At 64.2% G+C, this 57,310-nt stretch carries 51 protein-coding genes and 1 pseudogene (2 of these 52 cut by a window edge); 28 read left to right on the top strand and 24 right to left on the bottom strand.

Annotated features, from left to right (window positions below):
* The 6 genes and pseudogenes from SKC41_RS23385 to SKC41_RS23360 all read right to left on the bottom strand — a co-directional run.
* On the bottom strand, positions 1–1,359 hold the 5' portion of the coding sequence (locus SKC41_RS23385) for a GAF domain-containing sensor histidine kinase (RefSeq protein ID WP_330980108.1). Its footprint begins 294 nt before the window's first position; 1,359 of the gene's 1,653 nt are visible here — the first part of the coding sequence; the start codon lies at positions 1,357–1,359; the stop codon falls past the left edge of the window.
* A gap of 244 nt (positions 1,360–1,603) precedes the next feature.
* Positions 1,604–2,260, bottom strand: a complete 657-nt coding sequence (gene dosR, locus SKC41_RS23380; protein ID WP_330980034.1) for a hypoxia response regulator transcription factor DosR/DevR — start codon at positions 2,258–2,260, stop codon at positions 1,604–1,606.
* A gap of 159 nt (positions 2,261–2,419) precedes the next feature.
* Positions 2,420–2,662: pseudogene (locus tag SKC41_RS23375) on the bottom strand (PfkB family carbohydrate kinase); the annotation flags it as partial.
* Between the two features lies 1 nt (position 2,663).
* Entirely contained in the window at positions 2,664–4,706 is a 2,043-nt protein-coding gene (locus SKC41_RS23370; protein ID WP_330980033.1) for an erythromycin esterase family protein, read from the bottom strand.
* A 10-nt stretch (positions 4,707–4,716) separates the two neighbouring features.
* Positions 4,717–5,148 carry an Hsp20/alpha crystallin family protein gene (locus SKC41_RS23365; protein WP_090602893.1) on the bottom strand — a complete coding sequence of 144 codons (432 nt, stop codon included), beginning with the start codon at positions 5,146–5,148 and terminating at the stop codon, positions 4,717–4,719.
* A gap of 140 nt (positions 5,149–5,288) precedes the next feature.
* Positions 5,289–6,089, bottom strand: a complete 801-nt coding sequence (locus SKC41_RS23360; RefSeq protein ID WP_330980032.1) for a universal stress protein — start codon at positions 6,087–6,089, stop codon at positions 5,289–5,291.
* Positions 6,090–6,490: 401 nt separating this feature from the next.
* Here SKC41_RS23360 and SKC41_RS23355 point away from each other — a divergent pair, with 401 nt between their 5' ends.
* The gene (locus SKC41_RS23355; RefSeq protein WP_330980031.1) at positions 6,491–6,787 is read left to right on the top strand and encodes a nitroreductase family deazaflavin-dependent oxidoreductase; all 297 of its coding nucleotides are present in this window, start codon (positions 6,491–6,493) and stop codon (positions 6,785–6,787) included.
* A 41-nt stretch (positions 6,788–6,828) separates the two neighbouring features.
* Here SKC41_RS23355 and SKC41_RS23350 read toward each other — a convergent pair whose 3' ends face one another.
* Positions 6,829–7,815 carry an Acg family FMN-binding oxidoreductase gene (locus SKC41_RS23350; RefSeq protein WP_330980030.1) on the bottom strand — a complete coding sequence of 329 codons (987 nt, stop codon included), beginning with the start codon at positions 7,813–7,815 and terminating at the stop codon, positions 6,829–6,831.
* 241 nt (positions 7,816–8,056) lie between these two features.
* Here SKC41_RS23350 and acsA point away from each other — a divergent pair, with 241 nt between their 5' ends.
* From acsA to SKC41_RS23315, 7 genes are read left to right on the top strand one after another with little or no spacing between them, the layout of a single operon-like run.
* A complete protein-coding gene (acsA, locus tag SKC41_RS23345; protein WP_330980029.1) occupies positions 8,057–9,862 on the top strand; it encodes an acetate--CoA ligase in 1,806 nt (601 codons plus the stop codon).
* Positions 9,859–10,830: a pyruvate dehydrogenase (acetyl-transferring) E1 component subunit alpha gene (gene pdhA, locus SKC41_RS23340; protein ID WP_330980028.1), complete on the top strand. Its 972-nt coding sequence runs from the start codon at positions 9,859–9,861 to the stop codon at positions 10,828–10,830. The genes acsA and pdhA overlap by 4 nt, the downstream gene beginning before the upstream one ends.
* On the top strand, positions 10,827–11,804 hold the full coding sequence (locus SKC41_RS23335; RefSeq protein ID WP_330980027.1) for an alpha-ketoacid dehydrogenase subunit beta: 978 nt from the start codon (positions 10,827–10,829) through the stop codon (positions 11,802–11,804). Before pdhA ends, SKC41_RS23335 begins: the two co-directional genes overlap by 4 nt.
* The gene (locus tag SKC41_RS23330) at positions 11,801–13,009 is read left to right on the top strand and encodes a dihydrolipoamide acetyltransferase family protein (protein ID WP_330980026.1); all 1,209 of its coding nucleotides are present in this window, start codon (positions 11,801–11,803) and stop codon (positions 13,007–13,009) included. Before SKC41_RS23335 ends, SKC41_RS23330 begins: the two co-directional genes overlap by 4 nt.
* A gap of 6 nt (positions 13,010–13,015) precedes the next feature.
* Complete coding sequence (locus SKC41_RS23325) at positions 13,016–13,276, top strand: acyl carrier protein (RefSeq protein WP_330980025.1); 261 nt, start codon at positions 13,016–13,018, stop codon at positions 13,274–13,276.
* Between the two features lie 53 nt (positions 13,277–13,329).
* The gene (locus SKC41_RS23320; protein WP_330980024.1) at positions 13,330–14,421 is read left to right on the top strand and encodes an Acg family FMN-binding oxidoreductase; all 1,092 of its coding nucleotides are present in this window, start codon (positions 13,330–13,332) and stop codon (positions 14,419–14,421) included.
* 10 nt (positions 14,422–14,431) lie between these two features.
* Positions 14,432–14,875 carry a pyridoxamine 5'-phosphate oxidase family protein gene (locus SKC41_RS23315; protein WP_330980023.1) on the top strand — a complete coding sequence of 148 codons (444 nt, stop codon included), beginning with the start codon at positions 14,432–14,434 and terminating at the stop codon, positions 14,873–14,875.
* Positions 14,876–14,893: 18 nt separating this feature from the next.
* Here the strand turns inward: SKC41_RS23315 and SKC41_RS23310 are convergent, their stop codons facing one another.
* The 3 genes from SKC41_RS23310 to SKC41_RS23300 are packed head-to-tail and all read right to left on the bottom strand — an operon-like array spanning position 14,894 to position 18,343.
* Positions 14,894–16,360 (bottom strand): bifunctional lysylphosphatidylglycerol flippase/synthetase MprF, encoded by a 1,467-nt coding sequence (locus SKC41_RS23310; protein ID WP_442931758.1) that lies wholly within the window; start codon positions 16,358–16,360, stop codon positions 14,894–14,896.
* The gene (locus tag SKC41_RS23305; protein ID WP_330980021.1) at positions 16,333–17,127 is read right to left on the bottom strand and encodes a universal stress protein; all 795 of its coding nucleotides are present in this window, start codon (positions 17,125–17,127) and stop codon (positions 16,333–16,335) included. Before SKC41_RS23305 ends, SKC41_RS23310 begins: the two co-directional genes overlap by 28 nt.
* 34 nt (positions 17,128–17,161) lie before the next feature.
* A complete protein-coding gene (locus SKC41_RS23300; protein ID WP_330980020.1) occupies positions 17,162–18,343 on the bottom strand; it encodes a site-2 protease family protein in 1,182 nt (393 codons plus the stop codon).
* 215 nt (positions 18,344–18,558) lie between these two features.
* Here SKC41_RS23300 and mgtA point away from each other — a divergent pair, with 215 nt between their 5' ends.
* Together mgtA and SKC41_RS23290 are read left to right on the top strand one after the other, a co-directional pair.
* Positions 18,559–21,222 carry a magnesium-translocating P-type ATPase gene (gene mgtA / locus SKC41_RS23295; protein ID WP_330980019.1) on the top strand — a complete coding sequence of 888 codons (2,664 nt, stop codon included), beginning with the start codon at positions 18,559–18,561 and terminating at the stop codon, positions 21,220–21,222.
* Between the two features lie 96 nt (positions 21,223–21,318).
* A complete protein-coding gene (locus SKC41_RS23290) occupies positions 21,319–21,726 on the top strand; it encodes a DUF302 domain-containing protein (RefSeq protein ID WP_330980018.1) in 408 nt (135 codons plus the stop codon).
* 220 nt (positions 21,727–21,946) lie between these two features.
* Here SKC41_RS23290 and SKC41_RS23285 read toward each other — a convergent pair whose 3' ends face one another.
* From SKC41_RS23285 to SKC41_RS23260, 6 genes are all read right to left on the bottom strand, one after another.
* Positions 21,947–22,942, bottom strand: a complete 996-nt coding sequence (locus SKC41_RS23285) for an Acg family FMN-binding oxidoreductase (RefSeq protein WP_330980017.1) — start codon at positions 22,940–22,942, stop codon at positions 21,947–21,949.
* A gap of 137 nt (positions 22,943–23,079) precedes the next feature.
* Complete coding sequence (locus tag SKC41_RS23280) at positions 23,080–23,331, bottom strand: hypothetical protein (RefSeq protein WP_330980016.1); 252 nt, start codon at positions 23,329–23,331, stop codon at positions 23,080–23,082.
* Between the two features lie 218 nt (positions 23,332–23,549).
* On the bottom strand, positions 23,550–25,901 hold the full coding sequence (locus SKC41_RS23275) for a heavy metal translocating P-type ATPase (protein WP_330980015.1): 2,352 nt from the start codon (positions 25,899–25,901) through the stop codon (positions 23,550–23,552).
* 114 nt (positions 25,902–26,015) lie between these two features.
* Positions 26,016–27,194, bottom strand: a complete 1,179-nt coding sequence (locus SKC41_RS23270; RefSeq protein ID WP_330980014.1) for a cation:proton antiporter — start codon at positions 27,192–27,194, stop codon at positions 26,016–26,018.
* 21 nt (positions 27,195–27,215) lie between these two features.
* Positions 27,216–28,082, bottom strand: coding sequence for a hypothetical protein (locus SKC41_RS23265; RefSeq protein ID WP_330980013.1), 867 nt, complete (start codon positions 28,080–28,082; stop codon positions 27,216–27,218).
* 34 nt (positions 28,083–28,116) lie between these two features.
* The gene (locus SKC41_RS23260) at positions 28,117–29,349 is read right to left on the bottom strand and encodes an acyl-CoA dehydrogenase family protein (protein ID WP_330980012.1); all 1,233 of its coding nucleotides are present in this window, start codon (positions 29,347–29,349) and stop codon (positions 28,117–28,119) included.
* Positions 29,350–29,579: 230 nt separating this feature from the next.
* Between SKC41_RS23260 and SKC41_RS23255 the strand changes: the two genes are divergently transcribed.
* Both SKC41_RS23255 and SKC41_RS23250 read left to right on the top strand, forming a co-directional pair.
* Complete coding sequence (locus SKC41_RS23255; RefSeq protein WP_330980011.1) at positions 29,580–30,611, top strand: phosphotransferase family protein; 1,032 nt, start codon at positions 29,580–29,582, stop codon at positions 30,609–30,611.
* Positions 30,608–31,372, top strand: coding sequence for an SDR family NAD(P)-dependent oxidoreductase (locus tag SKC41_RS23250; RefSeq protein WP_330980010.1), 765 nt, complete (start codon positions 30,608–30,610; stop codon positions 31,370–31,372). Before SKC41_RS23255 ends, SKC41_RS23250 begins: the two co-directional genes overlap by 4 nt.
* On the opposite strand, the gene SKC41_RS23245 is transcribed toward SKC41_RS23250, so the two are convergent.
* Genes SKC41_RS23245 through SKC41_RS23230 form a run of 4 tightly spaced genes read right to left on the bottom strand, consistent with a single transcriptional unit; the run spans position 31,373 to position 34,912 of the window.
* Positions 31,373–31,957: a TetR/AcrR family transcriptional regulator gene (locus SKC41_RS23245; protein ID WP_330980009.1), complete on the bottom strand. Its 585-nt coding sequence runs from the start codon at positions 31,955–31,957 to the stop codon at positions 31,373–31,375.
* Between the two features lie 40 nt (positions 31,958–31,997).
* On the bottom strand, positions 31,998–32,582 hold the full coding sequence (locus tag SKC41_RS23240; protein WP_330980008.1) for a TetR/AcrR family transcriptional regulator: 585 nt from the start codon (positions 32,580–32,582) through the stop codon (positions 31,998–32,000).
* Positions 32,583–32,600: 18 nt separating this feature from the next.
* Positions 32,601–33,620: a zinc-dependent alcohol dehydrogenase family protein gene (locus tag SKC41_RS23235; protein ID WP_330980007.1), complete on the bottom strand. Its 1,020-nt coding sequence runs from the start codon at positions 33,618–33,620 to the stop codon at positions 32,601–32,603.
* The gene (locus SKC41_RS23230; RefSeq protein WP_330980006.1) at positions 33,617–34,912 is read right to left on the bottom strand and encodes an acyl-CoA dehydrogenase family protein; all 1,296 of its coding nucleotides are present in this window, start codon (positions 34,910–34,912) and stop codon (positions 33,617–33,619) included. The genes SKC41_RS23235 and SKC41_RS23230 overlap by 4 nt, the downstream gene beginning before the upstream one ends.
* Positions 34,913–35,125: 213 nt before the next feature.
* Between SKC41_RS23230 and SKC41_RS23225 the strand changes: the two genes are divergently transcribed.
* From SKC41_RS23225 to SKC41_RS23215, 3 genes are all read left to right on the top strand, one after another.
* The gene (locus tag SKC41_RS23225; RefSeq protein WP_330980005.1) at positions 35,126–35,938 is read left to right on the top strand and encodes an acyl-CoA thioesterase; all 813 of its coding nucleotides are present in this window, start codon (positions 35,126–35,128) and stop codon (positions 35,936–35,938) included.
* 85 nt (positions 35,939–36,023) lie between these two features.
* Positions 36,024–36,554, top strand: coding sequence for a nuclear transport factor 2 family protein (locus SKC41_RS23220; RefSeq protein ID WP_330980004.1), 531 nt, complete (start codon positions 36,024–36,026; stop codon positions 36,552–36,554).
* Between the two features lie 8 nt (positions 36,555–36,562).
* Positions 36,563–37,678 (top strand): NAD-dependent epimerase/dehydratase family protein, encoded by a 1,116-nt coding sequence (locus SKC41_RS23215; RefSeq protein ID WP_330980003.1) that lies wholly within the window; start codon positions 36,563–36,565, stop codon positions 37,676–37,678.
* A 158-nt stretch (positions 37,679–37,836) separates the two neighbouring features.
* On the opposite strand, the gene SKC41_RS23205 is transcribed toward SKC41_RS23215, so the two are convergent.
* Together SKC41_RS23205 and SKC41_RS23200 are read right to left on the bottom strand one after the other, a co-directional pair.
* Positions 37,837–38,901, bottom strand: a complete 1,065-nt coding sequence (locus SKC41_RS23205; RefSeq protein ID WP_330980002.1) for a phosphotransferase family protein — start codon at positions 38,899–38,901, stop codon at positions 37,837–37,839.
* Positions 38,898–40,025, bottom strand: coding sequence for a DUF7064 domain-containing protein (locus tag SKC41_RS23200; protein ID WP_330980001.1), 1,128 nt, complete (start codon positions 40,023–40,025; stop codon positions 38,898–38,900). Before SKC41_RS23200 ends, SKC41_RS23205 begins: the two co-directional genes overlap by 4 nt.
* Before the next feature lie 136 nt (positions 40,026–40,161).
* On the opposite strand from SKC41_RS23200, the gene SKC41_RS23195 reads away from it, so the two are divergent.
* Together SKC41_RS23195 and SKC41_RS23190 are read left to right on the top strand one after the other, a co-directional pair.
* Complete coding sequence (locus tag SKC41_RS23195; RefSeq protein WP_330980000.1) at positions 40,162–40,782, top strand: TetR/AcrR family transcriptional regulator; 621 nt, start codon at positions 40,162–40,164, stop codon at positions 40,780–40,782.
* A gap of 107 nt (positions 40,783–40,889) precedes the next feature.
* On the top strand, positions 40,890–42,023 hold the full coding sequence (locus SKC41_RS23190; protein WP_330979999.1) for a phosphotransferase: 1,134 nt from the start codon (positions 40,890–40,892) through the stop codon (positions 42,021–42,023).
* Between the two features lie 7 nt (positions 42,024–42,030).
* On the opposite strand, the gene SKC41_RS23185 is transcribed toward SKC41_RS23190, so the two are convergent.
* Entirely contained in the window at positions 42,031–43,002 is a 972-nt protein-coding gene (locus tag SKC41_RS23185; protein WP_330979998.1) for an aldo/keto reductase, read from the bottom strand.
* A gap of 105 nt (positions 43,003–43,107) precedes the next feature.
* Between SKC41_RS23185 and SKC41_RS23180 the strand changes: the two genes are divergently transcribed.
* Positions 43,108–44,103: an Acg family FMN-binding oxidoreductase gene (locus tag SKC41_RS23180; RefSeq protein ID WP_330979997.1), complete on the top strand. Its 996-nt coding sequence runs from the start codon at positions 43,108–43,110 to the stop codon at positions 44,101–44,103.
* A 57-nt stretch (positions 44,104–44,160) separates the two neighbouring features.
* On the opposite strand, the gene gap is transcribed toward SKC41_RS23180, so the two are convergent.
* Positions 44,161–45,177, bottom strand: coding sequence for a type I glyceraldehyde-3-phosphate dehydrogenase (gene gap, locus SKC41_RS23175; RefSeq protein WP_330979996.1), 1,017 nt, complete (start codon positions 45,175–45,177; stop codon positions 44,161–44,163).
* Positions 45,178–45,509: 332 nt separating this feature from the next.
* On the opposite strand from gap, the gene SKC41_RS23170 reads away from it, so the two are divergent.
* From SKC41_RS23170 to SKC41_RS23125, 10 genes are all read left to right on the top strand, one after another.
* Complete coding sequence (locus tag SKC41_RS23170; protein ID WP_330979995.1) at positions 45,510–47,372, top strand: pyruvate kinase; 1,863 nt, start codon at positions 45,510–45,512, stop codon at positions 47,370–47,372.
* 157 nt (positions 47,373–47,529) lie between these two features.
* Positions 47,530–47,838, top strand: coding sequence for a hypothetical protein (locus SKC41_RS23165; RefSeq protein WP_330979994.1), 309 nt, complete (start codon positions 47,530–47,532; stop codon positions 47,836–47,838).
* A gap of 261 nt (positions 47,839–48,099) precedes the next feature.
* Positions 48,100–48,771 carry a TetR/AcrR family transcriptional regulator gene (locus SKC41_RS23160; RefSeq protein WP_330979993.1) on the top strand — a complete coding sequence of 224 codons (672 nt, stop codon included), beginning with the start codon at positions 48,100–48,102 and terminating at the stop codon, positions 48,769–48,771.
* A 534-nt stretch (positions 48,772–49,305) separates the two neighbouring features.
* Positions 49,306–50,100, top strand: coding sequence for an MlaE family ABC transporter permease (locus SKC41_RS23155; RefSeq protein ID WP_330979992.1), 795 nt, complete (start codon positions 49,306–49,308; stop codon positions 50,098–50,100).
* Position 50,101: 1 nt separating this feature from the next.
* Complete coding sequence (locus tag SKC41_RS23150; protein ID WP_330979991.1) at positions 50,102–50,980, top strand: ABC transporter permease; 879 nt, start codon at positions 50,102–50,104, stop codon at positions 50,978–50,980.
* A 5-nt stretch (positions 50,981–50,985) separates the two neighbouring features.
* The gene (locus SKC41_RS23145) at positions 50,986–52,293 is read left to right on the top strand and encodes an MCE family protein (RefSeq protein ID WP_330979990.1); all 1,308 of its coding nucleotides are present in this window, start codon (positions 50,986–50,988) and stop codon (positions 52,291–52,293) included.
* Positions 52,290–53,330, top strand: a complete 1,041-nt coding sequence (locus SKC41_RS23140; RefSeq protein ID WP_330979989.1) for a virulence factor Mce family protein — start codon at positions 52,290–52,292, stop codon at positions 53,328–53,330. The genes SKC41_RS23145 and SKC41_RS23140 overlap by 4 nt, the downstream gene beginning before the upstream one ends.
* Positions 53,327–54,886, top strand: a complete 1,560-nt coding sequence (locus SKC41_RS23135) for a virulence factor Mce family protein (RefSeq protein ID WP_330979988.1) — start codon at positions 53,327–53,329, stop codon at positions 54,884–54,886. The genes SKC41_RS23140 and SKC41_RS23135 overlap by 4 nt, the downstream gene beginning before the upstream one ends.
* Positions 54,883–56,463 carry a virulence factor Mce family protein gene (locus SKC41_RS23130; protein WP_330979987.1) on the top strand — a complete coding sequence of 527 codons (1,581 nt, stop codon included), beginning with the start codon at positions 54,883–54,885 and terminating at the stop codon, positions 56,461–56,463. The genes SKC41_RS23135 and SKC41_RS23130 overlap by 4 nt, the downstream gene beginning before the upstream one ends.
* Before the next feature lie 8 nt (positions 56,464–56,471).
* A protein-coding gene (locus tag SKC41_RS23125) for a virulence factor Mce family protein (protein ID WP_330980107.1) crosses the window boundary here: on the top strand, positions 56,472–57,310 show its 5' portion. 334 nt of this gene lie beyond the right edge of the window; only the first 839 of its 1,173 coding nucleotides appear in the window; its start codon is at positions 56,472–56,474; the stop codon falls past the right edge of the window.

The raw sequence follows: 57,310 nt of genomic DNA, 5'->3' as shown, positions 1-57,310 counted from the left end.
CATCGGTCCGTGCATCCGCACCGTCGTGACGATGTCGCGGCCCTCGGTGAGGTCGGCAACCGCTCGTTGAATGCGATTTCGAAATCCACCGCCATTTCCGGACGGCGACTTCAGCTGGAAGATGGTCGTGCGGATCTCCTCGATGATCGTTTGGAGATCGTCGAGGGTGCGGTTCAGCCGGTCGGCAACCTCGGTTGAACGCACCCTGGCCACCGTGCCCTGTAGGTCCATCCCCGCGGCGAATAGCCGTTGGATGACATGGTCGTGCAAGTCGTGGGCAATGCGCTCTCGCTCGGCCACCAGCGTCAGTTGCCGCGTGTTCTCGCGACCCGCCGCCAGCATCAGCGCTATCGCGGCGTGTGTTGCGAAATCGCTTACCAGGTCCAGGTAGGTGTCATCGAACGGTTGTCGCTCCGAGCCGCGGGCGACGACAATCACCCCGGCGACCTGGTCCTGGGCGCGCAGCGGCATTAAGATTGCGCTTCGCTGTCCTACGTCGGTGAATGCCTGGATCGGGTAACTCAGGGCTTCGGTGATCAGTGGTTCACCGGAGCGGAACACCGCGCCGCTGGTGGAAGCATCCACCGGAATCCGTTGGCCGATAACCTCTGAGGCGTTCAATCCTACCGCTGCGGAGATGACCAGCGTGTCAATTTCGTCTATCGGCAAATCGTCATCGTCCGGAACAAGCACGATCGCCTGTTCGGCTTCGGTTAGCGCATAAGCCTTTTCGGCGATTATTTGCAGCGGAGTCCGGCTGGGTCCGACGGTAGACAGAAGCGCGGTGGTGATTTCGCGGCTTGCCTCCATCCACTTCGCCGCCGTGCGCTCACGCTCAAAGAGTCGCGCATTGTCGATGGCGACCGCAGCCGCGAATGCCAGTGCGCGAGCTGCCATTTCGTCGGATTCGGAGAATAGGCAACCCGGCTCGTCGTGGGTGAGATAGAGGTTGCCGAATATTTTTCCGCGGATGGTGATCGGCACGCCAAGGAAGGCTTGCATCGCAGGATGGTGCTCGGGGAACCCAACCGCGGCCGGGTGCCGTGTCAGGTCATCCAAACGCAGAGCCGGCGTGTCGAACAGCGACAGGCTGAGAACTCCCTTGCCAACCGGCAGATGGCCGATTCGTCGCGCATGGTCGACATCGATTCCTTCGTGAACAAACGAGATCAACATTCCATCGCGGTCACGTATCGCCAGGGCGCCGTACGGCGCAGAGGTCAGCTTCCGAGCCGCGACGACGATGCGACGCAGGGTTGCATCGAGATCGTCGAGATCGGAGCCGATCTCGACGATCACCTCAAGCAGCCGCTCCATCTGATCGCGCGATGCCAGCAACTCGTCGAGTTGCTGGTGCATCCTGCTGAGCAGCCCACGCTGGCCGAGTCCGGCAAACGCCGAGCCACCATCGTCGCTGGCCATTCGCCTGACACCTCCGGCAATTCAGCCCCCCCGGGCAGCCACGTGTTGTCCAAAGAGCCAACACAACGCGAGCAACACGAAGAGGCCGTGGCCCAGCTTAGTCGTATCGGGATGGCAACCCAACAAGTCGACGCTGCCTCACCCGTGCGGGCCAGTCTAGCTGCGGTAACGCGCCTGCAGGTTACGTACTCGTGGTCGGCCGCGTGGGTCGTTGGTCCAGCCTCGAGGCGAATACTGCTGCCTGGGTCCGCCGCTCCATGCCGAGCTTGGCCAGCAGCCGGGATACGTAGTTCTTCACCGTCTTCTCGGCCAGGAACATTCGCGCGGCGATCTGCCGGTTGGTCAATCCCTCGCTGAGCAGCCCGAGCAGGGTTCGCTCGCGGTCGGTCAATCCCGACAGCGGATCCTTCTGCTCGGCGTTGCCCCTCAGCTTCGCCATCAAGGCGGCGGCCGCCCGGTTGTCGAGCAGTGACTTCCCGGCGCCGACGTCCTTGATTGCCTGCGCCAATTCCATGCCCCTGATGTCTTTGACGACATAACCGCTGGCGCCGGCCAGGATCGCCTCGAGCATCGCCTCGTCAGAGGTGAACGAAGTCAACATCAGGCAGCGCAACTCAGGAAGGTCAGACAGCAGGTCGCGGCACAATTCGATGCCGTTGCCGTCCGGAAGGCGCACGTCGAGCACCGCGACGTCGGGTTGCAACGCGGGTATGCGGACCAGCGCTTCTGACACGGAGCCCGCATCGCCGATGACCTCGAGCTCGGGGTCCGCTGCCAACAGGTCGGCAAGTCCGCGACGAACGACTTCGTGGTCGTCGACCAGGAATACCTTTACCATTGCGAGTCCTTCCTGCCCCTGCCCTCAATATCGCACATGATCGATAATCGCCAAGGTTCACGCGCAGTTCAAATGCCAGGGTATTGAGCTGGCATTCTTTGCGGAGGGGCCTTTAGACCCCTGGTAAGGCAGCCATTCGTCCCGGGCGAGGCTCATGCCTCAGTCGCAGAGCGTGACATCGCAAGGCTCGGGCGAGAGCGCAAACAGCTTCTCGATATCCGCTCGATCACAGACAGCCGTGCCGGGCGTCATCAGCATCGCCGCGACCATCGCGTCTCCCGCCCCGACGCCACTTCCACCACGCATAGGAATCGCCGAAAACCGTTGATTCGCAGAGGGTGTCACAAGAAGCGCGCCATGCGATCCCAATGACATCAATACGACCATATCCGTTGACTCATCGTTACAACCCGGACGGGTATGTTTCCGGTGTTTCGCCGGCGATCCACAGACTCGTCGGCTCCAGCGGTTCGAGTGCCCGAGTCCGGTCGATATGGATCATCGCGTCGAACTGGTCCGCGGGCCGGACATGGAAGTAATGACTTTGCCGCTCCGTTTCCGGCCGATAGATCACCCCGATGGCGCGGCCCAACCGAACGACGCTGAGCGGATCGGCGGCTTCCGGGCGCAGGTCTGCCGACACCAGGAAGGAGCTTCGACCCGTCTCGTGTAGCAGTTCTTCGATGCTGCCGTTCAGCGCGGGCCGCACAGCTTTGCGTTCCGCGATTCCGCCCCAATCGCTCGCGGCGGTCACGGTGCCTGCGTACGTACTGAATCCGATCAGGCGTGACTCATCGCCATATCGCTGCCGGACCAGTTGCCCCAGCGTGAGTTGTCCTTCAGAGAACACCTCGGTGGCCCGCGCGTCGCCCACATGAGAGTTGTGCGCCCACACCACTATTCGACCAGGTGGAGCGCCGTCGTGACGGTCCAGGTGCCTCAACAGCGCGTCGAGCGTCTCGGCCATGTGCTTGTCGCGCAGGTTCCACGAGTTCACCCGACCGCTGAACATCGCACGGTAGTACTCCTCGGCGTTGCGTACCGTGTGTGCATTTTGCTGGGCGTAGAAAAGCTCGTCCTCGGCAAGCAGTCCGCCCCGGCGCGCATAGGACAAGGCGTTGCGCTGAATGTCAACCAGCTGTTCGACCGCTTCGCTTTCGCACGACGGACCGGCCCCGAACGCCGCCGCGAAGCCGTAGGCCTGACCATCATCCGCCGAAGCATGATCGAAGCATGCGTAACGATTTCGGGCTCGCATCGCCGCCTTCGGGTCGACTCTATCCAGGTAGGTCACCACTTCCTGGATGGACCGATGCAGGCTGTAGAGGTCAAGTCCGTAAAAGCCGGCTTGCCGCTGACGCCCTGACTCGCACTGCTGGTTGCGTACGCGCAGCCAATCGACGAAGTCACGAACGACCGTGTTGCGCCACATCCAGGCCGGAAATCGTTCGAACCCGAGCAACGCTGCGTCGGCCGTCTCGTCCACGCCGAGACCCCGCACGTACCGATTCACCCGATAGGCATCGGGCCAGTCGGCCTCGGCGGCTACGGCACAGAATCCCTTCTCCTCGATCAGCCATTTCGTGATGGTTGCCCGAGCCTCGTAAAACTCGTGCGTCCCATGCGAACTCTCGCCGATCAACACGATTCGAGCGTCACCTATCAACTCCTCCAGCGTCGCGCGCGGCGGAACACCCGATGGAGCATCGATGGCCACGCTGCTGAGCACCTCGGCGGCCGTCAGCACCTGTGCCGACGTTGTCGTTTGATCCGTCGTCGCAGTGGCGAGCAGCTGGTGAACCTCGTCGTCCGTGACCTGCCGAAAATCCCAGAACGACTCCCCCACCGCGAGGAATGGGGTGGGCATACTCGCGCAGACCACATCGTCGACCAGGCCCGCGAATTCCCGGCAGGTAGATTCCGGGGCCGCCGGCACCGCGATTACGAGCTGAGCGGGCTCAGATTCGCGGAGCGCTTGTACCGCCGCGAACATGCTTGCGCCGGTGGCTAACCCGTCGTCGACGAGGATGACCGTCTTGCCGGTCACGTCGAGGGGCGGGCGTCCGCCGCGATATGCGGCCTCACGGCGGACCAGCTCGCGGCCTTCACGCTCGGCGACGGCACGCAATTGTCCCGGCGAGATCTGCAAGGCCCGAATCACGTCGTCGTTGACCACTACTCGGCCACCGCTTGCCAACGCCCCGACCGCGAATTCTTCATGCCCGGGAGCGCCGAGCTTTCGCACGATAAAGGCGTCCAACGGTGCGTGCAGCGCTGCCGCCACCTCCCATGCCACCGGCAGCCCGCCCCTGGCCAGCCCCAGGACGACGACGTTGGGTTGGTCGCGGTAGGCGCTCAAGAGGTTTGCCAGCACCCGGCCTGCCTCGCGACGGTCGCGGAACACCCGGCGCGGCGAGCGCCGGGTGATATCAGCTGCTCTAGTCATCACACCGGTGTCAGTTCGCGGATTGCACCGTGACGCGGCGTTCGGTTGCCTTCGGCTCCAAAACCGCCATCGAAACCGTCAAGATGCCCTTGTCGTAGGTGGCTTGGATGTTGTCTTCGTCAGCGCCCGCCGGCAACGACACGGTCCGAACGAACGACCCGTAAGAGAACTCCGAGCGTCCATCAAAATCCTTCTTCTCGGTGCGCTCGGCCTTGATGCTCAATTGGCCCTCGCGCACTGTGATGTCGATGTCCTTGGCCGGGTCGACCCCCGGCAGCTCCGCGCGCACGATGTAGCGGCCGTCCTTCATCTCGTCCTCCAGCCGCATCACGCGGGTGTCGAAGGCGGGGCGCAATCCGGCCATCGTGGGAAGGCCTGCGAACAGTTCTGATAGGTCAGGGAAGATCGACGCGGGGTGGCGCCGAACGGCAAGAGTGTTCATCGCTGTCTCCTAGATTGCGAGGATTACTGGTGATGTCTATCCGACCAGTCGGCCGAAATGCGGGAAAGAGGCTGAAGTCCCAAAGGTCGTAGGTCGTTTGTCAGCGCTCCTGCTGGAGGCGTTCGCTGCGACGAGCGTGCTTAGCGGCCAGGCCGCTGGAAACCGACCACAAGCAAGGACAAGTCGCTTTCCCGCAGAGCTTCAGCGCCGGGAGTGCCGAGCAATTGCTCGACTGCCGGGGTCGGGGCGGCGCCGACTACGACCAACTGAATGGCTTCGGCATGCGCAGCAAGGTAGTCGACGAGGGACACTTGCAGAACAACCGTGTCGATGTCGACCTCGGGGTAGTTGTCCGTACAACGCTTCAGATGCGAGTCACCGGATCGCGGCGGCGTTGCTACCAGCACCCGCAGTGGGACGCCGCGATGTCGGGCCTCGTGAATCGCCAGCTCCAGAACATCTGTGCCTTCCGGCGATTCGTCTACGTACGCCACGATCAAGCGGGCGCCGGTGTCGCGAGGATCTCCCCGGACGATAGCCACCGAACAGTGGCTCGATTGTGCGAGTTCTTTCGCAGTCGAACCCAGCCAGACGTTCGGGCGCATCGAGGCCCCGGTGTCTCCGACACACAGCAACGTCGTGGATCGCGAAGCAGCGATGAGTGCCGCCACCGGCCCGCCGTCGACGATCTCCGTTTCGACCTTGACCGGCTTGCCGATCTGTTCAACCGCGTCGTATGCGTCGCGGACGACCTGCTCCGCCGCGGCCACGGCCAGTCGCGCTTGCCGCGGACTGGCATTGTCGTCGCTCTTGGTGTAGAGCAGACGCAGCGGAATGTCGGTCCCGGCGACTTCATCGACCGCCCACCGAGCGGCCCGGATCGCGGCTGCCGAACCGTCCACCCCAACGACGACGGACTTCGGTGGGTACCGATCAAACATGAGAACTCCTGGCGACCAATAGCGTTTCGAGATGCTATTCAGGACGCTACGGCGTCGTGACCTGGCAGATCAGAGGCGTTGGTCCTCATCTGTGGATCCGTTCGGCGGACGAGGGTTGACGCAACTCTTGGGACTTCGGGCCCTACCCGCGGACGCAGCGAGCTGATCGGATTGCGCCATTGCGATGTCCGCTCTCACTCGGGCACGCCAGCACATGGACGGTGCGGAGACGATATGGAGATGGTTATGCAAGTTACTGCGCCACAGCACTATTCGCTCTCATATCGCGGGAAGGATTAACAGAGATGGTGACGATCCTCGACCACGTCCGGGTCTTCAACAAGCGTCTACTCAATCCACTGATGCTGCATCTGGCCGGGCGAAAGCACTAGTATGCGTCGGTGATTGAGCACACCGGCCGGCGTTCCGGCGCGCACTATGCGACTCCGGTAGCCACGGAACGGGTGTCGGACGGGTTCATCGTTCCGCTGCCCTATGGGGTCGACGTCGATTGGCTCCGGAATGTCCTTGCCGCCGGGCACGCGACCATCCGGGCTGATGGGCAAAGCTATCGAGTGGTCGAACCCGAAATCATCTCCGCCGCATCGGCAACCCCCCAGCTTCGGCCCGAGCGGCGACGCACCTACGACCTGTTCAGAATACAGAATTACCTCAAGGTGAAGTCCGAACAGACCTAAACCCGCTACACGCCAAGACTTTTCCGATGCGAGGTCATCCCCTAGCCACGAATCTCCAACACCTCGTGTACCGGTTTGCGCGGCGTCGGTTCGGGAGCCAGCTCGCCTTCCGGTTCGATGCCGACTCTGATCAACACCTGCGGTACCGCGGCGAGACCGGTCGCGAGGTCGCGGATCATGTCCCGGCTGGCTTCCAGCTCCGTGACGTGGGTGACGGGACAGGTGGCCAGTCCGGCCATCGTGCACTCCAGCAGGATCGCCGAAAGCGCCTCGCCACAGTTGAGGGCATCGACACGAGTGTCGCCAAGCGTGGACAACATGAGAATCTTCGCTAGGTCGTAAGTGCCCGCTGAGCTCCGCTCGTTCGACGGATCAACCGGGAACCGGCGGTTCACGTCGACCCTCCGATCGTCGGACTCCGACGGCAGCGCACTTTCCGGTATTCCTTCCGATCCTTCCGCCAGCCCTGTCCACCAACGCAACTCGGCGTGATACAGGTCGTCATAACGACGTAAGGCTTCGGTGAGTCGGGCCGCCTCGGCGAGGCGCGGTCGCACCTCCGCGGGCAGTACGTCCAGACTGACCAAGTCATTGTTGAACGAGCTGCGCAGCACGGGCTCGAACGACGCCCAGTGCTTGGGCGGACCAAACGGTAATCGGTTGGTCCGGCGACGCAGTATCGCGTTCGCGCGGTCACGCCGCGACTGTGCTACGTAGTCGACCGGCGCAAAATCGACGGTTGCCAAGTGGTCGAGATCGCTCGGGTTGGGGAACTGATCGACCTTCGTCGCCCACCCGCCGGCGGCCATCGCAGTGCGAAAGTGATCGAGCGCAGCGCCGCAGCTGATAATCGCTTCGCGACCGGAACTGTCGGCTGCACGTACTTTTTGCTCGGGATCAACGAACAGATCGACACTGTTGCGGTGGGCAATCCAGTGCCAAGGCTGGCTGTTGTGCAGCGAGGGTGCATGGCAGGCCAGCTCGACTGCCGTCGTGATCACCTTCGTATCGGCCAGCGTTTCCGCCATCGTCGCCGCCCTTCGTCCGTTATGGCTAAGACTCGTGCCCGCCGACGCCTGACGCCAGAGTCCTTGGTCCCCGACGGTGGGTCATCCGACCTTCGTGAGACCGGTGGCGCGCGCTCGCCCGTCGACCCCCTCCCTTCGACCCGACGACAAAAGCGCGTACTGACTGGTGACCTTCGTCTCTATTGCGTGGATGCGCGCGCGGAAAACGATGAAGACGCCCAACCAAGGGAAAGAGGCGGTCATGACCGCGGATGTCATTCGTAAAACGCCCCGCGACCACCTTGTCGAGCCCAACTTGTTGGACTACGAGCAGGCACGCGCAAAATTCCGCTGGGCCGACGTTCCCAACCTGTGCGGCGAAATGGGGCCGGGCGGCTGCAACATCGCTTATGCCGCCGTCGACCGACACGCGGCGGGCCCGGCCGCCAGTCGGACGGCGCTGCGCTTCATCACCGACAAAGGCCGGGACGGTGCGATCGCCACCCGAGATCTCAGCTACGCCGAACTCGACCGCCTCGCCAGGCGCTTCACGGGGGTGTTGCGGGCGCTCGGTATCAACAAAGGCAACCGGGTGTTCACGATCATGGGCCGCGTCCCCGAGCTCTACATCACGATGCTTGGTGCACTGCGTAACGGCAGCGTCGTTTCGCCGCTGTTTTCAGCGTTCGGCCCCGAACCGATCGCCACCAGAGTGAATATCGGACAAGCCGATGTGTTGGTCACGACCAAGGCGATTTATCAGCGCAAGATCGCCAAGATTCGCGAAAGTATGCCCTCCGTTCGGCACATCCTCGTAGTCGACGACGAGGGAGCCGGCGAACAAATACCCGGAACGCTCAACTTCTGGGAGTGGATGCATGCCGCCAGCGAAACGACACCGATCGAACCGACGACCGCCGAGGATCCAGCGCTGCTGCACTTCACCAGCGGCACCACCGGGACGCCCAAGGGCGCCATGCACGTGCACGGGGCCGTCGCGATGCACTACATCACCGGTCTGTACGCGCTGGACCTCCATTCCGACGACATCTATTGGTGCACTGCCGATCCCGGTTGGGTCACGGGAACGTCCTACGGCATTATCAGTCCGCTGCTGCATGGCGTCACCTCCATCGTCGACGAAGCGGAGTTCGACGCTGAGCGATGGTATCGAATACTGCAGGATCAGGGCGTCTCGGTGTGGTACACGGCACCGACCGCAATAAGGATGCTGATCAAGGCCGGGCCGGAAATGCCGGCAAAATACCACTTTCCGCGGCTGCGATTCATCGCCAGCGTGGGTGAGCCGCTCAACCCCGAAGCAGTCTGGTGGGGAAAGCGGGTGCTGGGCTTGCCGATTCACGACAACTGGTGGCAAACCGAAACGGGCGGCATCATGATCGCCAACACCCCCGCATTCGACATCAAGCCCGGTTCGATGGGGCGACCGCTGCCGGGTGTGGACGCATACATACTGCGCCACAACGACGATGGTACGACTTCGGTCGTCGTTGAACCGGGGGTCGAGGGCGAACTCGCGCTCAAACCGGGATGGCCGTCGATGTTCCGCGGCTATCTGCACGCCGAAGAGCGATACCGAAAGTCCTTTGCGGGCGGTCTTTACCTGACCGGAGATCTCGCCAAGAAAGACGCCGACGGCTATTTCTGGTTCGTCGGACGCAAAGACGACGTAATCAAGTCCGCGGGACATCTCATCGGTCCGTTCGAGGTTGAAAGCGCGCTCACCGACCACCCGGCGGTTGCCGAGGCCGCTGTCATCGGCAAGCCCGACCCGACAGTCGGTGAAACCGTGAAAGCCTTCGTCACTCTGAAGAATGGCATGGTAGGTGACGAAGGCTTGCGCCTGGAATTGCTCGGCCACGCACGCAAGCGGCTCGGGGCCGCGGTGGCACCCAAAGAGATCGAGTTCGCAGATGCGTTGCCGCACACGAGCAGCGGCAAAATTATGCGTCGCCTGCTCAAGGCTCGCGAACTGGGCCTGCCCGAGGGCGATACCTCGACCATCGAGCGTCAAGCTGACCGCCGCGCCGAGGGAGTGCCGTCATGACCGATACAAAGCTGGCCCATGAACTCCTGTCGGACATGATTCGCGTGCGCCGAATGGAAGAGAAGTGCGCGGAGCTCTACAGCGCGGCCAAAATTCGTGGATTTCTGCATCTCTATGTCGGGGAAGAGGCCGTCGCCGCCGGGTCACTGCGCGCACTGGCCGACGACGACGCGGTCGTCGCTACCTACCGCGAGCATGCACACGCACTGCTGCGCGGCATCCCGATGACCTCGATCATGGCCGAGATGTTCGGCAAGCAGGAGGGCTGCTCACGCGGACGCGGAGGGTCGATGCACCTTTTCGATGCGTCCAAGCGGTTCTACGGCGGTAATGCGATCGTCGCCGGTGGACTACCGCTCGCGGTCGGTATCGCTCTGGCCGACACCATGTTGCAGCGGAAGCGGGTAACCGCCTGCTACTTCGGCGACGGCGCGGTGGCCGAGGGCGCATTTCACGAGTCGCTCAACATGGCCGCGCTATGGAACCTGCCGGTGTTGTTCTGTTGCGAGAACAATCTTTACGCCATGGGAACCGCCTTGGAGCGCGCACAGTCGCAGACCGATCTCACCGTCAAGGCGGCGTCGTACCAAGTTCCCACGCTGGCCGTCGACGGCATGGATGTGCAGGCGTGCCACGCGGCCGCCCAGCAGGGTGTCGATCACGTCCGCGACACCGGCGGGCCGTTTTTCATCGAGTTCCGCACCTATCGGTTCCGCGCGCATTCGATGTTCGATCCAGAACTGTATCGGGATAAGGCCGAGGTCGCGCAGTGGCGCGAACGTGACCCGATCCGGTCGTTTACCGAGCAATGCGTGCGCGATGGCGCGCTCACCGACGCCGACGTGCAGGAGATCGAAGATGCCGCCGCGGCCGAGATCGAGGCGGCGGTGGCATTCGCCGAGGCCGGAACGTGGGAAGATGTTGCGGATCTCGGGCGCGACGTGCTGACTGTGGAGTGCTCGCGATGAAGACCAGCTACCGAACCGCTGTGCACGACGCCCTTCGCGATGCCCTGCGCGACGATCCGCGTGTTGTGGTGATGGGCGAAGACATCGGACGTTACGGCGGAACCTACGCGGCCTCCAAAGGGCTACTGGAAGAATTCGGTCCCGACCGAGTGCGCGACACACCGCTTTCGGAATTGGGGTTCGTCGGTATCGGAATCGGCGCGGCAATCAACGGCCTACGCCCAATCGTCGAAATCATGACGGTCAACTTCAGCCTGCTGGCGCTCGACCAGATCGTCAACACCGCTGCGGCCCTTCGCCACATGTCCGGCGGACAGTTCTCGGTACCGCTCGTCGTCCGAATGGCGACCGGGGCGGGGCGTCAGCTCGCAGCCCAGCACTCGCACAGCCTCGAGCCGTGGTACGCCCACATCCCGGGCATCAAAGTGTTGGCACCGGCCACCGTCGAAGATGCCTACGGCATGCTCGCCCCAGCCCTGGCAGACCCAGATCCGGTGGTGATCTTCGAACACGTCCAGCTTTACAACACCTCATCCGATATCGATGTTCTTGCTACCACCGACATCTCGCGAGCGGCCATCCGCCGCAAGGGCACCGACGTCACGCTGATCGCTTACGGCGGCTGTCTTCCTAAGGCGCTCGACGCCGCCAACGAGTTGTCGCTGGCCGGAATCGACTGCGAGGTCATCGATTTGCGGGTCTTACGGCCGCTTGACGATGACGCATTTCTCGATTCTGTGCGCAAGACACATCGGGCGGTCGTGATCGACGAAGCTTGGCGCAGTGGCAGTCTGGCGGCCGAGATCACGGCGCGGATCATGGAAGAAGCGTTCTACGACCTCGATGCCCCGGTTGCTCGCGTGTGCAGCGCCGAGGTTCCCATGCCATACGCGAAGCACCTCGAGCAGGCTGCCTTACCCCAGCCTCAAAAAATCGTCACGGCCGTGCAGAACCTGTTCGGCGACCGGCAATGATCGAGTTCAAAATGCCGGCACTTGGGGCCGACATGGACGAGGGCACCCTGGATGAGTGGTTGGTCAAGCCCGGCGACAAGGTAACCCGAGGCCAAATCGTGGCGGTCGTCGACACCACCAAAGCCGCAGTCGAAATCGAATGCTGGCAGGAAGGCACGGTTAACGAATTGCTCGTACCTGTCGGCGAAACCGTGGAAGTGGGAACGGTATTGGCGACCCTGTTGGAACGTGATGAGACCGCGGTGAAGGCGTCGCCGCGCCAGCGGCGGCATCCGAGGAAAGCAACGGCCGAACCGGCGGCGCCGGCCGACACGGCGACCGGCGTGATCACTGCGCCGTCCGTCTTGCAACGACGTCGTTGGGTATCACCTGCGGCCCGACGGCTGGCCCAAACTCTCACCGTCGATCTCGACACCGTTAGCGGCACCGGTCCGCAGGGCGCGGTCACCATACGCGACGTCGAGCACGCCGCCGCGCCAAAAGAGCCGGCACAACCGATAAGCAAGCCGACATCCAAGCCAACAGCCGCCGACCGTGCCGCACAGATGCGAAAGTCGATCGCGGCCGCCATGAGCCGTGCGAAGCGCGAGATTCCGCACTACTACCTCGCCGACGAAATCCTGTTGGACAGCTCGATGACCTGGCTGACGACGCGAAATGCGCAGCGTTCGATCGACGAACGCGTACTGCCGGCCGCGTTACTGCTCAAGGCGGTTGGCGTCGCCGCGCAGCGGTTCGGCGAGTTCAACGGGTTCTGGCGCGACGACGGATTCCAGCCCGCGACCGGAGTTCATGTTGGCGTCGGAATCTCGCTGCGCGGCGGCGGTCTCGTCGCGCCGGCGATTCATGATGTTCCGGACAAGAAGCTTGACGAATTGATGCATAATCTCGCCGACCTCGTGGCACGGGCGCGCTCCTTCTCACTGCGAAGCTCAGAGATGTCCGACCCGACCATCACCGTCACCAACCTGGGCGACAAGGGCGTCGACACGGTCTTCGGCGTGATCTACCCACCGCAGGTAGCGATCGTCGGTTTCGGCAGGCCAACTCAACGAGTCGCGGTCATTGACGGTGGCATCCGGGTCGTCACCGCGGTCCAAGCGACGCTTGCAGCCGACCATCGCGCGAGTGACGGTCACCGAGGAGCATTGTTCCTCAGCGCAATCAATGACCTGCTGCAGCAGCCCGACCTCCTGGAGAAGTGATGAGCCATGACTAACGAGGACACCCGCGGCACGATTCTGTCGGTGCTGACCACCATCGCTCCGGAAATCGACCCGGACGACCTTCGCGACGACGTCCTACTCCGTGACCAAGTCGATCTTGACTCTATGGACTGGCTGAACTTTCTCCGCGGCATCCATCAGCGGTTGCGCGTGGATATCCCCGAATCCGACTATGCATCGCTGCGGACGTTGTCCGACGTGGTCAGCTACGTTGAAAAGAGCCGGCAGAGCAGTCCAACGGCCTAGTCCCGCAGGGACATACGACCCTAGGCGTTAAGCCCGACGACACCCTAACGTCGATGTCGAGTCGCAACTATGGACGAGGGGTTGACGTCATGCATCCGACGCTGGATACCCAGGTCTTGAAAAGAGCGGTGCAATTGGCGTGCCGGGCTCCGTCCGTGCATAACAGCCAGCCTTGGCGGTGGGTGGCGCAAGGCGCGGCGCTGCACTTATTCATCGATCGTAATCGCACAGTCCCCGGCACGGACAGCTTGGACCGCGACGCGATCATCAGTTGCGGCGCAGTCCTCGATCACCTTCGTATCGCCATGCTGGCCGAAGGTTGGCAAGCGGACATCACGCGGTTCCCCGACAAAACGGATCCCGATGAGCTCGCGTCGATGAAATTCAGCCCCGCACTGGTCACCGGCGCTCAGCGTGAGCGCACCCTGGCGATTCTGCAGCGCAGAACCGATCGGCTTCCACTGCGACAACCGGCATATTGGGATTTCTTCGAACGCGCACTGTACGACGCCGTCGATGACCGTGTAGTGCACCTGCATGTGCTCGGCGATGACTCGCGACCACAGCTGGCCGAAGCGGCGAAACTCACCGAAGACATCCGTAACGGCGATTGGCTCTACCTCGCCGAATTAGATTGGTGGACAACACCTTATGCGGTCAGCGAGGGCATCCCTCCCAGCGCTCTCGCATCCGACAAAGAACACCAGCGCGTAGACGTCGGACGGGAATTCCCCGTCAGGATCCATACCGATCGGCGCCCAGAGCTCGAGGCCGACTGGTCCAAAATACTCGTACTCTGCACCGATGAGGACGACAGAGCGGACTGGTTGAGATCCGGCGAAGCGTTGTCGACTGTATTGCTGGAATGCACCATGGCCGGCATGGCAACCTGCCCCCTGACGCACCTCATCGAGCTGGACGAAAGCCGCGACATCGTTCGCGACCTGATCGGCCAGGCCGGCGAGCCCCAGGTCCTGATCAGAGTCGGTATAGCACCGTCGATGGATCGTCCTGCGGCCCCCACGCCGCGGCGCCCGCTCCACGACGTCTTGAAGGTTCGCCAGGTGCACCAGCAAGGGTCGACCAACTTTGGTCCCGACGGGGCAGGACCTTCGGCAGGCGAGATCGACGGTTTTCGTCAATAAGGTCATCCCCATGACGAATCAAACCCGAACCGATGACGGCGCGATCATCTTGCCCGCGCACGAGTGTTGGGACCTGCTCTCAGGTGTCACGCTGGGACGGCTGGTCACGAGCGTGGATGGCCATCCACAGATCTTTCCGGTCAACTATGCCGTCCAGCGGCGAACGATCCTGTTTCGCACCGCGGTGGGCACGAAGCTGGTCAGTACCGCGATAAACAACGAGGTGGTATTCGAGGTCGACGACCATAACGTCGCCGGGGGCTGGAGTGTGATCGTGCGCGGCACCGCGCGCTCTCTTCGTAGTGATGAGGAGATCGAGGATGCGGAGCGTGCCCAGGTGTTGCCGTGGACGACTTCTGAGAAGTCGCACTATGTACGGGTGATTCCGGAGATGGTGACGGGCCGCCGGTTCCAATTCGGTTCGCCGCCAATGGAACAGTCCATTCACATCTGACCGAGCACCCCGGCTGCCCTAGGCGTGCACCACTGCGGTCCGAACCGGCCGCTGGTGGTGCGGCCGTGGCGTGAACTCCAGCGACAGCAATACCAGCAGCGCCGCCGGGATCTGACGGGCATGTAGCACGACATATCGGCGCCCACCCAGCGCGTGGTATTTGCGGAGATAGCGATACAAGGATTCAAGCCTGATAAACGGGTCCAGCAAATGAATCAACCGATACGCGACACGCTGCATCGGGCCGTGATGAGCGGCTTGGAAGATTTCCGGGAACGCTGCGAATGCGAGCGAAAGCCGGTTTGCACTCTGGGTTTTCGCCGCGGCAATCATGTCAATGGTGAGCCGCTCGTCAACACCGTTGGGCGCGTCTGGTCGGCGATACGGCACATCGAGTGTCACGTCGGTTCCGTGCCCGGCAGTAGCGTATCGGTGGAACGCCACGACCCTCCCGCCGCCGTCGCGAGCGATGGCCAACTTGACCCCCGGGAATCGGCCCTGCAAGGCTCCGTCCAGACTCATACAAAAACCGCGCTCGGTACCGGCCGCATGATGCGCGGCGTACAGGACCTCGGTCAGTTCGCCGATCAGCCGACCGCAAATCTCCTGCTCGTCAACGATTTCGGTGGTAATCCCGCAGTTGTGGGTGCGCTGCACACCTTGGCGCAGGTTGCGAAAGCGTCTCCCCTTCAGGGTGAAGTGACGAACGTCAACGACGACATCGCGCCCGATCGGGACCTCGAGCTTGCGCCGTCCACCCGTCTTGCTGCGCCATAGTTTCAGATGCCTTTCACCACAAGCCAACACGAGAATCCGCCAGCCCCGACTGCGGCACATGTGGGTGAAATCATCAACCAAAGCTTGGAATTGGGTATCGTCACCGACCGGGTCGCCGCTGACTACGGCGAACCCAAGCCGGGTGCGATAGGCGATAGCCGCGGTCCTGTCGACGTTGAAGTAATAGCTCTTGGTCGAGTGCATGGCGAATGGGGCCAATGGATCCCCGTGCGTGACGTCGACGAGAGCCCACACCTGCTGCAGTAGCTCGGGCTGAGGTCGCGCCGTCGTGGGCCACATCAGAGCGAGTCCACTGCCACCCAGCAGAATGTTGCCCAGGGCTCCGAATGACAAGAAATGCGCGCCAAGCCCTAAACACACGCTCGCAGCCGCGGCCATCGCATGCCTACTCGTCACCGGGCGGCCGAGAAAAACCCCTCGCGCGATCAATGCCACCGCGGCAAGTAGCGCGAGCGACCAACCGAATCGGCCGGGGGCAACCGGGTGGTAGCCGAAGTGGTCGCTGACGACCAGCGCCGCCGTCCACGCCGCCACGCACAACATCGTCACCCCGCAGACGAAGCGGCCCAGCGGAACATCGCTTCTGACCAGCACCCGCCCGCCGGCATTCGCCATTGCAGCTTCACCACTTCGGTGCTTGATCTTCACGGAGGGCCCACTTACTCGCGAACGACGAGAACTGAACATTGGGGGTGGTGGAAGAGCGGATGCCCGGAAGGACCTACCAGTTGCGCGAGTTGAGCGGCCTCGGCGGCGCCGATCACAGCGAGTTGCACTCGCTCCACGTTGACGCGCAGGAAGCTGGCGATCGCGTACTTGGTGGTAATCGGGTATACGCGCACCTCGGGATGACGGCGCCGCCAATCCTGCACTCGCTGTTCGAAACCGCCGTCGGCTTGCTCGGTAAGGTCTTCGGGCCGACCGCCGAGGACCAACATGGGCGCCCTGCGCAACTTCGCCTCCCACGCAGCATATTTGACGACGGAGTCATTGTCGGGCGCATCGGTCATCCGCACCACGACCCAGTTCACGTCGGGTGGCGGTTGATCCGGATCCGTCCGCAACACCGCAACCGAGCAGTGCGCCTTTTCGGCGAGTTCCGTTGCCGTGGAGCCCAAGAGCGCGCGGGCGTAGCGCCCGATGCCTATCGAGCCGACGCAGACCAGCTCGGCATCGCGTGACGCCGCCACCATGACCGATCCAGCCGGCCCACGCGGAATGTCGGTTTCGATTTTGACAAGCTTTCCGCTCCCCTCGACCGCGGATCGTGCCTCGCGAAGCGAGCTCTCGGCGTGCTCGAGATCGCGAGCGTAGTCATCCGGCGACGCGTGCGTCTGTTTGATGGCCGAGATCAGGCGGAGCGGGACACCGCGCCCAATGGCTTCATCGACCCCCCAGATCGCGGCTGCGATCGCGGCCTGTGAGCCGTCGATACCCACGACGATAGGTTTCATGGTCCGTACTCCTTCCCCAGCCATCAATGCCGACTCACCCGGTACCCGAATAGCTGTCCGTATCGTGACGATCCGCGACTCCGTCCGAAGCGGGTCGGGCTAGCCGATACACCTCGATGAGGCGCGCCACATCGCTTGGCGTGACGATGCCGACGACCGTGCCCCCGTCCACCACCAGGGCGCGACTGCGAGGACCGACGGGCGTCATCCGACGCAACAAATCTTGAAGCGGCTCTTGCGGTGCCCCAGTCGGCACGCTCTGCAGCGGCAGGGCGATCTCGCCAACGCTCGTGGTGGTGCGCTGATGGGATGCAAGTTCGCGTAACTGCCGCAACGTGACCAACCCGGTGATCGACCCGTCCGGGTCGGCAACCGGGTACGCCGAGTGCCGATCACCGAGCACATAACGCTGGATGAAATCCTCGACCGTGATCCAGCCAGGAGCGGTATGCGGCTGCGGGGTCATCGCGTCGGCCACCCGCACGCCCGCGAAGATCTGCTGACTGGTCGCCTGCGCTTCTTCCTCGCGGGCGGCGACGAAGATGAACCAGCCGATGAACGCCAACCACACGCCACCGATCAGACCACCAGCCAGAAACTCCGCCAGCCCCAACACAATCAGAATGATTGCGACCACCCGGCCGGCGTGCGCGGCACCGATCGCCGCTCGCACACTGTCGCCATGGCGATGCCATAAGTAGGCGCGCACCAGCCGCCCACCGTCCAATGGGGCACCTGGCAACAGATTGAACAGTGCGAGCAGCAAGTTGACGCTGGCCAGCCACCACGCGACGCCGCCGACGATGGTCGGGGTGTGCAGGGTAGTCAGTGCCACCGCGACTGCGCCGAACATCGCAGATAGGACCAGACTGGTGGCCGGGCCCGCAAATGCGATACGAAAGGCGGCCTTCGGACTCTTCGCCTCTCCTTGCAGGCTCGTCACACCGCCGAAGAGCCATAGTGTTACGTCGTCGACGGGTACCCCTGATCGACGGGCCACCACCGCATGGGCGAGTTCGTGGGCCAACAGCGAAGCCAGCAGTACCACTGCGCCACACGCTCCGGCCACCCAGTAAGCCGGCCGCGAATATCCCGCAACGGTGTGCGGCAATGTGGTCGCCAGACTCCACGTGAAAAGCCACAGGATCACAATCACGCTCCAGTGGACCTTCACCGCGAAACCCGCAAATCGTCCCAACGGAATTGCCTCAGACACCTTGGAACCTCCGAAAGCGTGTGCGCTGCATGACTCGAAGGTCAGCCGGCAACCTCCGAACTTCATCCGATCGTCTTCCCGTGCTTTTGGAAAGGGACTGAAGTCCCATAGGGCCGAACAAGGGACTTAGTGCCCTAACACCTCGTGACTTTCAGCGACAGGTAATCGGCCTTCCGGCGCTAGAGCGACACCGGCGCAGTGGCCATTGTGGACGCATGGGCACCCCTCATGTCGGCTACGCGGACAGAACCAATGGGTCGGATCTTGGCGACGATGCCCATCTAGTCTCTGCCCGATCGCTGCAGGACGTCGCGAGCGCGCCGCTGATCGACGTGATGCGCTCGTTGCGTACCTCTGAAGACGGACTGTCGACCCTCGAGGCGGACGCCAGGCTGACAACGATCGGTCCGAATTCGATTCGGACACATCGGGTCAGCGCTTTGGCAGTGCTTGTGCGCCAGCTCAACAACGCCGTGTTGGCACTATTGGCGGTTACCGCCGTACTGTCCTTCTTTCTGGGCGACGGAACGCAAGCCACAATCATCGGCGCCATCTTGCTGATCAGCGTCGGCCTTTCGTTTTTCAACGAATACCGCGCAGAACGGGCCGCGGCCGCTCTGCACGACCGGGTGCGTCATACGGCGGTGGTCCGTCGCGACGGTCAGTTCGCTCGCGTTGATGTCACCGCGATGGTTCCCGGAGACGTGATCCGATTACAGCTCGGTGAAGTGGTACCGGCTGACGTGCGACTGATCACGGTGAACGGATTGGAGTGCAACGAAAGCATTCTCACCGGCGAGTCGACCCCATCGGAGAAGTCCGCGGAACCCGCCGCACCCGGTGCAACCATCACCGATGCATCCAGTTTGGCATTCATGGGCACCGTGGTCAGTGCGGGCGAGGCGGTTGGGGTGATCTATGCGACGGGTCCCACCGCCGAATTCGGCCGCATCGCTGTCGGGCTCGGCGAGCGCCAACCCGAAACCGACTTCCAGCGAGGACTGCGGCGCTTCTCCTATCTGCTTCTGAAAGTAGCGCTGACACTTACCGTCGTCATCATCGTCACCAATCTTCTACTGCAACGTCCGCTCATCGATTCGGCGCTGTTCGGGTTGGCCATCGCGGTCGGCATCACGCCCCAACTGCTTCCGGCTGTCGTCAGTACAAGCCTGGCCTCGGGTTCACGACGGCTGGCTCGCCGCAAGGTACTGGTGAAGCGCCTTGTGTGCATCGAGGACCTTGGCGATATCGACATCTTGATGACCGACAAGACCGGCACGCTGACCGATGGCCGGCTTGAGTTGCTCGACGCCGTCGACGTCGCCGGCGTGCACGCAGACTCGGTGCTGGGCTCCGGATTGCTTGCCACCGACGTCGACCCTTCGGCAGGCGGGGTGAGCGCGAACGACCTCGACGCCGCGCTATGGCGCAATCAAGTTCCGGTTTCCGGGGTCACGCGCCTGGCGACGCTGCCCTTCGACCACACCCGTCGGGCCACCTCGGCGCTCATCGATCGTGCCGGCACTAGGCGCATCATCGTCAAGGGCGCACCCGAACAGGTGATGGCGCGCTGCGAAGCCATTCCCGAGGCCGCCAATCCAACGTTGACGCGGTTGTTTGCCGACGGTCGTCGTGTCGTCGCGGTAGCCAGCAAGGCGTCCCCCGGCCAGGAAACGTTGCTGGCCGCCGACGAGGCGCGTCTGACGCTTGAGGGCTTCCTGGTCTTCGCGGACAATCCGAAAGCCGACGTGCACGATTCATTGGATCGGCTCAGGGCCCTGGGCATCGAGGTCAAGGTGGCAACCGGCGACAATCCCCGAGTCGCCGAAAAAGTCTGCACCGACGTCGGATTAACCTCAAAGGGCACCATCACCGGCGCCGAGTTGCAACAGCTCAATGACGAAGAACTCACCACGGCAGCCCGCAACCACACTATCTTCGCGCGCATTTCGCCGGAGCAGAAAGCTCGCGTCATTTCCTCGTTGCGGCAATCCCACCGCTCGGTCGGATTCCTCGGAGACGGGGTGAACGACGCGCTGGCCCTCCATTCGGCCGACGTCGGCATCTCGGTCGACACAGCCACCGATGTCGCCAAGGACGCCGCTGACGTCGTCCTTCTGGAAAAGGACCTCAGCGTATTGGCCGAAGGCGTCGCCGAAGGCCGGCGCATCTTCGCTAACACCATCAAATACGTATTGATGGGCACTTCAAGCAATTTCGGCAATATGTTCAGTGCCGCAGCGGCGTCGGCCGTTCTATCATTCCTCCCGATGCTGCCCAGCCAAATCTTGCTCAACAACCTGCTTTACGACAGCTCGCAGCTCGCGATTCCCACCGACCGGGTGGACGACGAGCAGCTACAGGCACCCGCACACTGGAACATTGCATTCATTCGCCGGTTCATGCTGTCGTTCGGCCCGATCAGTTCGTTGTTCGACTTCCTCACCTTCGGCCTGATGCTTGGTGTCCTGCACGCGGGGCCGATCGAGTTTCGCACCGGTTGGTTCGTCGAATCCCTTGCTACCCAAACGCTCATCATCTTCGCGATCCGAACCAAGCGGGTGCCGTTCCTACGCAGCAGACCGGGCGCACTACTCACCGCAGCCACGCTGTCGATCGTCGCGCTCGGAGTGATCCTGACGGTGTCGCCACTCGCCGCCAACCTTGGATTCCGCCCGCTGCCGTGGCAATTCTTCGCCGCGCTCGTCGGACTCACCCTCTGCTACATGGTGTTGGTGGAGATCACCAAGAAATGGTTCTACTCGCAACCAATGCACGTCGCGGATCGACTACGCCGAACCCGGGGACAGGTGCACCGCATTCACCGGCGAGCGTCCCGCTTCAGCCACTCCGGCCCTCTTCCAACACCGATTGCCTGAGCGGGGGCTGCGAGTTTTCGCTCGCCGTGCGGAATGTGACGTCTTGGGACTTTCGCCCCTACCACAGCCATGGTGCATAAGGATCGAATAACTGCCATGAGCGTTGCGCTATCGACCCACCTGGATATGGACTTTGACCGCGCGGTCAAATGTACCCGAGAAGCCCTTGCGCAACACGGGTTTGGCGTGCTAACCGAAATCGACATTAAAGCGACGCTGAAGACGAAGCTCGGTGTGGACCTGGAGGACTATTTGATACTTGGTGCGTGCAACCCGGCGTTGGCATACCAAGCGATCAATATCGATCGAGAGATTGGATTGCTGCTCCCCTGCAATATCTTGCTGCGCGCCGACCCGAACAATCGTGGCACGACAATCGTCGAGGCGATGAATCCGAGCCTATTGGTGGAGGTAACCGGCGAGCCGGGGCTGATCGCGATCGCCGATGAGGTCACCGCCAAGCTGGGCGCCGCGATCGCCTCGCTCAACGCTAGTTGCGGTTGATAGCACCACTGCCATATCGACCACGTGCCCAACGGCGCGTGCGACCGGGAATCGCCAGCAGCGACATGACGAACACGATCAATGTGAGCTTCCTTGCGGTCGGATCGGCGAAGCAGGGCGTTGCGACCGAAAAATGGGAGCGATCGACCGGCAGCGTGGGTCAAGCGTAAACGTCTTCATCTCAAATCCCTTGCACACCAGAGCGTTTCGTGTTTGGCGCCTACTCGCCGACATCTGCAAAGTCCGACATCCACCCGACGAAATCGGCGAGTTCGCGCCGCGGTGTCGATGGCAACGGATCCGCGTTGATCGGCGCCCAACCCACTCGCAGCAGCATCTGCGGATAACTGGCGCTCCCGAAAATCTCGGAGCGCACCGCCTCGCGTGTTTCCGGGATCTCGAGGGGTTCGGTAACCGGACAACTGGCCAAGCCCGTCGACGTAGCGGTGAGCAGAACAGTACTGGTGGCCTCGCCGGCGCGCAGCCGCGCCAACCGGTCGTCGGCACGCGTTCCGAGGGCGAGAACCACGGCGTTGTCTTCGGCGGATGACGAGCCGGGCGGCTCGGCGAGTACCGGACCGGCGAAGTACCGGCCAGGAATCGTGGCATCACGATCGGACTTTGGCGTGTTGCGAGCCGGAACGCCGGCGAGAGAGCCGTAGCGGCCGCTCCACTCCGTGAGCTCGGCGAGATAGTCATGGTTCATGTGATCCCACACGGACTGCGCCACGATCTTATGCAGCTTGTCGGTGTCTTCGACCTGGCAAAGTGTCACACCATGGCGCGCCGATCGCGCCGCCATCAGCGCGATGTCGCCGACGGGTACCTGCCAGGAGCTATAGTGCCGGCGGTCGGTTCGCCGCCGTGGTATCGCCGCGGCGAGCGCAATGTCTGAGGCGTCCGCCTTGTGCTGTGAAAGTTCGATTGCGGCAAGGTGATTCGTATCCGCAGGGTTGGGTAAGCGGGACACTTTGGCGTGCCATCCGACCGCTGCGAATGCGACGACGCAGTGATTCAGCGCCGCGCCGCAACTCAAGATCAAGTCCCGCCCGTCCGGATCGGTGTTGGGTAGTTGTCGGGTTGCGTCGGAGTAGAGATGCAGGCTCTGCTCGCCGACCAGCCATCGCCACGGTTGGGTGTTGTGGACGGAGGGGGCTCGAGATGCCAGAGCCAGGACGGTGCGGATCGTGCCCGCATCGGGAAAGCGCGCGTTCATCGCAGTTCGCCCTTTCTAGAAATTCTGATGTCGACGATTCCGGGTTTGCCGCCACCGGACGAGGGGACGACGACCTTAACTCCGGGGACTTTGGGCCACGTCCCGGCGCGAAAGACACGCTGTCCGGGGCGCAGGCGCTAGGCATCCGAGGCAAGGGTCACTTCAACGGACAACAGGTTGCCTACGGCGTAAGCCATAGACCAGTCGCCGACGCACGCCGCGCGCGCGAGGTCCTCAACCAGCGGGCTGTAGGCACCCAGCTCCCACAGCCACGTCGTGACGATGGATGCGATCTCGTCGCCGTGCACTTGAACTGTGCGGCCACCGTGCAGGCGATCGGTAACGCAATACATCCGCCCAATATGCGTTGTGTGCTTTGCGAACCTCATCGCAGCCTCCTCGACCGGCCTTGAGACCAGTCGACCAGTTGGCCGATTCGGCCGATAGAGGCGAACGAATCCAGCGAGGGGTGCTTCGGTCGTCTCGACGGCTACGCCGAAGTCCCGACCTCGGGGGCCTTTGGTCCCCGAACCCGGGGGTCCAAGGACCTTCGACGACCGCAATCAACGGCCCTGTGTTCGGCAGCGAGCCGTGAGATGGCCATGGATCAGCTTGCCGGACAGTGCTTTTCGTGGCGGTCGGTCTCATCTTCGGCTAGAACGAAGTAGTTCTCTTCTTCTTGCACGAAGTGCAGCCGCAGCAGCGTGTACAGACCGTAGAGGCACGCGAGCAAGTCATCGACTTGGTCGGGCTGAATCCGCCCTTGCGCTTGCGCGATGGCTAGGTGCGTTCCGATGCGGTCGGAGAGCCTCCGGATCTCGGCATGCGTCCGGCTCATTGTCGGGGTGGCTTCGCTGCCCAAGGGCTTGGCCAGCGCCGGGTAAAGCTGCGTTTCCTCGGCCAGTTCATGGGGCAGCACCCGGTCGATCAGTACGGCGTGTGCCGCGGCAAGCGAATCCAACGCGACGGCATCGGAACCTGCAACAAGCCGATCCGCGCTGTCGCGCAGCAGCCCGATGGCGTCGCGGAGTTCGTCGTGCTCGGCGGAGAAGCGCTGCAGCAACTCTTCGGTGCCGGTGGTCAATGGCACCTCGGTGGCCCGATTGCCTCGCAGAGCCCGCAACGCATTGATGATCACCGCGACATCAATGCCTTCCTGCAGCAGGGCCCCCGCTGCCGGCGGGAGCCAGCCCAGTGCGGCAATCCCCATGGCGAGCACCGACAAAGTCATACCAATGACCGCACTTTGCACCGCGATCCGGCGAGACCAGCGGGCAATGTCCATCGCATCAGCGAGGCGATCGATGCGATCGGTGGTCAACACCACGTCGGCGGCTTCCGAGGAGGCGGTGGCGCCGCGGGCACCCATTGCCACACCGACGGTGGCGGCGGCCAACGCGGGAGCGTCATTTACTCCGTCGCCGACCATCACCGTCGGTGCCCGTTCACTTTCGGCGCGCACCGCGGCGTACTTGTCGGCCGGTGTCTGTTCGGCAAAGACCTCATCCAGTCCCAAGACAGCAGCGATGTCGCGGGTGGGCTCGAATCGGTCGCCGGTCAACATGATCAACCGATTCAGTCCCGCCTCTCGCAGTCGCCGCACGGTGCGCGGCGCCTCTCGGCGCAGCGGATCTCGCAAGAAAACGGCACCCACCGCCTGATTCTCGGTGCAGACCCACGCGATGGCTGAGCTGTCCAGGCGAGCACGATTGAGCACCGTTCGTGTCCAGGGGGCGGTCATCGCGTCCGCGGGCAGTTGGCCGACGGAAACCCGACATCCGTCGACGGTTGCGGTAACTCCGCTGCCCGGCTGCTCGAGCACATCGGCGGGCAGCGACAGCCGCAGGCCGCGGCTGAGCGCTTCGGTGACGATGGCCTCAGCCATTACGTGCGGAGAGAACTGGTCGACCGAAGCGGCCAGTCGCAGCAGCGATGTCGCGTCGCAACCAGGAGCGGCTACCACGTCGACCACCGTGGGCCGTCCCACCGTCAGGGTGCCGGTCTTGTCCATCACCAACGTCGTCGCACGGCCGAGGTTTTCCAGGACCCCGCCGCCGCGGATGACCACGCCGTCACGAGATGCCCGGGACAACCCGGAAACAATTGCGACCGGAGCTGCCAGCAACAACGGACATGGGGTCGCCACCACCAGCACCGCCACGGCGCGCACGGCCGACCCACTCGCTAACCACGCCGCGGCGGCGAGTATCAACGCCGCAGGAAGAAACCATGTCGCGTAACGGTCCGCCAGCCGCACCACCGGCGCGGTGTCCGCGCCTGCCTGCTGCGCCAATCGCACAATGCCCGCATATGTGCTCTGGTCAGCCGTTGCGGTCGCATCCAGTTCGAAAGGGCTGCCCGCGTTGATCACGCCGCTGCGGACGGGCTCGCCGATGCGGCGCTCGACGTGCATCGATTCGCCCGTCAGCGCGGACTCGTCGAGCACCGCCACAGCGTCGGCAATCCGCCCGTCCACAGGCACCACCTCGCCGGGGCCGACGACCAGCAAGTCGCCGACACGCACGTCCGCCAAAGGTATGGTCGTGACTTGCGTGCCCGTCCGTCGCCGCGCGAATCGGGGGGCGCGCTCGAGCAGGGCACGCAAATCGTGTGCCGCGCGACGTTCGGCCGCCGAATCCAGCGCACGGCCACTGGCCAGCATCACTGCGATCAGCGCGCCGGCCAGATACTCGCCGACCAACAGACTTCCGACCAGCGACAACACCGCGATAATGTCAACGCCACCGCGCTTGCGCCGCAACCCTGATACCACCCACACCGATGCCGGCGCGATCGCGACTGCGGTACCGGCGATCCAGCAGCCGTCGGCCACCTCCCGCCAACTGGCCAGCCAGGCGACGCCCCCGGCCGCCAAGGCGGCGAACGTGAATACCGCCAAGATTGGTTCGACCCACGAGCGCGCCCGATGGAAAAGGCGGCCAGCTGGACCGCTGCCCATGACGGATCCCTTCGGCAACAACTACTTTCGTGATCAAATTCGAACAGTTCGCCGATTTCCCTGGCAAGTGCCGTAATACCCGTTAGTCGGGGGACCTTGGACCGTAGCGGCCCGTTACCCGCGTTTGTCGTTCGGTACTGTGCCATCCGCGCCGGTAGCTCGCTGTCCGCGTGCCGCCAAAGCGCCGGCGATCGAGGTGGCCGCAACCGTCAGCAAGGCACCGAGCATCAGCGCCGAACCTTCGCCCGGCGCGAGCAGGTTTTCCTCGTTCCCGATCGTGGCCGCGGCCACCGGCACACCGAGCTGGGCGGCCGAGAGCACGGCCAGGGTTATCGGCTGGCCGAGCAGCCTGCCCACGCAGTGCGCCAACACGGCGCCCAGCCCTAGCGCGACGCCCAACAGAATCAATTTCGGGTGCGCACCCAGCTCGCGCACGTGCAGCGAGGCGCCCAGCCAGATGAAGAACAGTGGACCGAAGAATCCCTCGGTGATCCCGAACAGTTGGCGTGCAAGCCGTCGCGGTTCGCCCACCGACGCGATCACCAAACCCAATGCGAAGCCGGCCAACATGATCGACACGTGGGTGCTCAGCGCGAGTGCCGCTAATGCGAACAGCACCAGCAGATTCGTGCGCAACTCCAGCGCGAATTTATGATCTTCGGAAAAGTTGTGCGCGCGTTGGCGCCAGCCCCGGCGATCGACCGCGAGCAGAACCAGGTATACCAGTCCCGCGCACGCCGCGATCGCGAGCGCACCGAGGGCTGCCGTTGGCGCCCTGCTCAGGTCGATCACCAAGGGCAGCAACACGATACATGCCGTATCGGCGATCGCGATCTGCGCCGTGAGCGAGAGCACGGGCGGCCCCTGCAGGCGCAGCGAGCCGATCACCGGTAGTGCCAGCGCCGCCGACGACGACGTCATCAGCACCGCGTACAGGGCCGCATGGCCGGTACCGAAATACCACGCCAACGCCACACCGAGGGCCGTTGCGACGACGCCGCACAGCACCGCTCGCGCCAGCGCCCGCGGCAGCGCCCCGCGCACCTCAGGATTTCGCACCGGCACATGCGTGCCCGCGACAAACATCACCAGCGCGAAGCCGATGTTCGCGAATAACTGGAACGTGGGGTTCGACTCGTCGAGCACGCCGAAACCGGTCTTGCCGAGCAGAAGTCCCGCGAGCAGCTCACCGACGATCAGCGGAATCCGCAGGCGCGGCAGCGAAGCCACCAGCGGGCCGGCGAAGCCTACCGCGGCCAGCAGTGCCAGCGTGTCGAAGCCGAAGCCCGACATCTCAGCAGCCCTGCGGCGCGGTCAGCCGACCACCTCGAAGATCGCCGCGGCCGATGTAACCGCCTTGTCCGCGTTGCCTTCGTCGTGCAGCAGCATGCGCACGCCGATACGTCCGGGACCACCGGCGTGGGCGGTGCCCTCCACCCGGAACGGCCCGACCTTCCCGCGGGACATGAACATGACGTGCCAGCTGACGACCTGCACCTGGCGGGTGCCGGCGAGATCGGCGGCCAGGTCGATCGCCGCGGTCTCCAGTACGACGTGCTGGGGCCCGATGTGCAGCGCCGCGTCCGGCGAGGCGAGTTCGAGGCTGAGGGCGGGCAGTATCCAGTGCCCGTCGTCGCGTCTGGAGGCACCGAACGCGGCCCACAGCGGCGGCAGGTCGGGCGAGTCCTCGACAACCAGCTCGGTGCCCGAAACATCCATCCTGTCAAGCCCTTCCGGCGGGATCCCGATGATCGCGCCCTGGCCCTCGTTGAACGCGATCACCCGGTCCGGGTTGTCGGCGTCGACGATCTTGCACCGCCCGTACCCCATGGTCCGGCCTTGGTGCACAATGCCGGAGCCGACGATCTCGACGTGAGAGACGTCGTAGCCGGGGTCGATGATCTGCACTGACGCGATGACCGGATTAGGCACCGCGACCATGTCGGTCTGACACCCCTCGGGCGACGAGATGGCCAGCGGCGCAACCATAATGCCGCCTGCCTCGTTGCGCATGTCGCGGCGGATCACGACGGTGTCGTCGACGTCGCCGATGTCCATCGACGAGTGCCTGCGACCGATGTAGCGGTAACTGAGCAGACCCGTCCAGCGGCGGTACAGCTCATCGCGATAGGCATCGGCGTCGCCGGCCAACTCTCGGATGTCTCGCAGTTGGTCGCTCACTTTCGGCCACCTCTCTCCCGGACTTCGCGTCCCGTCATGACAGTCTGTTTCGCCGCACTTGGTTGAACGGCACGCCGCGGTCGGCGGCGTACTCGCGGGGGAAGTTCAACACCCGCTCGCCGATCACGTTGCGCGCCATTTCGGTGGTGCCGCCGCCGATGCTGGCGATCTGGCGGCCCAGGTACCGGATGCCGATATCGAGTAGCTCCGCGTCGTCCTCGACGACGGCGGACGTCCCCGTCACGGCAATCGCGGTATCGATTTCGACGTCGTGGACCGCGGCCATCTGCAACCGAATGATCGATCCCGCGGTCGGCGGCAGCGCGCCGCCGGCCACGGCGTGGAAGACGTGCTCGCTGAGTTGACGCGCCACCGTTCGGTGGACCAGGGCACGTCCGATCATTTCACCGATGCGTTCGTTGTCCAGCTGGTCAGTCTTTTCCGCCAGCGCCAGCAGGTCGATCGAAACATCTTCGGCCTCAGAGATTCCCGGGCCGCTGGTGTACTCCGAACCGTCGCCCATGCTGCGGCGTTCATGGTAGAGCTGTCGCGAGGCGACTTCCCACCCCTTGCCCGGTTCACCGACGACGGCGTCATCGCCCACCTCGACGTCATCGAAGAACTCCTCGCAGAATTCGATGGAGCCGTTGATCTGCTGGATGCGGTTGATCGTTATTCCGGGCTGGTTAAGCGGCACCAGGAACATCGTCAGCCCCTCGTGTTTTGGTGCGTCCCAATCGGTCCGGGCGAGGCACAGCCCGTAATCCGCAGCGAACGCCCAGGTGCTCCATGTCTTGGCGCCGTTGATGATCCACCGCCCGTCCCGGCGGTCGGCACGGGTGATGACGCCCGCGAGGTCCGATCCCCCGCTCGGCTCGGACAGCAACTGGACCAGCACTTCGTCGCCACGCAGCGCCGCCTGGATGTGGGTGCGCTTCTGCTCCTCGCTCCCCATGTCGAGGATGGTGGCGCAGCAGATGGCGAAGGACGGCACGTTGAGCAGCAACGGCGTTTCATAGCCTTGCGCCTCGGCGTCGAAGGCCTTCTTGTACTCGTAGCCCAGCCCGAGACCGCCGTACTCCCGGGGAAAACAGATACCGGCGAAACCGCCGTCGTACAACTTCTTTTGCAGTTCGCGCGCCCGGTGCCAGGACGCCTCCGCATCGCGCTCGAGCAGCGCTGCTTCCGCGGGGCCCTGCCGCGGCATGTTCTCGGCCAACCAGGCCCTGGCCCGGCCGCGAAACTCCGCTACGGTCTCGTGGGTCACCAGGAGTGCCGAATTCGTCTGTGCGTCATCGTCGCTGACCTCCCGACGCCGTTGTCGTGTCCAAACCTCGAGCTGGTGCTGGGCGACCGTACAGCGCCCGGCTAATGACTGTACACATCGACGGCGCGGGGCCGCAGGTCAACGAGTGCGCGTCCTGGCCGATTATGTCTCCGGAGCTGGTACGTTTACGGAATCGGCGCTATTCTAACCGGCGATCGGAGGATCGGCGCATGGGTGCTGCCGCAACGGGTTTCGACGTTCCCCGGTTTCGCGATTGGCTGGCCGAGGCAACAGGCGAGGCGGCGGATGTGTCGGTGATGCCCATTCGCGGAGGCGGCAGCTGCGAGATGTTCCGCGTCGACCGGCTGGGGCGGGCCTGGGTGGTGCGCCGGGCGCCACTGGCCACGGTCTCTGACACCGCTCACCAGGTGATCCGCGAGGCGCGCATCATGGAGACGCTGGGCGCGGCCGGCATACCGGTGCCCACGGTGCTGGCTCGCAGCGACGACCCCGCCATTCTGGGCGCCCCGTTTTTCGTGATGTCCTACGTCGACGGCGGGGTGATCCGCCGCGACGGACTTCCCGAAGCACTGCATCGGGCTCCGTCGTCACACAACTTGATCGGCGAACAGCTGATCGACACCCTGGTCGCTCTGCACTCCGTCGACTGGACGGGCACGGCGCTGGCCGAATTATCGCACCCGCAAGGGTTTCTGCCGCGCCAGGTCGATCGGTGGCTCGCGCAACTGCAGAGTTATCGGGCCCGCGAGTTGGACGGCGTGGACGAGCTCGCCGGCTGGCTGCGCGAGAATCTGCCCGCCGACGGCGATCTCACCGTCATGCACGGGGACTACAAGCTGGACAACGTCATCTGGGCGCCGGCGCCGCCACCGCGGATCGCCTGCGTGGTCGACTTCGAGATGACGACGGTGGGCGATCCCCTGATCGACCTGGCATGGGCGATGATCTTCTGGCCCGAGGCCGGAAATCCCATTGCGCTGGGGTCGCCGGACGCACCACATGGCATTGATCGCGACCACTGCCAGACACCGGATCAACTGATCGAGCGCTATGGCGAGGCCACCGGCCGCGACCTGTCACACTTCGGCTGGTATCAGGTGTTCAGTGCGTGGAAGCTGGCGATCGTCCTGGAGGCGTCCTACGCGAAGTTTCTGCGCGGTGAGTCCCGCAATCCGGTCCATGAGTTCTTCGGGGCGGTCATCGATGAACTGCTCAGCCGTGCAAGGAGGTTCGCGCAATGACCGACGAGCTGTTCGACGTGGCCGGCCGGGTCATTCTGGTCACCGGCGGCAGCCGCGGCCTGGGCGCCGCGATGAGTGTCGGGCTGGCCGCGCGCGGCGCACGAGTGGTGATCGCCAGCCGAAAAATCGAGTCGTGCGACGCATTGGCCGCCACGATCACCGACGCGGGCGGGCAGGCCCACCCGTTGGCATGCCATGTCGGCGATTGGGAGTCGTTGCCCGGCGTCGTCGAGGCCGCCGTTGCCCGGTGGGGCCGGTTGGACGGCTTGGTCAACAACGCCGGGATGAGCCCGCTTGCGCCCTCGCTGCTGGAAACCTCAGAAGTGTTGTTCGACAAGGTGATCGGCGTCAACCTGAAAGGCCCGACCCGGTTGACGGCGCTGGCTGCCACGGCAATGGCCGCGACCGGCGGTGGATCGATCATCAACATCAGTTCGCTGGCGTCGGTGAAACCCACGCCAGTCACCACGGTCTACGCGGCGGCCAAAGCCGGCCTGAACGCGCTGACCACCGCCTCGGCCATCGAATACGCCGGCGTCGGTGTGCGGGTCAACGGGATCATCTGCGGCACCTTCGATACCGACGCGGCGTCGGGATTCGTCCGCAACCCCGACCTGCTGCCGGAACTGGTGCGCCGCATCGCGCTCGGGCGGGTGGGCCGCCCCGGCGAGATCGTCGGGGCCGTCGTCTATTTGCTCTCCGACGCGTCGAGTTACACCACCGGGTCACTCATGACCATTGACGGCGGCGTCTCGGGCTGATCAGTGCGGCCGCTTCGCCGAGGGATCGACGCCCCCGGCCTCGGCCCGCACCCCGGAGATCACCCACTCGACCAGCCGGGGGAAATTCTGTTCGATCTTGGCCGTCTCGGAGTCCGAGCGCTTCGGTTCACGCAGCCCGCGCACCTCGACGATGGAATGGTTGATGGTCATGTGCGCCAGGCCGCGGCAGCACTCGGTAGCAAGCGGTCGTGGAATCCCTTCTTGCAGAGTGGCTTTGAGTAGGGCGTTGACATACTCGGCAACGGCGCTGCGGTCGTCGATGGTCATCAGTTCGGTCAGAAACGGATGCGCTCGAAGGGCGTTGTGCAATGCCTGACACCAGTGCAGTGCCGTCGACTCCCAGGTGTCGTATTCCTTGAAGTCGAGTTTCAGCTGCGCGAAGTGGCGTGCGACCAGCGCCCTGATCAATGCTTCGCGATTGCCGACCTGCTGATACAGCGTCCGCGGTGAGATCTTGAGTGCGGCCGATAGTCGACGAACGCTGAGAGCCTCGATGCCTTCGGAATCCAGCATGTCCAGCGCGTGCGTGAGGATGTCGTCGGCCGGGATCAGCGGCTTGGCCATCGCTGCATCGTACAAGCCCTGACCCTGCCGACATCGCAGGCTAAGCGCTGTCGCGGCGAATACCTTCGATCAGGTAGTCGATGTGCGCGGCGAACAACTCGTCGACTTCTTCGCGAGTCACGCCGGCGGGGTCGCTGCCGGCAAGGCGCCCCCGCCGGCGCGTCGCGTTGGTGCTGGGCGGATGGTCCATCGCGACGAAACCCACGGCCGCCCACGTCAACAGCCGGCAGGCCCGCACCGAGATATCGGTCGACATACCGTCGCGCCGCATGCTTTTCAGCAATGGGCGGGACGCTTTCAGATAGGCCGGGCGCTTCGCCTGCAGGAAGAGCCGGCTGTCGGCCGCGTCAGTCAGTCGTAGGCGGAGTTGGCGGGTCCAGCGGCGCGCGTAGTCCGGCCACGATTCGTCGCGTTTGAGCTCCGGAGCGAGATCGTCGAGCACATGCTCGGCGACCGCATCGATCAGTGCGTCCTTATTGCCGATTCGGGAGTAGACCGGTGGCGGCGTGACGCCCAACCGGTTAGCCACGCTGCGCATGCTGATCGCGTCCAGACCACTTTCCCGCATGATTTCCACTGCGGCAGCGACGATCTGGTCCGCGTCGAGCTCCAATTCGCTGGGCACGTCAGCACTCCTCGCACGCTAGCGGATAGTCAGGGCGATTTTGCCGATGTGTTCGTTCGCCCGCATCACCCGAAGCGCCTCGTCGAGCTGCTCCCAGTCGAGGACGTGGCTGATCTGCGGTTTGATGCCGGCCTTGGACACCGCCTCGCACATCTCGCGGTGAGCGCGCACGCTGCCCACCGTGATTCCGATGACGCGCAGATTGTTCAGCATCACCTCGGCGACCGCGATGGACGCCATGTCGAATCCGCTGAGCACACCGATCACCGCGATCGTGCCGCCCATGGCGGCAGCGTGGAGCGAATGCGGCAGCGTCGCGGGGCCGCCGAGGTCGACGACCAGATCGGCGCCGCGACCGGCGGTCAGTTCCTTGACCTGCGTCTCCCAGTCCGGGGCGGTTCGGTAGTTGATGAGATGCGTTGCCCCCAAATCCGATCCGACCTTCAGTTTGTCGTCGGACGACGAGGTCAGGATTACGGTGGCGCCGCGCGCCCGGGCTAGTTGGACGGCGAACAGCGATACCCCGCCGGTGCCCTGGGTCACCACCACGTCACCCTCGCCGATGTTGGCTTCCACCAACGCACTCCACGCCGTGACGCCCGCGCATGGGATCGTCGCGGCTTCGACATCGCTGAGGTGCGCAGGCGTGCGGACCAGGCCGGCGACATGTTCGACCCGGTATTGCTGCAGCCACCCGTCGCAGGTGTCGCCGGGCACTTCACGCTTGGCTTGCGGATTGGGCGGGCCGTCGTGCCAGCCCGGGTGAAACGCGCCCATGACGCGATCCCCGGGCCGCAACTCGTCGACTCCCGGCCCGATTGCCACCACTTCCCCGGCGCCATCGGTCAGCGGAACCCGCGGCCAGGGTCCGGGCAGCAAGCCCATCAGATTGACGTTGTCGTGGAAGTTGAGGCTCGAGGCGTGGACCTTGACCAGCACCTGCCCGGGACCGGGCTCGCCCACCGGCATTTCGTCGGTCCGCACGGGCTCGCCGGGCCCGGTCATGACGATGGCCCGCTGACGGTCCGGAATACTCATGCGACGCCTGCCTCCTGGCGTAGTGCCTGCCATTTCTGTTCCGCTGCCGGCCGCCGCGAAGGAAGGTGATCGGTCGGCCAACCTTCCACCGGAAGGTACTTCTTGAGCACGTGCCGGGCCAGCACCGACTTGTGCAGCTCGTCGGGACCGTCGCCGATCGATCCGAATCGCGTCATCCGATACCAGGATTCAACCGGCAGGTCACCGGAGTACCCCAGCGCCCCGCACACCTGGATGGTGCGATCGAGCACCGCGAGCACCACCTTCGATACGTGGGCCTTGATCATGCCCAGCTCGGCACGCACCTCCCCCGCGCCGAAACGGTCCATCTTCCAGGCGGTCTGGAAAGTCAGCAATCTTGCTGCCTGAATCTCGGTGTGCGACAGCGCGATATAGTCCTGCACCATCTGATGTTCGCCCAGCAGGCGACCGTGCGACCGGCGCGAGACCGCGCGTTCACCCATGATGTCCAGGGCGCGCTGCGCTTGCCCGAGCCAGCGCATCGAGTGGTGGATACGGCCGCCGCCGAGACGCTGTTGCGCCAGCACGAATCCGCCGCCACGCGGGCCGATCAGGTGATCCGCGGGAACCCGGCAGTCGGTGAACACCACCTCGGCATGGTTGCCACGCCGGCCGAACTCCGGGTCGGGATGCGCCATGGTCGGAATGTCCCGGACGATGTTGCACCCCGGCGTTGCGGCCGGTACCACGAATATCGACGCGTGCCGGTGTGGTCGGCCGGCCGGGTCCGTCTCCGCAACCACCAAGATGATGTCGGCACAGGACGCGTTGGTGGTAAACCACTTGTGGCCGTTGATGATCCAGTCCTCGCCGTCGAGCACGGCGGTGGTGGCGATGACGGTCGGGTCGGCGCCGGCCAGGAAAGGTTCGGTCAGCGCGAACGCGCTGGATATCTCCCCGTTGAGGTTGGGATACAACCAGCGCTGCTTCTGCGCGTCGGTCGCGCCGTGCGCCAGCAACTCCATGTTCCCGCTGTCGGGTGCCTGGACCCCGAACAGCTCCATTGACACCATGCACCGGCCGATGATCTCCGACATCAGTGCGAGCTTGAGCTGGCCCAGTCCCGCGCCGCCCAGGCTGGGATCGAGGAACAAACCCCACAACCCCTGCGCCTTGACCTTGTCCTGCAGGTAGCGCTTGACCGGCTGCCACTCGTCGGGCGAAATCTCGGCGAGGACGGGTTCCAACGGGATGACCTCGGAATCGATGAAATCGCGCATCCAGGAAAGCTTTTCAGCGAAATCCGGATCGGTCTCGAAATCCCATGCCATCGCGTTCCTCACCATCGGTCGCGCTCGCGGCGCCGGACTTCCTTACAGCGAGATCACAGTGTAATCATGGTGTCATGCTTCAACGCAACGCCCTGCTTCCGCGGCGCGGGCGTCCGTGGCCATGAGATAGCTTCACGCTGCCCCGCGTCGGCGGCAAATGTGATAACCCCGGTGTCCGGAGTTCGAGTCGCCGCGAAGTAGTCTGCCCCCAGCATGACGCCGACCCATCCTTTCGACAGGGCCCTCGAGCTCGATGTCCTCCACGCCGACACCAGACGCGGGCGGACGCATCCGGAGTGGGCCAACATGGTCGGCCCGTTCGGCGGTATCACCGCGGCAGTCCTGCTGCATGCCATCGAGACTCATCCCGGCTGCATCGGTGAGCCGTTGGCGGTGACCGTCAACTTCGCCGGTCCCGTCGCCGACGGCGACTTCGACATCTCGCTTCGAACTCCACGTACCAACCGCAGCAGTCAGCACTGGATTGCCGAACTCAGCCAGGACGGTGACGTCAAGACCACCGCGACCGCGGTATTCGGTATCCGGCGCGATACCTGGGCCGACACCGAAGCGCGGCCACCGAGCGCCCCTCCCCCGGAACAACTCACCCCCGGAGGCGGCCCGGAGATCGTCGTCGCCTGGGCCCGCCTGTACGACATGCGGTTCGCCGAGGGTGCGTTTCCCGGCCCCGGCGCCCAGCCCAGCCCGGCATCGGAGACCGCACTGTGGGTGCGCGACCGCGAGCAGCGCCCGGTCGACTACCCGGCGCTGGCCGCCCTGTGCGACGTGTTCTACCCGCGGGTGTTTCAGCGCCGCGGCGGCGTCGTCCCGGTCGGGACCATCTCGATGACGACCTACTTCCATGCCGATCGGCAGGAGCTGGACGCACTTGGCGGCGACTTCGTCCTGGCCTGCGCTCACGCCGATCGGTTCAGCCACGGATATTCCGATCAGAGCGCGCAAGTATGGAGTCGCGACGGCGCGCTGCTGGCCACCACGCATCAGATCGTCTACTTCAAGGCCTGACCGGCCCCACTGATGTGCGGCTGGCGCTTCAATGTCAGGCTGGGCGTGACTTCGAGAAACACCGGTGCACCAGAATCGAGCCGCAATGACTGAGCGCGCGAACGATGTGATCTCTGACGACCAGGCCGCCACCCTGCTGGCGATCGAGTCAATCAAGCAACTCAAGGCCCGTTACTGCCGGTACCTGGACACCAAGGACTGGGTCGCGTGGCGGACGATCTTCGCCGACGACTTCGTCAGCGACACCTCCGAGGCGGGCGGCAAGCTGATCGCCGGCGCCGACGACTTCGTCGCGTTCACCCGCAAGAGCATCGGACGCCCCGCACAGGCCACCGCACACCAGGTACACGCCCCCGAGATCGACCTCACCTCCGCGACGACGGCGCGCGGGGTGTGGGCGCTGCAAGACGTCGTGCGATTCGGGCCCGGCGTGAGCCTGGTGGGCTACGGTCACTACCACGAGACCTACGAAAACGTGACCGGGCGGTGGCTTATCAAGAGCTCCAAGCTGACTCGGCTGCGCGAGGACATCGTCACGCCGGTTTTCTCGTTGTACATCTCCAACCGGATTCGCAACACGGCCGCCAGGTTCGCCAACCGACTGCTGGAGAAATAGGAGACTTCATGACTGTCGACACCATCCTGGTCACCGGCGCGTTCGGACAGGTCGGCAAGCGATGCGCACAGATTCTGCTCGAGCGGGGCCGAACGGTCATCGCGACCGACCTTCGAAACGACAAAACCGTTGCGGTGCAAGAAGAATTGTCGGCCAACGCCAAACCTGAGGCGCTGATTCCCGCCTACGTCGACTTGACCGACGCCGACGCGGTGCGCGAGCTGATCATGACCCACCAGCCGGGAGCCATCATTCACCTGGCCGCGGTGGTCGCACCGCTGTCATACCGCAATCCCGCGTTGGCACGAAAGGTCAACGTCGGGGGCACCGAGAACCTGTTGGCGGCGGCCACCGCCCTGCCGCGGCCACCGCTGTTCCTGATGGCGTCCAGTGCCGCGGTCTACGGCTCGCGAAATCCGTACCGGCATCCGGAACGGATCACCCCCGATACCCCGGTGAACCCCATCGATCAGTATGGGCAGGACAAGGTGCTGGCGGAGGCCGCGATCCGGGCCAGCGGTCTCCCACACGCGCTGTACCGACTGGCCGGGGTCATCTCACCGGATACCCAATCGGGTGGTGTCGACGGCGACAACCTGGTGATCATGCGGTCGATGCCAGTCGACAACCGGCTGCACACGGTGGACGCACGAGATGCGGCTCTCGCATTTGCCAACGGCGTCGATCGCGGAGCCACGATTTCCGGCAAGGCACTGTTGATCGGCGGAAACGAAACGTGCGTCATGCTCGAGCACGAACTCGAGGGCGACCTGATGACCGCCGTCGGCCTGGGTCGCCTGGGTCCGTCGGCGGGTCTGACCGGCGATCCCGACGACGACCGAGGCTGGAGTTTCACCGGCTGGTACGACACCACGGAAGCGCAAGCGCTGCTTGACTTTCAAAAGCACGACTGGCAGCAGACCATGGACTGGGTAGCCGAATCCCAGGGCAAAATGCGCATCGTCTTAGGCGTGCTGGGTCCGATACTGCGGCCGGTGCTGCGCATCCTGATCAAGGTGCAGAACCGTGCCGAGGGCCGTGGTCCCTACGCCGACCCGTGGGCGATGATCGAAAACAAATACGGCCCAGCGGCGCTGGCCCATGCCGATAAGCAAGCGGACTAGTTGCGCGACGCGAAGAACACCGCGGCTTTGCGGATCGAGTCTTCGACCGGTTCCGGCGTCCATCCCAGTTCGCGTTCGGCCTTGCTGTGGTCCAGGGGCGACATCAGTTCGGCCATTCGCATTCCGGCATAGGCGAATGGAAGGTCGCGCCCCAGGCTCTAGCGGGCCTGCAGTTGCTGGATGCGTTCCGCGCGCGGCAGAACCGGACCGTCGTCGATCGGCTCGGTGATACCCAGCTCTGACAGCCCGACCTGGGTGAGCATCGACGTGCCATACGCGGCGAGCATCAGTTTTTGATCGTCACTGTGCCCACCGTCGACGAGCATGGCGCCGATCAGGCAGATGACGGCCATCTTGTACGCGTTGAACGCGCGATACCAGGATCGGTTCTGCAGGGTGATGCCGCTGGCCGCTTGGTAATGCTCGAGAAGTGCCTCGATGTCCAGCGCGTCAGGGTGACTGGTGATGCCGACGGGCTGCATCCATAGCAGTTCGAGCCAGCCGATGTCGGTCAGGGGGTCACCGACGGTGGTCATCTCCCAATCGAAGACCGCACTGACCTCGCCGCCGATGAATCCGAAGTTGCCTGGCTTGGCGTCCCCGTGCACCAGGGCGACTTTCGGGCACGGCTCCGGCTGGCTGTCACGCAGTGCCTGCAGGAGCCGTTCCAGCGCGGGCAGTGAATCCCGCTTGACCCGGTCCATTTCGGTTGCCCAATGGTCGAGTTCGCGGCGCAGGTGATTGCTGCCGTCGTCGAGGGCGTCGAGCCCGGTCTGCTCGAGGTCGACGGAATGGATGGCCGCAAGCTGTTCGGCCAGGCTTTGACACATCCGCACCACCATCGCGCCCGGCGCGTCGGTGGGTGCTTCCATTTCGTAGACGTCGCCGCCGACCCGCTCCATCACAAAGAACGGCCGTCCCAGGACCTCGCCGCTGTCCTCGAGCCACAGCGCGGGCGGAACACGAACGGCGCTGTCCTGCAACGCACGCAGGATCGAGAACTGACGTGCGAGGTCGTAGGGTTCCAGCAGCGCCGGCGGTTTCGGGCACAGCCGCAGTACGACATCGCGGCGGCTGTCCCCGGTGACGACCGTGAGCACCATCATCTCGGCGGAATGGCCGAAGTTCACCCGGTCGAGACCCTCGATGCGGACGTCCGCGGCGTCAAGTTGGGTGCGCAGCCAGGCGGTCAAGCGCCCAGCGACATCGGTGTCCGGTGTCACTGGCGTACTCCATCGTCGGCCAACCGTTCGACCAGAGTTCTGTCCTGGGTGAAGGCCGACATGTCCATCGCCGCCCAGTTCGGATAGCGGACGTAGCCCTGGCCGCCCATCAGCAACTCGAAGATGCCCCACCCCGTGTCGCCGTCGAGTTCGAAACGCATCAGCTGATCCAGCGCCATCGATTTGTCCTCGGTCTCGCCGAGTTGCGCGGGATCGTTGCTGTCCCATTGGAAGTGAATGAAGTACGCACCGCCGCCGAGGTCCTGATATTGGCAGTGCGCCATCGGCAGACCGTAGTAGGCGTTGACGTCTTGATGCGGGGTATCGGCAGTGACCCGGTAGGCATTGCCGTCCTCGTCGGTGAAAACCAGCACCGCGCGGGCGGGCCGCTTGCGGTCGCCGTCGAATTCGACGTCGTGCTCGATTTTGACGAACCGCTTCGACAGCGTGCCGTCACTGTGGGTGATACCGCCGTCCACGTAGTTGACTGTGCCATCGGATGATTCGATGATCCACGCTTCGATCGCACGGTCTTCGAAGCCGGCGTCGAGCCACAACCAGAAATCAATCTTGTCCGAGACACGTACCCCGAAGGTGCGATCCCGCCCGCCATGGAAGCCGTCGACACTGATCCGCTCGCCGTCGATCTGTACCCAGCCGGTCCAGCGCCCCGGCTCTTTCATGTGGTACATGTCGGCCAGCATCCGGCCGTCGGAGTCGTGCACCTTCATCGGCAACAACTCCCACATCGGCGCGGTGGGCTCGTAATAGAGCTCCCACGCGATGCCGGAGTCGTTGGGCTCCACGTCGAGACGCCACTTCTTCAGGGGCTCGACACAGGTCCAGCGCATCGGCCCGGCACTCAGATCGCCGCGATCGTCGCCGATGGGGCGGCCAGCCAGCAGATCCCAGTGCCGGCCGTCGGCGAGGCTGACCTTGACGTATCCCAACCCGGTGCCGGTGTTCGGGTTGTTGCCGTACCCGCTGGCCAGCAGCAGGGTGCCGTCGGGCGAGGCGGCGAAGAAGTAGCAGCGGTCCGACCATGTCGGATCGGGATCATGCACCTGATCGAATGTCGTTGGCAGCTGATGGGTGAATGACTCGTCGGCGGCGCTGTAACCCATGAATTGCCTTTCTGCCTGATAACGAAATCGACTGTCATCGAACGGTTTTAGCGATCACGCCAGATCGATGGAAATTTTTGACGAAACTCGCGCATCAGATACTCAATGGCACAACACATCCCCTACTATCGCTGCAATGGAGCCGAGCCGGTGGTGGGGCGACGACCGCGCGATCCTCGATGACGAGGAGGCGCGGCGGCGTCTGCTGGACGCTGCGGGCCGCTGCATCGTGCGTCGGGGCAACGCCCAGATCCGAATGGCCGAGGTGGCCGATGAGGCTGGGGTATCCCGTTCGACGGTGTATCGCTACTTCCCCAACCGCGACGAGGTCCTGCTGGGTTTGATGCTGGCGCGGGTCGACACGGCGTTGGGCGAGTTGGTCGGCTCGCTGCGGCACCCCGACGACCCGGTGCGCTCGTTACCCGAGATGGTGTTGGCGCGGGTGGAGTCGGTGGCGGGCAACCCGTTGAACGAGGCACTGTTCGCCGCGGAGAGCACCGCCGTACCCGCGGCTCTGCAGCTGGGGTCCGACCCGATGGTGGAGTTGATGTTGGCGCACTACGGCCCGCTGCTGCAGCGGTGGAAGGACGCGGGCAAGCTCTACACCGACCTCGACCCCCGCTCAATCGTGCAATGGCTGAGCACGACGACGTTGTTCCTGCTGGCGCCGGCGTGGCGACTCCGCCCGGTTGCTGACAAGCGCGAATTCGTCGAGCAATTCCTGGTACGGGCCCTGGTGCCACAGATCAGACATTAGTCTCACTTTGTCTGATGTCCAGACATTGAGCTATTTTTGTCTTGGCAACTCATACGCGCGCGCCACTCCCTGGATCCGGCGGCGGCGCACCCAGGGATGGAACAGTCATGACAAACACGGTTGAACAGGCCATTTCCGTCGTCGGGCTGGCCGCACACCTCGGCCGGGGAATCGGCCGGGTGACCGCCGACGCGGTCGTCGGCAGCCGAGCGGGACTGCCCCGCACGGTCAGCGACCTCAACACCGCGGCGCTTTCGCGCGTGGTGGGCCGCAATATCAGGTCGATCCGGGTGCTCAACAGCGATGCCGGCACATCATCGCGCGCCCGGCTGGTGCTGACCGGCGATGACGTCCCGGAGTCGGTCTTCGTCAAGATCACGGCGCAGACCGCCGCCACCCGGTTGATGGGTGAGCTGGGCCGGCTGGGCAATACCGAGGTGCGCTTCTACAGTCAGCTCGCCCCCGAACTCTCCGGCGTCCCGGCCGCCTATGGCGCGGCCTTCGACACCTGGACCGGTCGCTACCTACTGGTGCTGGAAGACCTGCCCGAGTCGTGCGTCTTTCCCGACACGTTGCACCCGCTGTCCACCGATCAGGCCGGCCTTATCGTCGAGTTGCTGGCGACCCTGCACGGAACCTTCTGGGACCGCATGCGCCCAACCGGGCGCGGGCCGCTGGGCTGGCTCTACACGCCGTCGGGCGACGTCACCTCGCTGTTGACCGGTTCACTGATGACCACCTCGATGAAGCGACTCAGCGGGCGGACCTCGATCCCGGTGGAGAACGGCCGCTTCATCGCCGAGAACTACCGCGCGGTCGCCGCGGTCATCGACACTGCACCGCATACCGTCATGCACGGCGACGCCCACCCGGGCAACATGTACTTCCGCGATGGCGAGGCCGGGCTACTGGATTGGCAGGCCGTGCGACGCGGCCATCCGTCCCGCGAACTGGCCTATACGCTGATCACCAGCCTGACGCCTGAAGACCGCCAGACCGCTCAGCGCGAACTTCTCGACATCTATCGACAGGCACTGGCCGCGGCCGGTGGACCCGATCTGGACGGCGACGACCTCTGGCTGCGCTACCGGCAGGGTGCGCTGTATGCGTATGTCGCCCCGTTGATCACCGCGGGCATGGGCGGAATGCAGGTCGAAGATATCGCGATGGAGGGCTTGCGACGCGGGGTTGCGGCTCTCGACGACCTGGAAACCGTTGCCGCGCTGAAACGTTCGTTGTAGCCAGCGACTAGCGGTCGATCCACCCCATTTGCGCTTCGGCGTGATGGCCTCCGGCGGCCGGGGTGAGTTGGTCCAGCCGGGAGAGCTGCTCGGGCGGGAGTTCGACGCCGTCGGCACCGACGTTTTCCTCAAGGCGCGCAACCTTTTTGGTCCCCGGAATGGGCACGATGTCGGGCCCCTTGGCCAGCAGCCAGGCCAGTGCGACCTGAGCCGGAGTGGCGCCGATGTCGGTGCTGATCTCGCGCAGCTCGTCCGCGCTGCGCAGGTTGTGCTGGAAGTTCTCGTCGAAGAAGCGCGGGTTGGTCTTACGGTAGTCGGTATCGGGAAGCTCCGCGTTGGATCGTATTGCGCCGGTGAGGAACCCACGGCCCAGCGGTGAGTATGGGACGAACCCGATGCCCAGTTCGCGCAGCACCGCCAGGATCCCGTCTTCGGGATCGCGGGTCCACAGCGAGTACTCCGATTGCACGGCGGCGATCGGGTGCACCGCGTGCGCGCGGCGGATGGTGTCGACCCCGACCTCGGAAAGACCGATGTGCCGAACTTTGCCGGCGGCGACCAACTCGGCCAGCGCCCCCACGGTGTCTTCGATCGGGGTATCGCGATCAAGACGGTGTTGGTAGTAGAGGTCAATGTGGTCGGTCGCCAGCCTTTTCAGCGATCCGTCGACCGCGACGCGGATGCTGGCGGGGCTGCTGTCGAGGCCGTTGCGTCCGGTGTGCGAGATCAGGCCGAACTTGGTGGCCAGCACCACGCGGTCACGCCGGCCCTCCAGGGCTCGGGCGAGCAGCTCCTCGTTGACGAAGGGGCCGTAGATCTCCGCGGTGTCGATCAGCGTGACGCCGAGATCGATGGCGCGGTGCACCGTGCGGATGGATTCGGCGTCGTCAAAGCCGCCGATCGAGTACGCGGCGGACATACCCATCGCGCCCAAGCCGATACGCCCGACCTGCAAGTCGCCGAGGTGAGCCTGTTTCATGCCACGTTCTCCTGTTCCACCGTGCCTATGTTGGACTCGAGGACCAACGACCCTGGTGCTGTCCACGGTCGTATTCCAGGATTGACCTTAGATTGGAGGTCGAACATGCCGGATGCGTTGGTGGACATCGACGTACTCAGGGACGCCGTGCAGTTGGCCTGCCGGGCGCCGTCGTTGCACAACAGCCAGCCCTGGCAGTGGGTTGCCACCGGCTCACGGTTGCTCCTCTACATCGATGAAAGCCGCAGCCTGCCGGCCGCCGACAAATCGGGCCGCGAGGCGCTGATCAGCTGCGGCGCCGTACTCGACCACCTGCGCGTCGCGTTGGCCGCTGCAGGGTGGGCAAGCCAGGTCGATCGCTTTCCCGACCCGGACAACTCCGATCTTCTCGCGTCAGTCGATCTCGGCCCGCAGCGCCCCGTCACCGACGACCATCGCCGACGGGCCGACGCCATCGCACACCGCCGCACCGATCGGCTCCCCTTCTCCCCGCCGAGTAACTGGACAGCCTTGGAACCGAGGCTGCAGGCAGCCGTCGATAGCGCCACCATTCACCTCGACGTGATCCCCGACGAGCTGCGGCCACAATTGGCCCGGGCGTCGCGACTCACCGAGTCGTTGCGGCTATACGATACCTCGTACCATACCGAATTAGACTGGTGGACAGGTCATTTCGAGAACACCGACGGAATTCCGCGCACCTCACTGTTGTCGTCAGCCGAGAACGATCAGGTCGACATAGGAAGGTCCTTCCCCGTTAGCCCGCACAACGATCGGCATACCCCCCTCGGGCAAGACCAGTCCACCGTGCTCGTTCTGTCGACCGACGAGGACACGCCCGATGACGCGCTGCGGTGTGGCGAAGCGTTGTCGTCGGTGCTGTTGGAGTGCACGTTAGCCGGGATGGCAACGTGCACTCTGACCCAACTCACCGAGCTGTGGGCCAGCCGCGATCTCATCGCGACTCTGATCGGACGGGCGGCGATGCCGCAACTCCTGATCCGTGTCGGCGAAGCACTCGGCCCCACCGAGGCGGCCCCGATGACGCCGCGGCGGCCACTGGGTGAGGTTCTGACATTCAGCCCCAATCCAGGTTCTTGAGCGATAAGCGCACCGAGCCGCCGGCCCGCTGGCGCGGCGGTCGACTGGTGTAGCGACTCAGAGGGTGGACGCCACCAGGCCGGTCAGGTCGGCGAGGCGGTGGGAATAACCCCACTCGTTGTCGTACCAGCCGACGATCTTCACCAGATCACCGGTGACTTTGGTGAGCCCGGCGTCAAAGATGCACGACGACGGGTCGGTCACGATGTCGGAGGAGACGATCGGATCCTCGGTGTAGGTGAGGAAGCCTTGCAGTTCACGAACGGCGGCGGCAGCGAATGCGGCGTTGACGGCCTCGGCGGTTGCCGGCTCACGGACGATAGCGGTCAGATCGGTCGCTGAACCGGTGGGCACCGGCACCCGCAGCGCGTACCCGTCGAGCCGGCCCTCGAGCTGGGGCAGCACCACGCTGATCGCGCGTGCCGCCCCGGTAGACGTCGGCACCACGTTGATCGCCGCGGCACGGGCGCGTCGGAGGTCGCGGTGCGGACCGTCCTGGAGGTTCTGATCCGGGGTGTAGGCGTGAATCGTCGTCATCAGCCCGCGCTCGATTCCGAACACCTCGTCAAGCACCTTCGCCATCGGCGCCAGGCAATTCGTAGTACACGAGGCGTTGGAGACGATGGTCTGCGTGCCGTCGTAGTCGCGGTGGTTGACACCCATAACGACGGTGAGGTCCGCGCCCTTCGACGTCGCGGACACCACCACCTTCTTCGCTCCGCCGTGCAGGTGACCCCGGGCCTGCTCCGCGGCGGTGAACCGACCGGTTGACTCGACTACGACGTCGACGCCGACATCTCCCCACGGCACGGCGGCTGGCCCCTCAGCGATGGACCACGCCTTGATTCGCTGCTCTGCCACCACAAGTTCGTCGCCGTCGACCGATACGTCGTGCGGTAGGCGGCCAAGTACCGAATCGTATTTGAGCAAGTGCGCCAGGGTCGTATTGTCCGTGAGATCGTTCACCGCGACGATCTCGATGTCGGTGGCGCCCGCCGCGCGTTGCACGTCCACCGCGCGAAAGAAGTTTCGGCCGACACGCCCAAAGCCGTTCACGCCCACTCGAATAGCCATGGTGACCTCCTTTAGTGCTAGGGTCTGCGGCGCAGCATCTGTTGCACGCCACAACGAGTCTGACCACCCGTGGCGCTGAGCAGCAGAGGCCAAAGTCCCCGCGTTCGCGGAGTCGCGGATCGGACTCTCGAACTCTCCCGCGAACCCGTTTGAATCTTCTGGGGCTTGGGGACCAATGCCCCTAGGACCCTTGTCGAGATCTCCGTAACCTCAGGCTGGACATCGGAGTCGACGCAGCCTCCACCGTCGCGACCGCCGGAGAGCCTCATAGTATTCCGCCCCAATAGCTACCGCCGCCGGACGTCGGAGCAGTCGAATATATTGGAGCCCAGGTGCCAAATACGCAGACCGACGTAACAACCACAAGCCGGCAGCTGAGCCAGTTGCGCGACAACGTGGACGATCTCCTGGCGCGATTGACCGCAGCTGAATCAGTGTGGTCGTGGTGGCTGAAGGGCGTGGCGCCCGAGAATCTATCAAGCGCTCGAAACATGCTGCATTATTGGGCAATTCGGCAATGCGATCTCCGCGATCTGCAGGCCCAGCTCGCTGCCTACGGACTGTCCTCGCTGGGCCGGAGCGAGCCTCATGTTGAGGCCACCTTGCTCTTGGTGAGGTCGGCGATCTGCGCCATGCTCGGTGACGTCAGGCTCCAGCTCCCGCTGACCGGCACCAGCGTCGAGCACGGTCCCGAACTGCTCCGCCACCGAACACAGCAGCTGCTTGGCCCGGAACCGGTCGATCGCGTAACCCGCATCATGGTGACACTCCCCTCCTCGGCCGCGACCGACCCCGAGCTGGTCCACGGGTTGGTGGAACGCGGCATGAACATCGCACGAATCAACTGCGCGCACGACGACGCCGAGACATGGCGCTGCATGGCGCAACACGTCCGGCAAGCGGCCACAGCGACCGGCCGAGTCTGCTTGGTAGCGATGGACCTTGCGGGGCCAAAACTGCGGACTGGCCCGCTTGAACCCGGGCCGCGCTGCGTGAAACTCCGGCCACGCAGGAACGCGCTTGGGCAGGAAACAGCCCCGGCGCGGGCATGGCTGACTGCGGCGGAACATCCGATCGAGCCACCGGAAGCCGGCATGGTGTCGCTGCCCGTGTCTGGGGAATGGCTCAGCCGGCGCCACGACGACGACGTTCTACTCCTGCACGACACCCGGGGCGCGAAGCGCAGTCTGGCGCTGAAAGCCGTTGATCAGAAACCAGGTGTCCCAGCGGGATTCGTCGTCGTTACCGACAAGACCACCTACCTCGCCACCGGGACAGAGCTGCGCGTCCGCGGCGTCAAAGATTCGACACACCTTGGAGAGCTACCACAAACCGAACAGAGCCTTGTACTACATCGTGGAGACATTCTCGAATTGACTAGCGATTGTTCGCCGGCGCCGCTGATCACCGAATCTGTTCCGCGCATTGGTTGCACGCTGCCGGAGATCTTCGACCATGCACAAGTTGGGGACAAGGTGCATTTCGACGACGGCCGGATCGGCGGCGCGATAGTCAGCGTGGGTCCTGGTGTCCTGAGGCTACGGATCGACCACGCGGCAGATACGGGGTCCCGCCTCCGAGGTGGCAAGGGAGTCAACGTGCCCGACACCAGTCTCCCGATCTCCGCCCTGACCGAGAAGGACCTGTCCGACCTGTCGACGGTGGTCGAGCTGGCCGACTTGGTCGAATTGTCTTTCGTGCGAAACCCTTCCGATGTCGAACAGTTGCTGGATGCGTTGTGCAGCCTAGGCGGCGACTCATTGGGGATCGTGCTGAAAATTGAGACCCGGCAAGCATTCGAACATCTTCCGCAGCTTGTGCTTACCGCGATGCGGCATCCACGCGTCGGCGTGATGATCGCGCGCGGGGACCTTGCCGTCGAGTGCGGGTACGAGCGCCTCGCGGAGTTGCAGGAAGAGATTCTTTGGTTGTGCGAGGCAGCACACCTGCCCGTAATCTGGGCCACTCAAATACTCGAACAGCTTGCCAAGACAGGCAATCCCTCGCGCGCAGAAATCAGCGATGCAGCGATGAGCGAACGGGCCGAATGCGCGATGCTCAACAAGGGGCCTTATATCAACGACGCCGTCGTCGCTCTCGATAGCATCCTTCGGCGAATGACCGATCACCACTACAAGAAGAACGCGCTGCTGGGGTCCCTGCACTCCTGGCACCCCGGCTCACATCGCGACTAGCGGTGACGAACGTTGGCAGCTCTGCGCTGACTTACGACCTCTACGGGAGAGGCCGTAATGCCCTGGTCGGGGCGGTATCCGAAGAGTAATGTCCGACGGATTGGGAGTATTTGAGCACCCGGATCTGACGGGGACAACGTCGCTAAGGAGTACACAAATGTCGCAGAGCGTAAAAGTCCGCAATAACCGGGTCCCTCAGTGCACCCAGGATGCCGAGCTATTAAAGGAGTCGGGTGCGCACAAGCTCATCGTCGCAGACCGCGACGGCAACTGCCTGGCGTTCGTATTGGCTTGGGACAGCTTCGATTATGACGCCGAGACCGACACCTATATATGCGTTGCCGACAGTGACGGCAGAGACCTCATGACCATGTACACCGCGGGCGAAATTAAGTCAGCACCCGGTACGAATATGTATGTCGTAACTGCTCCGGACGATGGCTGCAGGGCGTTACAAGCCTTGTGAGCTAGCTGACACCCGGCAACTCCGACCTTGAATATTGGCGCGGAGTTCGTCCGAGGGCCAGGCGCCTGCCCGCGTGGTTCATCCAGTCGTAAATGCTTCCGAGGCCAGGATTCCGGCCGAGATTACCGCGGTCGAACCACGCGCCCGGCTCGTCGACCCGCGCGCAGCCGTCTGCGACACCCGCACGACAGGTAGGGGTTCTCCCACTGCAGCGGTTATGATAGACCGTCTGTACGGTTAGTTCATGCCGAAGGGTTGAAGATGCCCCGATCGCCTGGTAGACGGAGCGAGATTCTCGACGCGTTTGTCCGCTATGTCGCCGAACGTGGCTACGACAGAACGAATATGGGCGACATCGCCGACGAGCTCGGCATGTCTAAGGGCACCATCGTTCATCACTTCGGAACCAAAGCACAGATGTTGCGGGAGCTTGAAGAAACCCACTTGGCCGTCCAGCTCGATGCACTGAGGATGGTGTGGGATCGCTTGGCCGCGCCGCACGAACGCATCGCTGCAATCATTTACGCCTCCGCGCTGCTGCAAGTGATCGCCCGCGACGCGACCGTGGCAAGTCAGCGCGAGGTGGTTCAGTTGTCGGATGACCCTGCAATGCAGCAAGTTCGGAAGTTGCGCCATCAACTGCAGACGCTCGCGATCGACGAGATCCGCAGCGGGATCGAGAGCGGTGTATTCCGAAGCGTGGACGTCGAACTGGCGGCACTGCAGCTGTGGGGATCACTGGAGTGGATGTGGGTGTGGTTCGATCCCGCCGATTCCCCGACACCCGAACACGTCGGCGCCGCTTTTGTCGACGTGTTCCTCGGCGGACTGTTGCTGGACCGGTTGGGGCTCAGCAAGTGGGCGGACCCTTCGACGGAGGTCGTCACGGTGGTTCGCGAGTGCCTTGCCGCGGTATCGGGTGCACCGGATTGACCCCGTAGCGACAGAATGCGCTGTGCAGTGCGGTAATTGGCCGTAGCTGCTTCGTATGGAGGTCCCTGGCTGGGACTTGATCGACGCGGGTGGCCGAGCTGACAACGCCGGTGCGTTCACCTCGTTCAAGTAGCGCGACCGATGAACGCCGTCGCCGGCCGGGGGAAACGCAAATGCCTCGTGTGATCGGAACTCAGGCACCGAAAGTAATTGACCGTCCGTACGGTCTAATGTCATAGTTGCTGGGTGGCGCAAGCGAGAGCGACGTGAGCCGAGGTCCAGGAACCGAAACTGGGGGTCGGGAGGACCACATGATCGGCCAGCTCCTGCGATGCGTTACGCCGCGCGTCACACGAGGAATCGTTGTGCCGGAACTTGGTACCAGGAAACCGGAAATTATCGTCCTTCACGCGAAGCCCGAAATGCTTTCCAGCGAATCGCCTTTCGTAGTGCGGAGGCGATCATGACGAGGTTGACCGGGAAACCTGCTGCGGTCGCGACGCGCCGCGTGTGGTTACGTCGGGATCCGCGCGGATGACTACCTCGAACGTGTTTGGCGGCAAAGTACTCGATCGGATCCGACCCGGGGCAGAAGTGGCCGGCGGATTCTTCCGCATGTGCGTGCTGACAGCTAAAGCCCTGAGGCAGCCGTTCGAATGGCGCGAGTTCATCTGGAATGGCTGGTTCCTGATGCGGGTATCACTGCTGCCCACTATCGCGGTGTCCATTCCGGAAACCGTGCTGCTCATCTTCACGCTCAACCTGCTACTGGCCGAGATCGGCGCCGCCGACGTCTCGGGTGCTGGTGCCGCGATCGGCGCGGTCACCCAGCTCGGCCCGATCGTGACGGTGCTGGTGGTGGCGGGCGCCGGGGGCACCGCCATCTGCGCTGACCTCGGTGCGCGCACTATCCGCGAGGAAATCGATGCGCTCGAGGTGCTCGGCATCGACCCGATCCACCGGCTAGTGGTGCCGCGCGTGGTCGCCTCGACGATCGTCGCCGTGCTGCTCAACGGCCTCGTGGTCGCCGTCGGCCTGGGGGGCGGCTACCTGTTCAGCGTGTACCTGCAGAACGTTTCGAGCGGTGCCTACCTCTCGACGTTGACCGCACTCACCGGCCTGCCCGAGGTGGTGATCGCGTTTATCAAAGCCGCGACGTTCGGGCTGATCGCCGGCCTGGTCGGGTGTTATCGCGGGCTCATCGTCCGCGGCGGATCCAAAGGTCTGGGCACCGCCGTCAACGAGACGGTGGTGCTGTGTTTCATCGCGCTCTTCGCGGTCAACGCGGCGCTGACCACCATCGGTGTCCGCTTTGGAACGGGGCGTTGACATGACGAGGGTTACAGCGGCTCCCGCGCCACATATCCATTTGCCGTTCCCGCGGGCCGCCCTCCGTCGATATGGCGAGGCCCCGGCCCGGCTACTGGTCGAGATCGGGCAGATGGTCTGGTTCGCAATGAACGCGGTGGGGCAGATCCCCTTCGCGCTGCATAACTACCGCAAAGAGCTGCTCCGGATGGTTGCCCAGATGGGGATGGGCACCGGCGCGATGGCCGTGGTCGGTGGCACCACCGCCATCGTCGGCTTCATCACCCTGTCCGCCGGTTCGCTGGTCGCCATCCAGGGCTACGCGACGCTGGGCAACATCGGTGTCGAGGCATTCACCGGATTTTTGGCCGCACTGGTCAATGTGCGGTTTGTGGCGCCAGTGGCCGCCGGTCAGGCGCTGGCCGCCACAGTCGGCGCCGGCGCCACCGCCGAACTGGGCGCCATGCGCATCAGCGAGGAGATCGACGCCCTGGAAGTGATGGGCATGCGGTCGATCGCCTTCCTGGCGTCGACCCGGGTGGTGGCGGGTCTCGTCGTCATCATCCCGCTCTACGGGTTCGCGATGACCATGGCCTTCCTGTCCCAGCAGGTCACCACGGTCTTGTTCTACGGGCAGTCCATCGGCACGTACAACCACTATTTCCACACCTTCCTGCGCCTCACCGACGTGGGCTGGTCGTTCGCGGAGGTGATCCTGGTTGCGGTAGTCGTGATGACCACCCATTGCTACTACGGCTACACCGCCACCGGCGGGCCGGTCGGCGTCGGTGAAGCGGTCGGCCGGTCGATGCGGCTGTCGTTGATCACGATCGTCCTGGTGGTCGTCCTGACCGCGATGGCGGTCTACGGCAAGAGCCCGAACTTCAACCTCACCGTGTAACCGCCATGACGACCCCGGTGCACGAGAACCCGCCACGTATTCCGCCGTACAAGACCGCGGCCGCGGTGTTCTTGGTGGTCGCCGCGATGGTGTTGGCGCTCGTGTGGTTGCAGTTTCGGGGCCAGCTCACGCCGACGACACGCTTGACGATGTTGGCTCCCCGGGCGGGTTTGGTGATGGATCCGGGGTCGAAGGTCACCTACAACGGCGCGGAAATCGGCCGGGTGGCCAGCATTTCGGAGACCCAGCGTGACGGCATACCGGCGGCCAAGTTCGTCTTGGACGTGAATCCGAGGTACGTCAAGCTGATTCCGGCCAACGTGGACGCCGTTATCAAGGCCACCACGGTGTTCGGCAACAAGTATGTGTCGCTGACCTCGCCGAAAAACCCTACACCGCAACGCATCACACCGCAGCAAGTGATCGATGCGAGGTCCGTGACAACCGAGTTCAACACGTTGTTCGAGACGCTTAACTCCATCACGGAAAAGGTGGATCCGGTCAAGGTGAACCTGACGCTGGCCGCCGCCGCGCAGGCACTGACCGGGCTGGGCGACAAGTTCGGGCAGTCGATCGTCAACGGCAACGCCATCCTCGACGACATCAATCCGCAGATGCTGCAGATCCGACATGACATCCAACAGTTGGCGGCCCTGGGCGACACCTACGCGGACGCTGCACCGGATCTGTTCGACGCCCTCAACAACTCGGTGACTACCGCGCGCACGCTGCACCGCCAGGAAGCCGACCTGGATGCCGCGTTGCTGGCCGCGGCCGGATTGGGCAACAGCGGCGCAGACCTCTTCGCGCGCGGCGGGCCCTACCTGCAGCGCGGAGCCGCCGATCTGATGCCCACCGCCCAGCTGCTCGATACCTACAGCCCCGAGATCTTCTGCACCGTCCGCAACTACTACGACGAAGAACCCCACGCCTACGAGACGACGGGCGGCGGCAACGGCTACGCGCTGCACACCATGACCGAGCTGACGTCAGGGTTGGGAGGCCTACTGACCCTCCCGGGTTTGGCCGGAACAGCGGCCACCATGGGGCTCCTCGGGCTGGCCGGAGTGGTGGGCGGGGCGCCGAATCCCTATGTGTATCCGGACAATCTGCCGCGGGTGAATGCTCGCGGCGGGCCCGGGGGTGCGCCGGGGTGCTGGCAGGCCATCACTCATGACCTGTGGCCGGCGCCGTCTCTGGTGGTGGACACCGGCGCCAGCCTTGCACCGTACAACCATCTGGACACCGGCTCCCCGTACGCCATCGAGTATGTGTGGGGCCGCCAAGTCGGGGACAACACGATCAACCCATGAAAATCACCGGCTCCGCTATCAAGCTCGGCATCGTCTCCTTGGTGCTGGTGCTGATCACCCTGTCGATCGTCGTGGTGTTCGGTCAGATGCGCTTCAACAGCACCAACAGCTATTCCGCTGAGTTCAGCAACGCCACCGGGCTCAAGGACGGCCAGTTCGTCCGCGCTGCCGGAGTGGAGGTCGGCAAGGTCAAAAAGGTGCAGCTGGTCGAAGGCGGCACGCGGGTACGGGTGGACTTCGCTGTCGACCGCTCGATACCGCTCTACCAGTCGACGACCGCGCAGATCCGCTACCTCAATCTGTTCGCCGACCGCTACCTAGAGCTCAAACGAGGCGAGGGTGAGGGCGTGAATCGGGTCCTGCCGCCAGGTGGATTCATCCCGCTGTCTCGAACGTCACCGGCGCTGGACCTCGACGCCCTGATCGGTGGATTCAAGCCGCTGTTCCGTGCGCTCGATCCGCAGAAGGTCAACACCATCGCGTCGGCAATCATCACCGTGTTTCAGGGTCAGGGCGGCACCATCAACGACATCCTCGAGCAGACCGCGCAGCTGACCGAGCACCTCGCTCAGCGCGACCAGGCGATCGGCGAAGTGGTCAAGAACCTGAACGTCGTGCTGGACACCACGGTCAGGCATCGCAAGGAATTCGACCAGACGGTCGACAACTTCGAGAAATTGATCAGTGGGCTGACGAATCACGCAGATCCGCTGGCCGCCGGCACCGCGAACATCAGCAACGCCGCCGGAACGGTGGCCGAGCTGCTGGCGGACAACCGCCCTTTGCTGCACAAGGAGATTAATTATCTGGAGGCTCTTCAGCAGCCGCTGGTTGACCAAAGCGATCAGCTCAGCGATCTGATCCGCAAAACGCCGACCGCGCTCAACCTGATCGGACGCAGCATCGGCCTCTACGGAGACTGGGTGAACTTCTACCTCTGCGACCTCACGATCAAGTGGAACGGATTGCAGGCCGGTGGCCCGGTCCGCACCGTCCGGATCTGGCAGCAGCCCACGGGTAGGTGCACGCCGCAATGAGAACCCTGACTGACTTCAACCGCGGCCGCGCCGGGCTGATGGGCATCGGCGTGTTGGTGCTCGTTGTGGCCGTCGGCCAGAGCTTCACCAGTGTCCCGATGCTGTTCGCCAGCCCCAGCTACTACGGGCAGTTCGCCGACACCGGTCAACTGAACAAGAACGACAAGGTACGCATCTCCGGCGTGAATGTCGGCACGGTGCAGGCGCTCGACATCGACGGCGACCACGTCGTGATCAAGTTCTCGATCGGCCCCAACACCATCGGCACCGAGAGCCGGCTCGCGATCAAGACCGACACCATTCTGGGCAAGAAGGTGCTCGAGATCGAGCCGCGGGGAAACCACACGTTGCCGCCCGGGGGCGTGTTGCCGCTGGGCCAAAGCACCACCCCCTATCAGCTCTATGACGCGGTCTTCGACGTCAACAAGGCCGCCGCGGGCTGGGACATCGGCAGCGTCAAGCAGTCGCTGAATGTGTTGTCGCAGACCATCGATCAGACCTACCCACATCTGAGCCCCGCTCTCGACGGGTTGGCCAAATTCTCCGACACCATCGGCAAGCGCGACGAACAGATCAAGCACCTGCTCGCTCAGGCCAACCAGGTTGCCAGCGTGCTCGGTGACCGCAGCGAGCAGATCAACCGACTGCTCGTCAACGCCAAGACGCTGCTGTCCGCGTTCAACGAACGCGGCCAGGCCATCGACGCCCTGCTGCAGAACATTTCCGCCTTCTCGGCGCAGGTGCAGGGATTCATCAACGACAACCCGAACCTGAATCACGTGCTCGAACAGTTGCGCGCCCTCAGCGACGTGCTGGTGGCACGCAAGGACGACCTGGCTCAAACCCTCACGTATGTAAGCCAATTCGCGGCGTCGCTCGGCGAATCCGTCGCGTCCGGACCGTACTTCAAGATAGTCCTGTCCAATCTTCTTCCGTACTGGGTCTTGCAGCCGTTTGTCGACGCCGCCTTCAAGAAGCGTGGCATCGACCCGGAGGACTTCTGGCGCAACGCCGGCCTGCCCGCGTTCCGCTGGCCCGACCCCAACGGCACCCGGTTCCCCAACGGCGCGCCACCGCCCGCTCCCCCGGTACTGGAAGGCACCCCGGATCATCCGGGACCGGCCGTCCCACCGGGAACAGCGTGTTCGTACGTACCGGCGCCAGGCGCGCCGCCGCGGCCATGGAATCCGCTGCCCTGCACCGGGGTAGACGCCGGCCCGTTCGGCGGCAACTTCCCGGCACCGACCGACGTGCAGTCGTCGCCACCCAACCCGAACGGGCTGCCACCGACGCCGGGAATCCCGATCGCCGGGCGGCCAGGCGAGCCGCCTCCGGTCGTCCCCGGCACACCGGTGCCGCTGCCGCTCAACGCACCGCCGGGTGCGCGCACCGAAGGCCTGCAACCGGCCGGCCCCACCCCACCACCGTCGGCGTTCGCGCCGGGGCTTCCTCCGGGGCCACCGACGGCTCCGGGCCCCGGACAGCAGCTGCCGGCGCCCTTCATCAACCCGGGCGGCACGGGCGGTAGCGGCATCACGGGAGGTAGTCAGAATTGAGCAGCATCTTTGCTTTCCGCAACATGCGGCCCCGCAGGGTCATCGGAGCGATGGTAGTGGTGCTGGCCCTTGTCGCAGGATTCGTCGGCTGGCAGCTTTACCAGAAGTTGACCACCAACACCGTGGTCGCTTACCTCCCAGCGGCGAACGCGCTCTACTCCGGCGACAAAGTCCAGATCATGGGCGTCCGCGTGGGTTCAGTCGACAAGATTGAGCCGGCCGGCGGCAAGATGAAGGTGACGTTCCACTACAGCAACAAATACAAGGTGCCCGCCAACGCGTCCGCGGTGGTCGTGAGCCCAACACTGGTGGCGTCGCGCAGCATTCAGTTAGAGCCGCCCTACAAGGGTGGCCCGGTGATGGGCGACAACGCAGTGATCCCCATCGAGCGCACGGAAGTGCCGACGGAGTTCGACCAACTGCGCGAGAGCGTCGCCAACACCATCAACAAGCTCGGCCCGACGCCCGAGCAGCCCAAGGGCCCCTTCGGTGACCTCGTCGAGGCTTTCGCCGACGGGCTGGCCGGCAAGGGCAAGCAGATCAACACCACGCTGAACAGCCTGTCGCAGGCGCTCACTGCGCTGAACCAGGGCCGTGGCGACTTCTTCGCGGTGGTGCGCAGCCTCGCGCTGTTTGTCAACGCCCTGCACAAAGACGACCAGCAGTTTGTTGCGCTGAATCGCAACCTCGCCCAGTTCACCGACAGATTGACCGGGTCTAACGCGGACCTCGCAAATGCGATACAGCAGTTCGACAGCCTGCTCTCGACATTGCGCCCGTTCCTGGCCAAGAACCGAGAGGTGTTCGCGCACGACGTCGACAACCTCGCCAACCTGACCACCACGCTGGTCCAACCGGAGCCGCTGAATGGTTTGGAGACGGCCCTGCACGTCCTGCCGACGCTAGAGACCAACCTCAGCCAGATCTACCACCCCGCACACGGCGCGGTCATGTCCATCCCGGCAATCCCCAACTTCGCGAATCCAATGCAGTTCATGTGCAGCATGATTCAGGCCGGCAGCCGGCTGGGCTATCAGGAATCCGCCGAACTGTGTGCGCAATACCTGGCGCCAGTTCTCGATGCGATCAAGTTCAACTACTTGCCGTTCGGGCTGAACCTGTTCAGCACGGCCGAAACGTTACCCAAGGAAGTCGCCTACTCCGAGCCGCGGCTGCAGCCGCCGAGCGGGTACAAGGACACCACGGTGCCGGGGATTTGGGTGCCCGACACCCCGTTCTCGCACCGCAACACGCAGCCCGGCTGGGTTGTCGCGCCGGGGATGCAAGGCACCCAGGTGGGGCCGATCACCGGAGGCCTGTTGACCCCCGAATCTCTGGCCGAACTGATGGGCGGCGCCGACACCGCTCCCCCGCCACCCACGCTGCAGACTCCGCCGGGACCGCCCAATGCGTACGACGAGAACCCGATCGCACCGGTCATCGGGCAGAATCCACCGCAGGTGCCGATCCCGCCCCCGCCGCCCGCACCGGGTGTGGTCCCGGGACCGGTCGCACCGACTCCAGCTGGACCGCCGCCGCCCGCTGTGGCCGCCGCGTCGACAGGGCCAGGCTCGTGAGGGGCGCAATCACGTTGCGTGCGTTGGTTTCTCGCACTCGGCACCGGGCTTGGCAAGGTCTGGCCGTACTGGGCGCTGCCGTAGCGCTCACGTCGTGTGCGAAGTGGCACGGAATCGCGAATGTCCCGATGCCCGGTGGCCCGGGCAGCGGGCCCGGCTCCTACATCGTCTACGTGCAGATACCAGACACGCTGGCCCTGAACGACAACAGCCGGGTGCGGGTGGCCGATGTCTTTGTCGGCACCGTACGCGCGATCCAACTGAAGAACTGGGTCGCCACGCTGACGCTACGGCTGGACAAGAGCGTCAAGCTACCCAAAAACGCCACCGCCAAGATCGGGCAGACAAGCCTCCTGGGTTCTCAGCATGTCGAGCTGACCTCACCACCCAACCCGTCTCCAGAGCTGCTCCGGGACGGCGACACCATCCCGCTGAGTAATTCGTCCACTTACCCCACGACCGAACAGACGCTGGCCAGTCTCGCGCTGATCTTGCGCGGCGGCGGCGTCCCGAACCTCGAAGTGGTGCAGAACGAGGTCTACAACATCGTGAACGGGCGCGCCGACCAGATCCGCGCCTTCCTCGGCAAGCTGGACACCTTCACCGTCCGACTCAACGAGCAACGAGAAGACATCACCAGAGCCATCGATTCCACCAACCGGCTGTTGACGTACGTAAGCTCCCGCTCCGACGTTCTGGATCGGGTCCTCACCGAATTCCCGCCGCTGATCAAACATTTCGCCGATAAGCAGAGACTTTTAATCGACGCGGTCGACTCGGTAGGCCGGCTCAGCCAGGTCGCCGACCAATACCTGTCCGCCTCGCGGAGCGACTTGCACCAGGATCT

It is taken from the genome of Mycobacterium sp. 050128, assembly GCF_036409155.1.
GTDB lineage: Bacteria > Actinomycetota > Actinomycetes > Mycobacteriales > Mycobacteriaceae > Mycobacterium.
Note: the sequence above shows the minus strand (reverse complement) of the source record. Positions and strands in the feature narration are given on the sequence as shown.

Excerpts from the sequence above, each read along its gene's own strand:
- dosR (WP_330980034.1), bottom strand. The coding sequence starts at position 2,260 with ATGGTAAAGGTATTCCTGGTCGACGACCACGAAGTCGTTCGTCGCGGA.
- SKC41_RS23370 (WP_330980033.1), bottom strand. The coding sequence starts at position 4,706 with ATGACTAGAGCAGCTGATATCACCCGGCGCTCGCCGCGCCGGGTGTTC.
- SKC41_RS23365 (WP_090602893.1), bottom strand. The coding sequence starts at position 5,148 with ATGAACACTCTTGCCGTTCGGCGCCACCCCGCGTCGATCTTCCCTGAC.
- SKC41_RS23360 (WP_330980032.1), bottom strand. The coding sequence starts at position 6,089 with ATGTTTGATCGGTACCCACCGAAGTCCGTCGTCGTTGGGGTGGACGGT.
- SKC41_RS23350 (WP_330980030.1), bottom strand. The coding sequence starts at position 7,815 with ATGGCGGAAACGCTGGCCGATACGAAGGTGATCACGACGGCAGTCGAG.
- acsA (WP_330980029.1), top strand. The coding sequence starts at position 8,057 with ATGACCGCGGATGTCATTCGTAAAACGCCCCGCGACCACCTTGTCGAG.
- pdhA (WP_330980028.1), top strand. The coding sequence starts at position 9,859 with ATGACCGATACAAAGCTGGCCCATGAACTCCTGTCGGACATGATTCGC.
- SKC41_RS23335 (WP_330980027.1), top strand. The coding sequence starts at position 10,827 with ATGAAGACCAGCTACCGAACCGCTGTGCACGACGCCCTTCGCGATGCC.
- SKC41_RS23330 (WP_330980026.1), top strand. The coding sequence starts at position 11,801 with ATGATCGAGTTCAAAATGCCGGCACTTGGGGCCGACATGGACGAGGGC.
- SKC41_RS23325 (WP_330980025.1), top strand. The coding sequence starts at position 13,016 with ATGACTAACGAGGACACCCGCGGCACGATTCTGTCGGTGCTGACCACC.
- SKC41_RS23320 (WP_330980024.1), top strand. The coding sequence starts at position 13,330 with ATGTCGAGTCGCAACTATGGACGAGGGGTTGACGTCATGCATCCGACG.
- SKC41_RS23315 (WP_330980023.1), top strand. The coding sequence starts at position 14,432 with ATGACGAATCAAACCCGAACCGATGACGGCGCGATCATCTTGCCCGCG.
- SKC41_RS23310 (WP_442931758.1), bottom strand. The coding sequence starts at position 16,360 with ATGTTCAGTTCTCGTCGTTCGCGAGTAAGTGGGCCCTCCGTGAAGATC.
- SKC41_RS23305 (WP_330980021.1), bottom strand. The coding sequence starts at position 17,127 with ATGAAACCTATCGTCGTGGGTATCGACGGCTCACAGGCCGCGATCGCA.
- mgtA (WP_330980019.1), top strand. The coding sequence starts at position 18,559 with ATGGGCACCCCTCATGTCGGCTACGCGGACAGAACCAATGGGTCGGAT.
- SKC41_RS23290 (WP_330980018.1), top strand. The coding sequence starts at position 21,319 with ATGAGCGTTGCGCTATCGACCCACCTGGATATGGACTTTGACCGCGCG.
- SKC41_RS23285 (WP_330980017.1), bottom strand. The coding sequence starts at position 22,942 with ATGAACGCGCGCTTTCCCGATGCGGGCACGATCCGCACCGTCCTGGCT.
- SKC41_RS23280 (WP_330980016.1), bottom strand. The coding sequence starts at position 23,331 with ATGAGGTTCGCAAAGCACACAACGCATATTGGGCGGATGTATTGCGTT.
- SKC41_RS23275 (WP_330980015.1), bottom strand. The coding sequence starts at position 25,901 with ATGGGCAGCGGTCCAGCTGGCCGCCTTTTCCATCGGGCGCGCTCGTGG.
- SKC41_RS23270 (WP_330980014.1), bottom strand. The coding sequence starts at position 27,194 with ATGTCGGGCTTCGGCTTCGACACGCTGGCACTGCTGGCCGCGGTAGGC.
- SKC41_RS23255 (WP_330980011.1), top strand. The coding sequence starts at position 29,580 with ATGGGTGCTGCCGCAACGGGTTTCGACGTTCCCCGGTTTCGCGATTGG.
- SKC41_RS23250 (WP_330980010.1), top strand. The coding sequence starts at position 30,608 with ATGACCGACGAGCTGTTCGACGTGGCCGGCCGGGTCATTCTGGTCACC.
- SKC41_RS23245 (WP_330980009.1), bottom strand. The coding sequence starts at position 31,957 with ATGGCCAAGCCGCTGATCCCGGCCGACGACATCCTCACGCACGCGCTG.
- SKC41_RS23235 (WP_330980007.1), bottom strand. The coding sequence starts at position 33,620 with ATGAGTATTCCGGACCGTCAGCGGGCCATCGTCATGACCGGGCCCGGC.
- SKC41_RS23230 (WP_330980006.1), bottom strand. The coding sequence starts at position 34,912 with ATGGCATGGGATTTCGAGACCGATCCGGATTTCGCTGAAAAGCTTTCC.
- SKC41_RS23225 (WP_330980005.1), top strand. The coding sequence starts at position 35,126 with ATGACGCCGACCCATCCTTTCGACAGGGCCCTCGAGCTCGATGTCCTC.
- SKC41_RS23220 (WP_330980004.1), top strand. The coding sequence starts at position 36,024 with ATGACTGAGCGCGCGAACGATGTGATCTCTGACGACCAGGCCGCCACC.
- SKC41_RS23215 (WP_330980003.1), top strand. The coding sequence starts at position 36,563 with ATGACTGTCGACACCATCCTGGTCACCGGCGCGTTCGGACAGGTCGGC.
- SKC41_RS23200 (WP_330980001.1), bottom strand. The coding sequence starts at position 40,025 with ATGGGTTACAGCGCCGCCGACGAGTCATTCACCCATCAGCTGCCAACG.
- SKC41_RS23195 (WP_330980000.1), top strand. The coding sequence starts at position 40,162 with ATGGAGCCGAGCCGGTGGTGGGGCGACGACCGCGCGATCCTCGATGAC.
- SKC41_RS23190 (WP_330979999.1), top strand. The coding sequence starts at position 40,890 with ATGACAAACACGGTTGAACAGGCCATTTCCGTCGTCGGGCTGGCCGCA.
- SKC41_RS23185 (WP_330979998.1), bottom strand. The coding sequence starts at position 43,002 with ATGAAACAGGCTCACCTCGGCGACTTGCAGGTCGGGCGTATCGGCTTG.
- SKC41_RS23180 (WP_330979997.1), top strand. The coding sequence starts at position 43,108 with ATGCCGGATGCGTTGGTGGACATCGACGTACTCAGGGACGCCGTGCAG.
- gap (WP_330979996.1), bottom strand. The coding sequence starts at position 45,177 with ATGGCTATTCGAGTGGGCGTGAACGGCTTTGGGCGTGTCGGCCGAAAC.
- SKC41_RS23165 (WP_330979994.1), top strand. The coding sequence starts at position 47,530 with ATGTCGCAGAGCGTAAAAGTCCGCAATAACCGGGTCCCTCAGTGCACC.
- SKC41_RS23160 (WP_330979993.1), top strand. The coding sequence starts at position 48,100 with ATGCCCCGATCGCCTGGTAGACGGAGCGAGATTCTCGACGCGTTTGTC.
- SKC41_RS23155 (WP_330979992.1), top strand. The coding sequence starts at position 49,306 with ATGACTACCTCGAACGTGTTTGGCGGCAAAGTACTCGATCGGATCCGA.
- SKC41_RS23150 (WP_330979991.1), top strand. The coding sequence starts at position 50,102 with ATGACGAGGGTTACAGCGGCTCCCGCGCCACATATCCATTTGCCGTTC.
- SKC41_RS23145 (WP_330979990.1), top strand. The coding sequence starts at position 50,986 with ATGACGACCCCGGTGCACGAGAACCCGCCACGTATTCCGCCGTACAAG.
- SKC41_RS23140 (WP_330979989.1), top strand. The coding sequence starts at position 52,290 with ATGAAAATCACCGGCTCCGCTATCAAGCTCGGCATCGTCTCCTTGGTG.
- SKC41_RS23135 (WP_330979988.1), top strand. The coding sequence starts at position 53,327 with ATGAGAACCCTGACTGACTTCAACCGCGGCCGCGCCGGGCTGATGGGC.